Here is a 57,671-nt window from a genome sequence, read left to right on the forward strand (position 1 = left end):
GCGCCGCCGTCAAAGACGTTCGCATTGGCATCGCCCGACAGCACGTCATCGAAATCCGACCCGATGATGTTCTCGATATCGACAAAGCTGTCACCCGCCGCATGACCGCCAGAGGCCGTGTTGTTATACAAGCCCACTCTGACCGCCGCGTTGGACCCGGCATAGTTGGCCGTGTCGACACCCTGCCCCCCGTTCAGCGTGTCGCCCCCTTCGCCCCCGATCAGCAGGTCGCCGCCGCTGCCTCCCAAAAGCAGATCGCCCCCATCGCCGCCGTCCAGTGTATCCTCGCCAAAGGCTCCGTTGAGCGTGTCATCATCTGATCCGCCCGAAAGGCTGTCGTGGCCGTCGCCGCCATTCAGGTCGTCCGAACCGGCATCGCCGTTCAGCGTGTCGTCGCCGTCTTGCCCGGAAAGCGTGTCATTGCCCAGGCCACCGTGCAGGTCGTCGGCGCCGTCTTGGCCGCGCAACGTATCGTTGCCGTCTTCCCCGTGAAGCGTGTCATTGCCAAAGCCCCCGTCGAGGCTGTCGTTGTTGAGCCCACCAAAAAGCAGGTCCGCCCCGGCCCCGCCCAAGAGGTTGTCATCACCCTCGTCACCGCGCAGCGTATCGCTCCCGGAACCGCCGGACATATAGTCGTTGCCCAGCGCGCCAGTGATGCTGTCGTTGCCGGCCCCGCCGGACAGGGTATCGAACCCGTCCTGACCAGAGATCGTATCATTGCCCGCGTTGCCATAGACCTTGCTTTGACCCGTCGCGGCCCGCAGGTCATCCGCGCCCTCCATTCCGATAATCGTGTCGGCCCCGTTCAGACCGTCGATCGTATCGTCAAGACCCGTGCCGACAATCAGGTCGCTGCCCGTGGTGGGCGTCCCGGTCCCGGTTGCATCGATCAACCGGATCGAGACATAGCCATTGGCCGAATATCCGTCCAACACCACGAATTGCCCCGCAAACGTGCCGGTCAGGGTGAAAGAGACATCGTTGCTGGCATCGCCGTCACCGAAAACATCCAGCGTGAGAACCGTGTTCCCCGCAACCTCCGTCACGGTGAGGTTGTCATCGGCCAGTGCGCCGATCGCCGCGATCCGGATCTCGTCCTGACTGGTGAAATCAGTGATCAGATCACCGTTCATATCGGTGCCCCGGCCCTGGATCGTATCCGCTCCGGCCCCGCCCGTCAGGGTATCCAGCCCCTCACCGCCCTCAAGGAAATCATTGTCGTCGCCGCCGTTCAGGGAGTCGTCGCCATCCTCCCCGTACAGGAAATCGAACCCGGCATTCCCCAACAGCGTATCGGCATCGTCGCCCCCGCGCAGGTGGTCGCGACCGGTGCCGCCAAACAGGCTGTCATTTCCGGCGTCACCATAACCAAACGTGGTCTCGGCATTGCCCTGGATGGTGTCGTTGCCGTCTCCGCCATAAAGGTAGTTCGTGCCAGAACCGCCCTCGACGCTGTCATTGCCGCTGCCGCCGAAAAGCCGGTCGCGCCCGGCGCCCCCTTCCAGCGTATCGTCGCCGTCGTCGCCGTAGAGCGTGTCGTTGTCGTCGCCGCCTTGCAGGGTATCGTTGCCCTGCCCGCCAAAGAGCTGATCGAGGCCAAGCCCGCCGGACAGCAGATCCGATCCGGCATCCCCGACCAGCACATCCCGGTCATTGCCACCAAAAAGCTGGTCGTCGTCGTCGCCGCCGAACAGCCGGTCGTCGCCATCGCTGCCCGTCAGCGTGTCATTGCCCGCTGCGCCATATACGCTGTCACGCCCGGCCAGCGCATCGATCACGTCGGCAGAGCTGGTGCCGAACACGGTGTCATCGCCGGTGGTGACTGCCCCCGTCACCGCCCCGGGCGCAAGGCGCAGCTCTGCTGTCGGGATGCCACGCGCGGTGGGGTCGATCACAAGGTAAAAGCCTGAAGGATCGCTGAGCCCGGCAAGGCGGATCGTGTTTTCGGCGATGCCATCAAGGTCCATGTCGATGGATACGACAAGATCGCCGCCGGTCACCGCATAGGTGATGTCAGCCGTTGCAAAGCTTGTCCCCGAGGCTCCGCCCGACAGCCGGATTACATCGTCGCTGGTGAAATCGGTGATGCTGTCCTGTTCGCCAGCAATGATTCCGATCTGGAACTCATCGGCGCCGGTGCCGCCGGTCAGCGTGTCATACCCGATACCCCCGACCAGCGTGTCATTGTCCGCGCCTCCGTCCAGCAGATCGTCGCCGCTGGTGTCGGTCAGGCGATCCGCGCCCGCACCGCCGCGCTGCGTATCGTTGCCCGCGCGCCCGGAAAGCGTATCGTTCCCGTCGCCCCCAACCAGTGAGTCCGCGCCCTCGTCGCCGTCCAGCGAATCCGCCCCGCCCGCGCCGATCAGCGTGTCATCGCCACTTTGGCCATAAAGCGTGTCGCCATCCGCGCCGCCGGTCACGCTGTCGTTGCCGTCCTCGCCATAAAGTTGACCGCCGCCGTCACCGCCGTCGATGGTGTCATTGCCCGCACCGCCCTTGACCAAGTCATACTCGGCCCCGCCGGTTATGGAATCCGCGCCGGCCCCGCCAAGGATCGTATCGCTCCCATCGCCGCCGTCGATGGTATCATCCCCGATACCACCGGCCAGCATGTCGCCGTCTGCACCGCCGAACAGGCTGTCATTGCCTTCGTTTCCGAACAGGCGGTCGACACCAATCCCGCCAACCAGCGTATCGTTGCCGTCCAGCCCCACGATCGTGTCATCGCCATCCAGACCGTCGATGCTGTCACCGCTATCCGTTCCCCAGATAAAGTCGCCGCCACTGGTGGCAGACCCGGTGCCCAGCAACGCCGGAGTGACCAGCAGAACCGCTGTCTGGCTCGAGGAATAGAGACCCGCAAGCGGGACGAACCGCCCCAGCCCCGTACCACTGAAGGTCATCGTGGTCAGCTGGCTTCCGTCTCCGAGCCGGTCAAAGATCACCGTGGTGTCGATGCCGTTGTCGGAAACCGCCATCATCCCGGCATCCAGTTCGGTGCTGAACATCTGAAGCACATCGCCGACCGCAAAATCCCGGATGATATCGCCGTTGAAGTTCGAAAAAGCGCCGGTGAAGAGGTCGTCGCCGGCACCTCCGGTCATGTCGTCCACACCGCTCGACACGGACAGCGTGTCGTTGCCGCCTCCCGCATCCATCAGGCTGCCGCCGAAGGAACTCACAAGGCTGTCGTCCCCTTCACCGCCGATCAAGGTACTGTCGTCCCGTTCGGCCCGCAGCGTGTCGTTCCCGTCGCCGCCATCAAGGCTGTCGCTGCCATAGCCCCCGATCAGGCTGTCATTGCCCAGCCCGCCAACAAGCGTATCGTCGCCCGCCCCGCCGAAAAGCCTGTCATCGTCATTGCCACCGTCGAGAATGTCGTTACCGTCTTCGCCCTGCAAGGTGTCGAGACCAGCGCCGCCGAGCAGGCTGTCACCGCCGGTGCCGCCGATCAGCTGATCGTTGCCCGAACCGCCGTCCAGCGTATCGTCACCCTCTTCGCCGTACAGCAGATCGGCATCGTCCCCACCAGATATGTCGTCATTGCCGGTGCCGCCAAAGACCGTATCAAGGCCCAGCCCTCCCAAGATCACGTCGTCAAGGCCGCCACCAAAAAGCCGGTCATTCCCGGCCTCACCGGACAGCGTGTCCGACCCGTCCAAACCGGCGATCACATCGTTGCCGTCCAGCCCGGAGATCGAGTCGTCCGACAGCGTGCCAAGCAGCAGATCATCCCCGGTGGTCGCGGTGCCGGAACCGGTGAATGGGGCGACGACGATGTCGTAATTCGTTGGGCCGGACACACCGAACAACGCCAGAAGTGTTCCGCCAAAATCGATCCCCTGCAAGGTGAATTGCCGGATGTATTGGCCCGTTCCATACAGGTCGACTGTCACAAAAGTATCGACGCCGTCATTGGTGATCGTCATCTCGGTCGCGGTGCTCAACCCATCCAACCGGATCGTATCCTCGACGCCGAAATCTGTGATGACCGCGTTATTCAAAGAAGTATCGCGCGAACGCCCGTAAAAGACATCCGCCCCGGCACCGCCGGTCAGCGTGTCGGCGACCCCGCCGACGAGGGTGTCGTTTCCATCGCCCCCTTCAAGCAGGTCCAGAACGGAATTGCTTCCGCTGATGCTGTCATCTCCGGACCCGCCCTGCATGGTGTTGTTGCCGTATTCGGCGCTCAGGGTGTCATTGCCTTCGCCCCCGACAAGGGTGTTGTTGCCGCGGCCACCGCCGAGGAAGTCATTGCCAAGCCCACCGTCCAGACTGTCGTCGCCAAAGTTCCCTTGCAGGTTGTCATTGCCTTCGTCGCCAAAGATGGTGTCGTTGAGACTGGCGCCCGACAGCGTGTCGTTCCCCTCGCCGCCATAGATCCAGTTTTCGCCACCGGAATCGCTGATACGGTCGGATTCGTCGCCACCGCGCAGCGTGTCGTTTCCGCTGCCTCCGTAAAGGGTATCGCGGCCCAATCCGCCGTCCAGCAGGTTGTTGCCGGACAGACCGTACATCTGGTCGGCTCCGTCGCCGCCCCACAATGTGTCATTGCCAGCGCCCGCGTAAAGCCGGTCATTGCCCGCATCGCCGTGCAGTTCGTCGTCGTCGCCGCCGCCCTGCATGTAGTCGTTGTCGGCACCGCCAAACAAGGTGTCGTTGCCACCTTCGCCGTTGATGTTGTCAGCACCCGAACCGCCATAGATCTCGTCGTTGCCGTCACGGCCGTAAAGCGCATCGTTGTTGCCGAAGCCAAAGATCACGTCACCATCGACGCCACCCGACAGGTTGTTGAAATTGTCATCTCCCAGCAGAACCTGACCGCTGGCCTGCACCAGCAGGATTTCGGTCGCTGTGGCGCTGCGGCCCGGAACGGTGACCCCGGACCGGGTGATGAAAGTGCCGGTAAAGACCCCCCGCAAGGTAAAGGCCACATCGGTCTGACTGTCGCCCCAGAGATCCAGCTCGATGGTCGTGTCGACGCCGTTGTTGGACACCGTGACCGCAGACAGATCAAAGGTGCGGTCCAAAACCCGGATGCGTTCAAAGGCTTCGTAATCGGTGATGACGTCACCGTTCAGTTCGTCGGTGGTGGCCTCATACTGATCCAGCCCGGCACCCCCGGTCATGGTGTCATAGCCAAGGCCGCCGATCAGCAGGTCATCCCCCGCGCCGCCGAACAGTTCGTCGGTGTCTGCACCGCCCCGGAGGATGTCTGCCTCAAGGCCGCCCAGCAAACTGTCGGATCCGGCCCCACCCAGCAGCGTGTCGCTGCCGTCATCGCCTTGCAGCGTGTCATTCCCGTCGTCGCCGGCGACCACATCGTCATTGTCACCGCCCGAAACGGAATCCGCGCCAAGACCGCCGAACAGGCGGTCATTGCCAATACCGCCGATGATCGTATCACCACCATCCGCGCCCAACACGGTGTCATTCCCGGCCAGCGCGTCGATCAGTTCAGCAAGACCGGTGCCAGTCAGCCAATCGCTGCTGTTGGTGGCCGCGCCGCCCGCCGGGGGCGCGATGATCACGTCCGTCGTACCTGCGACGCCCAGTTCGGCCAACGCCACAATGTCCGTGATCACTCCGTCCAAGGTGATCGTGATATCGTCGGCGGGATCGTTGTTCGCACCGATGTCGACGGTGATCTCGGTGTTGCCCGCCACGTGGGTCACGGTCACGTCCGAGTCAAGCAACACGCCCGGCAGGCGCAGCACGTCACCCTGACTGAAATCCGTGATCCGGTCGCCGTCCAGTTCGGTCGCGGAGCCGCTGAAAGTGTCGTTGCCGGTGCCACCGGTCAACGTGTCCAGCCCCAGCCCGCCGATCATCGAGTCGGCGCCCGCACCGCCGATCAGGCTGTCGTCACCAGCATCGCCAAACAACTGGTCGCCGCTGTCGCCGCCGTCCAGCGTATCAGACCCCTCACCGCCATAGAGGTAATCAAATGATGCATCGCCAAACAGGCTGTCGTTGTCCGCCCCACCGTACAGCCGGTCGAAGGACTCTCCGCCTCGCAGAACATCCGCGCCGTCGTCGCCGTACAGTGTATCGGCCCCGTCATCGCCCCAAAGGCTGTCATTTTCAGTGCCGCCGCTGAGGTAATCGTTGCCGTCCCCTCCGACCAGTTGATCCAGCCCTTCGCCGCCCGTCAGAAAGTCATTCCCACCATCGCCCCAAAGGCTGTCGGCACCGTCGCCGCCGTACAGGAAATCACGGTGCTCCCCGCCAATCAGCTGGTCGTCGCCCGCTTCGCCCAGCAGCGTGTCCTGATCGGCATTGCCGAAAAGCGTGTCATTCCCGCCTTCGCCAAACAACGAGTCGTTGCCGTCCCCGCCCGAGATCTGGTCCCCGTCGTCAAAGCCATACAGCGAGTCATTCCCCGCCCCGCCGAACAGAAAGTCGACACCTTCGCCGCCGGACATCCCGTCATTGCCCGCGCCGCCGTAAAGGACATCGCGCCCGGCCCAGCCATAGATCACGTCGTCGCCTTGCCCGCCCCAGACGGTGTCGTCCCCGATCCAGCCACTCAGCAGGTCGTCGCCCGCATCGCCCGAGATCTGGTCGTCGCCACTGTCCCCCAGAAGACTGTCGTTCCCGTCGCCGCCTTGCAGGATGTCATTCCCGTCGAACCCGCGCAGAAGATCCGCACCCAGACCACCGATCAACAAATCGTTGCCAGCGCCGCCTTCGCTGCTGTCGTCGCCGTCACCGCCAAGAACAAGGTCCGCGCCATCCCCCCCATTCAGGGTATCGGCCCCCAGACCACCCGCGAACCGTTCGTCGGCCGCGGTGCCGGTCAGGCTGTCATCGCCAACCGTCCCCGGCACCAAGGTGCGCCCGGCATCCAGCGTCACCGCCGTGAATCCTTCGCCTGCGAAAACCAGCAGGCCCGCGCTGAGCGTCCCGGTAAAGGTCAACGTCAGATCCGGCAGCCCGTCGGCATCCAGATCCACCTCCATCAGGGTGTTGCCACCCGCCACCGAAAGGGTCACGTCCGAGGCATCAAAACTTGCCCCCTGAACAACGAGAGAGTCGAGCGCCTGAAAATCACCGATGGTGTCGCCATCCAGATCCGCGGCCGTGCCGACAAAAAGATCAGCGCCCGCACCACCCAACAGGCTGTCCGCCCCGGCGCCGCCCAGCAGCAGGTCATCGCCCGCCTGCCCCAGCAGATCATCATCGCCAATGCCGCCTTCGAGACGGTCGCTTTCATCCCCGCCGGTCAGCAGATCCTCACCCTCGCCGCCGAACAACGTGTCCAGACCGGTGCCGCCGCCTAGCGCGTCATTGCCGTCCTCGCCAAGCAGGATGTCGTTCCCTGCATCGCCATAAAGGATGTCATTGTCCGCGCCGCCCAACAGCGCGTCGTTCTCGTCGCCGCCGGACAGAGTGTCATTGCCTTCATAGCCGTAGAGGGTATCGGATCCGCCCAGACCGGAAATCGAATCCGCGGAAGATGTCCCCGGCAGTGCGTTCGCACCGCCATCGCCTGTAATCACAGCCATGTTCAGTCCACTCGAAAAAATTTCAACGAGTTTATTCAAAAACTGAATATGGCATCAACCTTTGCGGCCCGGCGGCTCATGAAATGGTTAACAAAGCCACCGCCCGCTGTGGCAAATCCAGCGCAGTAGCGTCTGCCAACCTTCGGGCCAATGATAAAAGTCCCCCGGCAAAAAGCCGGGGGACAGGGACAAATCGATCAAGGCCCGCAGGTGTCAGCCTTCGCGCACAAAGCGGATCATCTCTTGCGCGGTCATGTCCTCCAACCCAAGACGGGCAAGCGTCACGCCCTCTGTCCAGGACGACATGCCGACAAGCGCATCCATGATGTCAACCAACCCGCGATGCAGCGGCGCCGGATGGCCAAGCGCTTCTGCCAAGAGGACAAAAGGCACATGGGCATGGGGGATGTCCCAGCGCATCCATGCCTTCCAGACATCCGCGGGCAGCGGCGGCAGATCACGGTAAAAGGGCACTTCGGCCACAAGATCCCCCAGCGCCTTGGGTTCCAACCCATAGATCCGGGCGACCTGCTCGGCCACGCTGGGGCACGGCACGTCCAGCGTCGCGGCGACGGCAGGGCGTTCGCCATCCAGCGCCTCGGTCATGCGCATCGCGTTTTCCGTATTGCCCGTCCCGTAAAAGCTGACCTTTTCGCCGCGCGCGCCCGCCCGGTCGAAGTACCCAATATTGACCAGCGCGATGCCCGGATGGATCAGGAAGTTCATACCGGAAAGGTTGGAATGCAACACGTCACGGGCCATGTCGAAACTATGAAAGATCCGCGCCAGTTGAACCCGGGCCACATCGCTGCGGTTGGACGGAAAGGCGGCAACCAGAACGTTCCGGCGCAGGGTATGCGGCGTAATGGTCGCCCCGTCGCGACCGGCAGCGATCGAGGGCGTCACCCCTTCGGTCAGGATCACACCGGTTTTGCCCGCATCGCGCAGCAATCCCGCGACCCGCAACGAAGGCCAGTAGCCATGCGTATTGATATGCACCACCTGCCCCTCTTCAAGATGGGGAACAAGGTCGCGGAACCGCCGTTCGACGTCATCACCGGTGACATCCAGAACCACCAGCGCCGCCCCCTTGACCGCTTCGGCCGGAGAGCCGGTCACGATCCGCGGCGTCGCCAGCCCGGTCTGGCCCGATTTGGTCTGGTCGCTGGGCTCCAGCACCGTCAGCCCCCCGGCAGCCTTGGCGGCCTCGGCCAGGTCCTGCTGGTCGGGCCAAAGGAATAGCCGGGCCTCTTCGCCCGCAAGGGTGAGGTCCGCCGCCATGATCGAGCCGATGTTGAGGGGGGAATTGCCGATGATGGCGATATGGCCTGTCATGCCACGGGTCCTTTCGAGAGTATGTCCGTTTCGTCGATGTCGCCCGGCAACAGCGGCACCGCCCGGGTGCTGCCGCGCTGAACGAAACGACAGCTTTCCAGCGTCACGCTGCCTGCCTGAGACAGGCCGCGATCCGGTGTTTCAAGAATGTCGCAAACCTTGCCGATCAACCGGTTGATCGGCTGGTGGATCGTGCTGAGCCCATAACCCTCCCATGCGGCCATGGGCACGTTGTCAAAGCCGATGACGGCAATATCGTCCGGAACACGGCGCCCCAGCCGCGACCGCAGCGCATCCAGCGCACCACAGGCCATGGCATCGTTGCAGGCATAGATCGCTTCGGTCTTGGGCGCCTCTTCCATGATGCGCAGGGCGGCATCGCGCCCGCCGCTGTAGGTATAATCCCCCGGCACCTGCGCCATCAGGTCGATCCCGTGTTCATCCAGCCGGTGCCGAAATCCGCCCCGACGCATACGGGTGGTCCAGTGGCCAGCCCGGCCGGTGATCATGCTGATGCGCCGGTGCCCGCCTTCGACAAGCACATCGGCCGCGCGCCGCGCCCCCGCCTGAAGATCACCACAGATGGAAATCGCGCGGCTGTCTTCGGCGACCCGGTTCAACAGGATCAGCGGGGTTTCCGCCTCGACGCAGCGTCGGATCGCCAGATCCGACACCGGCAATACGGTCACGACGACCGCCGCCACCTGATAGGCCAAAGCCACCTGAACCAGTTCATCCGCCGCATCGGGCGTCAGTTCGGATTTCAGCAACAATGGCATCTTGCCCAACCCGGTCAGCCCGCCTGTCAGCGCCTCAATCAAGGCGGGCTGAAACGGGTTGGCGAAATCGGCGGTCAGAACCGCGATCATGTCGCTGGTCCGGGTCTGCAACATCCGCGCCAGTTGATTGGGCGCATAGCCCAGTTCGCGCGCGGCCTGCATGACCCGGTCACGGGTGTCCTTGCGCACTGTGTCTGCCTCGGAAAAGCAGCGCGAGACCGTCGCGCGGGACACCCCTGCCAAACGCGCAACATCGGTGGAGGTGGCCGTTTTGCGGATGGTCTTGTCGCTCATGTCTGGACCCTCCGCACAAGGCGCGGAGCCATCTGCATCACCAGCGCCAGCAGGATGCAAGCCACGGCCCCCGCGAGAAAGCTGTTGCCGCTGATACCGCCAAAGTTTTCGCCCCCCGGCACCAACATCAGCAAGCCCGCCGCAAAAAGTGCCGCCCGGATCGGCCATTGGAACAGGCTGCCCCCGCCCAGTCTGCCAAAGCCCAGAAGGTAGCCCTGCAAGGCCGATGACAGCAGCAACACACCGATGATCGCCGAGCCCAGCACGGACAGGATCTCGGGCAGGCTGCCCTGGCCGATCAGCGCCGGATTGAGGACAAAGAAGAACGGGATGAAATAGATGATGGTGCCAAGCCGCATCGCCTCCAGCCCGGTTTTCATCGAAGACGATCCGCTGATTGGCGCTGCCGCGAAGGCGGCAAAGGCGATGGGCGGCGTGATGTAAGAGATCATTCCCCAGTAGAGCATGAACATATGGATCGCCAGAACGTTCAGCCCGCTTTCCGTAAGCGCCGGGGCAAGGGCAATGGCAAGGAACAGATAGGCGGCGCTGATCGTCATGCCCATGCCAAGGATCATGCTGGTCAAGGCCCCGGCCAACAGCAGGACCAAGGTGTTGTCCCCTGCCATCGCAATCAGGTCATAGGCCAGCGAACCGACCTTGCCGGTCAACACAAGCGCCCCCAGCAACAGGCCGACGCCGGCCAGAATGGTCGCGATCTCGACAAAGAGCCGCCCGCAGGCCACGGCGAATTCACCCAGATCGGCCCAGCCCCAGCGGCGCGCCGGGTTGAACTGGTTCAGCGCGATCAGGGCCAGCGTGGCATAAAACGGCGCACGGGATTCCTGCTTCAGGAAGAACAGCAGCCAGACCAGCAGAACCAGCGCCAAAAGAAAGTACCACCCTTCGCGCAGAACCCGGCCAAGACGCGGCAGTTCTTCGCGCGGGAAACCGACCAGCCCTTTGCGCGCGGCCATCGCATCAATTTGCAGGAAAAGCCCGAGGAAAAACAGAAAGGAGGGGATGATCGCGGCCAGCGCGATGGTCTGGTACGAAATCTCGAGGTAAGTGGCCATGATGAAGGCCGTGGCCCCCATAACCGGCGGCATCAGGACCCCCCCGGTCGACGCGCAGGCCTCGATCGCACCAGCGGTCACGGCGGGAAACCCCACTTTGCGCATGGCGGGAATGGTCATCGAGCCGGTGGTGACGACATTGGTTACCGGGCTGCCACTGATCGACCCCATCAGCCCGCTGGACAGAACGGCCACTTTGGCCGGGCCGCCGCGCGTGCCGCCGAGGATGGCAAAAGACAGATCGATAAAGAACTGCCCCGCGCCGGTCTTTTGCAGGGCGACACCGAACAACAGGAACCCGATCACGATATTGACCAGAGCCTGCATCGGAACGCCGATCAGGCTTTCGGTGCCGAACAGGTGATATTGCGCGGTTTCCAGCAGGGTGCTGCCCGGAACCTGAAACAGACCCAGAAAGGACGCGCTGCCGAACCACGGGTAAAAGCTGGCAACGGCGACAACCGCAAAGACCGCAAGCCCCGCCGCACGGCGCGTGGCCTCCAGCATCAGGAACCAGACCCCCAGCGCCATCCACAGTGCCCAATCCGGCGCGAGGTAGTCCCAGCCGTAGTCAAAGATTGTCCGCGTTTGAAAGGTGCAGACCGCCCCGGCCACGAAAAACAGCACAAAAAGCAGCGCGTCGTACCATGGCACGCGGTCACGGGCCGCGCCGGAATGGGCGGGGAACAGGATAAAGACCAGCGGACAAAGCAGCGTCAGAGCCGCATAGAAATAGACCGCCTGAATCGGGATGTAGCCGACGTAGAGTCCAAGGTTGAACACCATGTAGACGACCATCGCGACACAGGCGACGGCGGACAGTGCAACCACGGCCCGCCATCCGGTCGAAAGGCTACGTTGGCGGCCCTGTTCTGGAACGGGGGCGGAGGGGGCGGTATCGGTCATCGGCTGCAACCTCGGAAAAAACCGGCCCGGTCCAAGACCGGGCCGCAGTCGGGGGGAGAATGGTTTAGTAGTTCCAGACGTCGTCATAGACGACGGCCAGGCCGGCTTCTCGCAGGTGACGCGCGCGGATCTCGGACCACTTCGCGGCGAATTCCGCCTCATCACCCGGCACGTCGCCGGCGTTCAGCTCTTGCCAAGCGGCGGCCAGCACGTCCTGCCGCTTGAGCAGCATGTCATGATGCGCCTGCGCGTCGTCGTCCCAGACACCCTTTTCCTTGAAGTAACGGATAGCCCCGTCATGCCAGGGCCACGCCTGCTGCATGCGCTGTTTTTCAAAGGCATAGCCCTTGGCCCGCGGAAAGGCCGTGGCCATTTCCTCGGCGTGCAGGTCCATCGCCTTGACCAGCCCGTAAACCGCATCCTCGGACAGGTCCGGCAGCGCGAGGTATTCCGGGTAACCGTAGCCGTTGATCTCTACGCATTCACCTTCGGGAATACCGATACCCTGGCAGATCTCGGCTTTCTGAATGTAGGGGGCCACAGCGCTCAGACGCGCCCAGCCTTCGGCGTCGTCATGGGCCGTCGGCGGCCAGAAGATACCGCGCGGCGAATTGGCCAGACGTTCGACGCTGGGCGAGGTGGTGTTTGCGGCGGCGATGTCGGCCTGCCCGTTGATCAGCGCCTCTTGGCCAGCGGACCACGAAGACACCGGCACCCGAACGACATCGTCCCAGGTCAGGCCCGCAAAGGCCAGCGAAGCCTCGACGACCTTGGCGGATGCGGCGCTGCCCTGCACCACGGCAACCCGCTTACCCTTGGCATCGGCCCATGTCTTGATGCCGCTGTCAGCCGTTACAGCCGCGCCATTGCCCGGATTGGTTTCGTTATAGGACACGATGCGCAGACGCTGCGGACCATAGCCTTTCTTGGCAAAGATAAAGGCACCTTCCTGCGCGAAATAGCCGTCGCTGCCGGTGGTGACGATATCCGCCTTGCCCGAGAACAGCGGCAACATCCGGGAGAACCCGTTGCGAACAGGAATGACCTGCAACTTGGTGCCGTAGTGGTTTTCCAGAACCTTCCCGATCGCGATCGACTCGGCATAGACGATCGACTGGCTGTCATAGCTTGCCCAGGTCATCTGCTTTGGCAGAGGCACCTCATCGGCTCCTGCCACGGCCGGCAGCGCAGCCATGAGGGCGGCGGTAAGAATACGGTCGATTTTCATGTTTTTACTCCCTGAAGGTCCCGAACCGGTGGCCGACTCGACGATACATCTGATGCTGACACAGCCAATGTACACGTGTCCATAGCCGTGAAAAACTTTCATAACCGGCATATTTTCTATCCTTTACTTACATTTATGATACCAAAGCCCGGAGCGCGTAGAAATCGTGTTCATCTTTGGCGCTGCAAAGGAGGCCAGCCTAATGGGGCAACTCGTCAACGGGAAATGGGTCGGCGGAAGCGACCGTCAGATCGGCGCCTCTGGCTGGGAACCGCGCAACGAAGGGTTCCGGGACCGGGTTTCTTCCGACGGGTCAACCCCCTACCCGGCCGTCGCCGGACGGTACCTGCTGGTCGAATGCCCCGGCTGCCCGCTGGCACAGCGCGTGTCGATGCTGCATCGGATGAAGCGGCTGGAAAAGGTCGTCCCCACGGTCGCCGTCCTGCCGGTAATGGGCGAACACGGGCGAGAGTTCTTTCGCGAAGCGCCCGGACAACCAGAGCCGCTGACCGGCTTTCGATATCTGTACGAAGCCTATCTTGCCAGCGATCCAGCCTATACCGGTCGCGCCTCGACCCCGATTCTGTTCGACCTCGACCAAGGGCGCATCCTGTCAAACAACACCCGTGACATCTTTGCGATGTTCGACCGCGCCTTTGACGCCCTTACAGAAGTGCATAACAGCCTGCTGCCCCCGGCCCTGACCGGACAGATCACCGCCGTGATGGACGAGATCTATTCCGGGGTTACGTCGGCGGTCTACAAATGCGGCTTTGCCCGCGAACAATCGGTCTATGACACGGCACTGCGTCAACTGGAAAACGCGTTGGACCGGTGGGAGGCGCATCTCGCGCAGAACCGATGGCTGTTGGGGAACAACATGACCGAGGCGGATTTCATGCTTTACACCTCGCTCGCCCGATATGACGCCATCTACATCCCGCTGTTCCGGACCACAACGCGCCGGATCGCCGATATGCCCGCGCTCAGCGGGTTTCTTGCACGGGTCCACCAATTGCCGGGCGTTGCAGGCACTTTCGATCTGCACGCCTGCATGACCCATTATTTCCGGTCGCATCTGCACATCAATCCGACCGGTCTCATCCCTGCGCCCCCGGCCCTTGACTGGCTGAGCGCACCCGACAAGGAGAGCCGGCATGCCTGACACCGCGACCGCCCCCGTTGAAACCACACTCCGCCCCTTTGGCGACACCCTCGCAGGCTGCGACTGTCATGCGCATATGATCGGCGACGATCCGGCCTTTCCGCTGTCGCCGCAACGGGCCGAAGATCCCGCGCCCGGCCCGCTGGATTTCTGGCTGGACCAATACCGCGCGCACCTCGCGACGCTTGGACTGACACGGGGAGTCATCGTCCATTCAATGCTCTACGGGTTGGACAATGCCATCACCGCCGAGGCGGTCCGCCGTCTGGGGCGGGACAATTTCCGCGCCGTGGGCCTTGTGGATGGCGATGTCAGCGAACAACAACTCGATGATATGGCCGAAGCAGGCTTTCGCGGCGTCCGTCTGAACTATGTCCACGGCGGCGTTCTGGATTGGGCCGGCACCGTTGCCCTGGCCCCGCGCTTGAACGCGCGCGGAATGCATGTGCAGATCCTCCTGCACAGCGATCAACACATGGCAGAGCTTGCGCCCGGATTGACCCGACTGGGCTGTGACGCGGTCATCGACCATATGGGGTGGCCCGACATGGCCGCAGGCCCCGGCGAAACGGGGTTCGAACAACTGCTGTCCCTGCTGGGCGATGGTCGGATCTGGCTCAAACTGTCTGGGCTGTACCGGTTCACCGATGCCCCGCATGATGCGGCAGATGCCTTTGTCGAACGCGCCCTGACCGCCAATCCCGACAGGTGCATCTGGGGCAGCGACTGGCCTTTCATCATGTTGGGAGGCGTGCGGCGCCCACAGGTAGGCGACCTTGCCAAGGCCCTGCTGCGCGCCATCCCGGACCAAAACCTGCGGCAGGCAGTGCTTGGCGACAACCCGACACGGCTGTTCGGGTTCTGAACCGCACATCGCCGGACCGCCTTGCCCAAGGGGACAGGTGATCCGGCGGCCAATTCTAAGAAACGTCGGCTCAGCCCGCCTCTCGGGAACGGCAAAGCTCGGCCCGGCGCAATTGCGCCTCGGCCCGCTGTGCGACCGGCAGATCGACCATGCGCCCCTGAACGGAAATGGCTCCGACACCCTGCGCCCTGGCCTCTTCGAACCTGGCCACGATTTCCCTGGCCAATGCGATTTCCGCATCTCCGGGCGAAAAGGCTGCGTTCAGCGGGGCAAGCTGGGACGGATGGATCGCAAAGCCCCCCTCGAACCCCAGGCGAGAGGACTTCTTCAACATCTTGGCAAAGGCATCGATGTCGCGGAACCCGGCGATGCTGCCGGCATAGCCCAAGGCCGCGATACCGGCGGCCTTGGCCGCTATGGCGACCTGCTGGCTTGGATACAGCAGACTGTCCCAATCCGGCTCCATCCCCATTTCGCGGGCGAAATCCTCGGTCCCGAGGTTGATTGCCCGCAACCGCGGATGCGCCAACGCGATGGATCGCGCCTCATGCAGGCCAAGTGGCGTTTCGATCAATGCGATCAGCGCGGTATGTCGGCCCGGGGGTTCCAGCGCTGCAAGCTGGTCGGCGATGTCACGGATCTGCGCGGCGCTTTCAACCTTGGGCACAATGACAATATCCGCCCCGGCCGCAACCGCGGCCGCCAGATCGGCGCGCTGCATTTCGGCGGGCGAATTGATCCGCACCGCCACCTCTTTGCCCGCCGCTGCCAGAACCGGCGCGCTTTCAAGAATGCACTTGCGGGCCAGCGCCTTGGCATCCGGCGGCACCGCGTCCTCGAGGTCGAGGATCACCACATCCGCCGCGCTGCGGGCCGCTTTGGCCGCCAGCGCCGGCTGGTGCCCCGGCGTATAGAGCAGTGAGCGCCACAGCATCTCTGTGGCGCCACCCTTCACCAAAAGCCCGGCCTCAGGCATGGCCGACCTGAGACAGCATGCCGGTATCGGCAAGCGCGGTCGCGCCATCAACGCTCAGGAAGGCCTGTGCGAGATCGGTGGAACACCCGCAATCCGCGACTTTGCGCAGCAGTTGTTCGCGCGTCATGGGCAGCGAAACGCCGCCGGGGACATGTTCGACCACCTCTTCCAGAACGCGACCATCGGTCAGCGTCACCACGATGCGTTCCGGGGTCGAAGGACCGATGTCCCCGGCGTCGCCCTTGGGCAGGTCATAGAGGTCCAGAACCACGTCCTGCGTCATGCGGACACGGGTGGCATCCGTAAAGCGATGCTCGCGGAAATCCTCGGGCGAGACATGGCCGATCAGCAGGCCGACAACCACACAATAGCTGACCGAGAAACGCGCCTCGGCATCGTTTGTGGGCACAAAGAACCCGGCCACCCGGTGGAAGGGCTCTGGCATCCGGACCGTGATCGACGCGATCTCGTCGCCCGCCCGAAGCCGTTTGTGCAGACGTTCCGCCGCTGCGATGGGGCGGTGCGTGTAGGCGCAGCTGGGCCAAAGCTTGCGAATGACGGGAAATTTCTCCAGCGCGCGACCGGGCTGCATGGTGCACAGCACGTCGTCGAACCCGGCGGCATCTTCGCCGCCATAAAGGCTGGCGAAACCATATTTGCCGTGCCACAGACGGTTGTTCGCCGTCGCACCGGCCCGCGCCAAAAGCGCCGCCTGAACACCGGCCTGCGCAGCCAGACCAGCGTGCAACGCCTTGGCATCGCTACCGAACTGCATCTTGAGACCCGCGGCAGAGCTGGCCGCCAGCGCCATCGCGTTCGACATCTGCCCCGCCGACAGGCCAAGCGCGCGGGACGCCGCCGCCGCCGCGCCCACCGGCCCCAACGTCGAGGTCGAATGCCAACCGATGTCATAGTGGCGATAGCCCATGGCCATGCCCATCCAGATGATCGCCTCATACCCGACGATCCAGGCATCACAGATCTGGTCAACGGTCATCGGAACGACCCCGGCCAGCGCAAACAGGGCGCTGTAGATCGGGGCGCTGGCATGGCTGGACCCCGAAAGCTCGTAGTCATCGAAGTCGATGGCATGGGCACGGGCACCATTAACCAGCGCCGCGCCCGTCAGGGACAACTTCTGTCCGCCGCCGACAGGCATCACGCTGCCGTCCTGCTGACCGAAAAGCGCGGCCTCGACAGCTGCAACGGGCTGCTGCTCTTGCGTACCCACGACCGTACAGGCGAGGGTATCGACCAGCGTGAACCGGGCTTCGGCCCGGTCCTGATCGGCCATCCGAAGGTCCGATTGCGTGGCCCATTCGGCGAAACGCTCGGAGAAGGTCTGAGCGAGGGGTTTCAACATTTGCCTATCCTTAGAACTCGGCCTTGGCCGACATGGCAAGCGCGCCGTCGTTGCGCGTTGCCCACAAATCCATAGCGTTTTCTGCCGATCGTCCCTCGACCCGGAACGGCGTCAATCCAGACAGCGGCGACAAACCACGGAAGGAAAAGGCGCGCGGGGTGCGCCCCATCTTGCGACTGGCAAGATCCACCAAAAGCGTCGCAGTCAGCGGCCCGTGAAAGACCAACCCGTCATACCCTTCGACCTGACGGGCATAATCCACGTCGTAGTGGATCCGGTGGCCGTTGAAGGTCAGCGCCGAATAGCGGAACAGCATGACCTGGGTTGGATGAATTTCCTCAGAGAACTCAGCATTTTCCGGGGCCTTTGCCGGAACGGGCCTTGGCGCGTCGGGGGCCGGATCCTCGCGATAGACGATGTCGTGCTCTTCGGTCACGGCAAGCTGCCCGCCTGAAAACATCTCGTGCCTGACGGTGACGAAACACAGCTTGCCGCTGCGACCGTCCTTTTCCACCACGTCCTTGATGGTCGAGACCTTGCGGACGTCATCCCCAAGGCGCAACGGCTCGTGGAATTCGAATCGGCCACCGGCCCACATGCGGCGTGGCAGTTCGACCGGCGGCAGGAAACCACCCTTTTGCGGGTGGCCGTCGCGCCCCAGCACGCCGGCTGGTTTCGCCTCGAGGAAATACAGCCAGTGCCAAAGCGGCGGCAGGGCGTCACCGTCCTTCAGGTCGGGTTCGCGACCGATGGTGGCCTGCATGAAGCACGCGGGTTGCGCGCGCAGCGTGTCATGCCAGACTTCGCTGCGGCCGATCCATTCGCGGACATGTTGTGTCATGGTCTTTCCCTTGAAGTCAGGTCAGGCGAACTCGGCGCGGATGGCCGAGCCGTGCTGGTCGATCGCCGGGGCCGATGCCATGACCGGCGCGGCATCGTCTTCAAGCCAGCGAATGGGGGCCGCGGGAATGTCCAGCGTCTCACCGCCTTCAGTGCTGACCGAGCGCCGCCGCAGGGCGGGATGACCGCCAAGGTCGTCGACACTGTTCACGCCGCCAAAGGCGATGTTGGCGTTGGCCAGCCGGTCGCGGAAGTCCTGCTGGGTCAGCTGGATCGACACGGCGGTGATCATCTCTTCCAGCGCGTCGCGGTTTTGGACACGGCTGTTGTTGGATTCGAACCTTGGATCCGCACCGGCGGTGTTCGAGCGCAGAACCTCCTGGCAGAACCGTTGCCATTCGCGTTCGTTCTGGATCGACAGGATGGTCAGCGCGCCTTCCGACGTTTCGAACGCGCCGTAGGGGGCCATGCTGGGATGGCGCAGACCAACGCGTTTCGGCGCGCCCTTGCCATGTTCGGCATGGATCAGCGGTACGCTCATCCAGTCGGCGGCCACGTCGAACAGCGAAACTGCGATTGCGGTCCCCTGCCCTGTCTTCTCGCGCCGCAACAGCGCCTCAAGCACGGCCGCGTGGCAGGTCATGCCCGCCCCGATATCGCAAATCGACACGCCGATGCGGCCAAGTTCGTTTTCGCCACCGCTGATCGCGGTCAGACCGGCCTCGGCCTGAATCAGGAAATCATATGCCTTGAGATGGCTGACCGCCTCGCTTTCACCGTAGCCGGTGATGTCGACGGTGATCAGCTGCGGATATTTCTCGCGCAGTTCGGCCGAGCCAAATCCGGCCCGGGCCATGGCCCCGGGGGCGAGATTCTGGATAAAGACATCTGCCTGCGAAAGCACACGGTCCAGCAGCGCCGCATCCTCTGCCTCGCGAAAATTCAGCGCGATCGATTCCTTCCCCTGGTTGGTCCAGGCGAAATATGAACTCGACCCTTTGGCGGCCTTGTCATAGCCCCGCGCAAAGTCGCCTTCGCTGCGTTCGATCTTGATCACGCGGGCACCGGCATCGGCAAGCCGCGCCGTGCACAAGGGCGCAGCAAGCGCCTGTTCGACCGAGACCACGAGTATTCCCGTCAGCGGCTTCATCCGATTGTCTCCTCCAGCCTTAACCATTGCCGACGCCGCAACCGGGCGCAGAGTCGGTGACTTCGACGGGTTATCGGCCCTCCGTTCTGGAAAAAAAATTGACATTTTCTAACGGGATCATTTAGTTATTTCTAACAGCAGGAAAGCCTTCCATGTCCGCGCAAAATCTCCCTCCTCTCAATGCCTTACGTGTGTTCGAAGCGGTCGCCAGACTGGGTGGTGTCAGGCTTGCCGCGCAAGAGCTTTGCGTGACGCCGCCAGCTGTCAGCCACCAGATTTCGAACCTTGAGGATTTCCTTGGATCGCCGCTTTTCGTGCGGCGTGGGCGTAGCCTTGTGCTGACTGAAACCGCGAAGGATTACCTTGTCGAAGTGCGCCCCAGCCTTGAGGCCATCGCGCGGGCAACAACCGTCGCCTCCCAGCGGAAGGTCCGCGAAACCGTGACGCTGGCCGCGCCGCCGACGCTGGTTTCCATGTGGCTGATGCCGCGTTTGCCGGGATTCATGCAACAGCATCCGGAATACGATCTACGGATCATCGACCGCATGACCTTTGATCCCGAGGAGCGCGGGATCGACGTGGCACTGGAATACCGTTTCGAACCCGATCCCGATCTGGTGTCGCAACGCATTCTCAAGGATGACGTGGCAGTTCTTGCGACCCGTGAACTGGCGGACCGGCATCGCCTTACATCGCTGGAGTCGCTGAAGGGCCTGACCCTGATCGAAACCGAACGCCGACTGACCTCGTGGAAGACGCTTTTGTCGCACTACAGCTGGGCCACGAAACAGCGCTATCTCTTTGTCAGCTATTCGTTGCACGCGTTCGAGGCCGCATCCCGCGGGATCGGCGTGGCCCTTGGCAACCGGGCCAATGCCGAACGTATGGTGGCCGAGGGACGGCTTTGCGTGCCGTTCACTCTGGATCCATCGGAGAAACCGACGGTGCCCAGCTATTTCCTCACCGCCCTGCCCCACAAGCAACGGCTGAAGCGCGTGCAACTGTTGTGGGAGTGGCTGGAGGCCGAGGCCGCACGGGACGGAATTGAAATCGACGCCCCTACATAGGCGGCGGCGGGCCGGCCCCGGCCCGCTGCGCAGGATCGGATCAGGCCGTTTTTGCCGCGCGCTCACGTTCCGCGATCACGCCGTCCAGCCAGTCGGGATCCATTTCCGGCACCGAAGACAGCAGCAATTCGGTATAAGGCGCGTGAGGCGGCGTGAATATCGCCTCTTTCGGACCGGCCTCGACAACATTTCCGGCCTTCATCACCACAACTTCGTCCGCGATGGCGCGCACGGTGGCGATGTCATGAGTGATGAACATGTAGGACAGGCCCAGTTCGCCTTGCAGCCGGTCCAGCAGTTTCAGGATCCCCTCGGCCACCAGTTGGTCCAGCGCCGAAGTGACCTCGTCGCAGATGATGAATTCTGGTTCCGCAGCCAGCGCCCGCGCGATGCCGATCCGCTGTTTTTGACCGCCGGACAATTCGCTGGGCAGGCGGTCGATGAAACGGTCCGGGTCCAGTTCGATCAGGTCCAACAATTCGCGCACCCGGTTGTCCAGCGCCTTGCCCCTGAGCCCAAGGTACAACGACGCAGGCCAGCCGATGATTTCGCGGATACGCTGTTTGGGATTCAGCGCCGTATCCGCCATCTGGTAGATCATCTGGATCTTGCGCAACTGGTCCTTGGACCGGGCCGCGTACCGGGGGGCCAGCGGCACACCGTCAAGGCAGACCTCGCCCGCGGAGGCCGGCAGCAAGCCGGTGATCACCCGCGCCGTGGTCGATTTGCCTGACCCGGATTCACCAACAACCGCGACGGTCTGGCCCTTGTGGATGTCAAAGCTGACGTCCTTCAACACAGGTGCCGCACCATAAGATGCGGTGACATTGCGGACCGAAATCACCGGCGTGCTGCCGGCGGCGGGCGCTGCATGGGCCTTGCGTTCAAAAGACCTCACCGCCCAGAGGCTCTTGGTATAGTCCTTTTTCGGCGCGGCAAGCATTTCACGCGTGGGGGCTTCTTCGACTTCTTCGCCCTTGAGCAGAACCTTGATCTTGTCTGCCATCTGCGCAACCACGGCCAGATCATGCGTGATATAGATCGCTGCGGTGTCGAACCGGCGCACGATGTCGCGGATGGCGGACAACACTTCGATCTGGGTGGTCACGTCCAGCGCGGTCGTGGGTTCGTCAAAGACGATCAGGTCGGGACGGCAGGCCATCGCCATGGCCGTCATGGCGCGCTGCAATTGCCCGCCGGACACCTGATGCGGATAACGAAAGCCGATTTCGTCCGGGTTCGGCAGGCGCATTCGCTGATACAGCTCCATCGCGTCACGTTCGGCCTCGGACCGGGACATGACCCCATGCAGCACCGGCCCCTCGGCGTATTGGTCGATCAGACGGTGCGCGGGGTTAAAGCTCGCCGCCGCCGATTGCGCCACATAGGCGATGCGATTGCCGCGCAGGCCGCGTCGTGTCTTTTCCTTGGCGGCCCGCAGGTCGATGCCGTCAAACAGGATGGACCCGCCGCTGATGCGGCATCCGTCCCGCGCATAGCCCATCGCAGCCAACCCGATGGTCGATTTCCCGGCGCCGGATTCACCGATCAGGCCCAGCACTTCACCGCGGTTCAGGGTCAGGTCGACCCCTTTCACGATCTCGGTCCAGTGCTCGTCAGAACGGCCTTCGATGCGCAGGCCTTTGATCTCCAGCAAGGTGTTCTTGTCGGTCATGTCACTCAGTCCTTCAGGCCGCTGGCGCGGTGCAGCATCCAGTCAACGACAAAGTTGACGCCGATGGTGAGGAAGGCGATGGCCGCTGCGGGAACAAGCGGCGTGATATCGCCAAAGGAGATCAGGCTGGCGTTGTCGCGCACCATGGACCCCCAGTCGGCGGTCGGCGGCTTGATCCCCAGTCCTAGGAAGGACAACGCCGAGATGGCAAGGAAAACAAAGCAGAAGCGCAGGCCGAATTCAGCCGCCAGCGGTGCCGCCGCGTTGGGCAGGATCTCTCGCGTGATCAGCCGCCACAACCCGTCGCCACGCAGACGCGCGGCCTCGATATAGTCCATCACCACGATGTTCATGGATACCGCTCGGGCCAGTCGGAAAACGCGGGTCGAGTCCACCAGCGCGATGATGACCACCATGCTGAGCACCGAGGTGCCAAAGATCGTCAGCAGCAGCAGCTTGAAGATCAGCGAGGGGATCGCCATCAGCACATCCACCGAGCGGCCCAGCAACTGATCCAGCCAGCCGCCGCGGATCGCGGCAAGGATGCCAAGCACCGTGCCGACGAGGAAGGCCAGGATCGTTGTCAGTACGGCGATGCCCACGGTGTTGCGCGCGCCATAGATGATCCGGCTGAACATGTCCCGGCCAAGGTTGTCGGTTCCCAGCAGGTATTCGGTGCTCCAGGGCATAAACTCGGCATCGACGATCTCACGTTCGCCGTAGGGCGCGATCACCGGGGCAAAGATGGCCACAAAGATGTAGAGGGTTATGATGAACATGCCGAACAGGGCAGTCGGCGGCGCGGTGCGGAGTGTCTTGAGAAAGCTCGACATAAGGATCCTCAGCGCGTGTGGGTCAGGCGGGGGTTGGACAGGGTCGCAAGGACATCAGCCAACAAATTCAGCAGCACGTAGGCCGCCGCAAAGATCAGGCTGGCCGCCTGCACGACAAAGACGTCACGTTTCGACACCGAGTCGACCAGCAACTGACCCAGTCCCGGGTAGAAGAACACCACCTCGACCACGACGACACCGGTGATCAAATAGGCAAGGTTCAGTGCGACGACGTTGATGATCGGGGCCAGCGCGTTGGGCAGCGCGTGGCGCAGGATGATACGGGCGGGCGGAACCCCCTTGAGGCGCGCCATCTCGATATAGGGCGAAGCCAACAGGTTGATGATCGCCGCGCGGGTCATGCGCATCATATGCGCCGTAACCACCAGCGTCAGCGTCAGCGCCGGCAGGAAAGAGGCGTAAAGCTTTTCCAGCAACGGCATCTCCGGCCGGATGTCGGCCACCGCCGGGAACAGCCCCGACTGCGCGAGGAAGTAGATCAGGATGTAACCCAGGAAGAACTCGGGGAACGAGACCGAAGACAGCGCCCCGATATTCACCACACGGTCAAAGACCGAATTGCGGAACAGCGCTGCAAGGATGCCAAGCGCCAGCGCAAGCGGCACCGCGATGGCCGCCGCGTAGATGGCCAGGAACAGGGTGTGGCCAATGCGCGAGGCCATTAGCTCGGAGATCGGGCGGCGGCTGGACAGCGAGACGCCGAAATCCCCGGTGAATATGCCACCGACCCATTCCAGGTAACGTTCGTGCGGGGGGCGATCCAACCCCATCTCGGCGCGAAATGCGGCCACGGATTCCGGCGTTGCCGACTGGCCAAGGATTTCTTCCGCGATATCGCCCGGAAGCAACTCGATCGAGGCGAAGATGATGAGTGAAATGACAAACAGCGTAACAAGGCCAAGGCCCAGCCGCTGAAAGATCATCCGCCAAAGCTGTTCCATGTCGGGCTCCCGGACGGTGTTTGGAAATGGCAGCGGCAGATCCTGCCGCTGCACCAAGGGCGTCGTGACGGGAGGGATCGCCACGGCGCCTTCGAAAGCTTGGGATCAGGCTTTGAACCACCAGCGTTCGATCGAACGCCCGCCGTCCAGTTCCCAGGCGCCGGACATGGCGTCGGGGTGGCCGATCTTGGTGCTCATGGCAAAGACGTTGTCGGCAAAAAGCGGAACCACGGTGCCGCCCTCGTCGCGCACCAGAAGCTGCATCTCGCGGTAAAGATCCGCGCGCTTGCCTTCGTCCAGCTCGGTCCGCGCTTCGACCAGCAGCTTGTCGAAGCGCTCGTTGCTCCAGAAGGACTCGTTCCACTTGGCGCCGGACTGGTAGGCGGCGGACAGGATCATGTCCTCGGTCGCCCGGGTGCCCCAGTAGGCTGCCGCGAAGGGGCGCTTCATCCAGACGTCGGTCCAGTAGCCATCGTTCGGCAGGCGGTCGATTCCAAGGTTGATGCCGGCCGCAGCCAGTTGCTCGGAATAGAGCGTCACACCGTCGGTGGCGCCCAGATACAGGCCGTCCGACACCGACAGAGACAGGTCGAGCGAGTCGAGCCCGGCCTTCTTGAGGTGGTGCTTGGCGCGGTCGGGATCGTATTGACGCTGTTCGATGTCAGCAGCGTGATAGCGCATCGTCGGCGCGATCGGATGGTCGTTGCCGACCGAGCCGAACCCGCGGAGGACCTTTTGCAGCAGCGCTTCACGGTCGATACCGTATTTCAGCGCCATGCGGACGTCGGCATTGTCAAACGGCACCAGAGTGGTGTTCATCGCGTAGGTGTGATGCAGGCCACCTTTGGTCTGTTCCACCACGATGTTCTTGTTCCGACGCATCAGGTGGACGGTCTTGAGATCGACCTGATCCATGATGTCGATTGAACCGGTCATCAAAGCGTTCTGCTTGGTGGTCGGGTCAGAGATCGACAGGATGTCGGCACTGTCAAAGAACGCGCGGTCATCGCGCCAGTAATTCGGGTTGCGCTCCAGCGTGGCGCGAACGCCCGGTTCCCATTCCTTGAGAATGTAGCCGCCGGTACCGACACGTGCGTTGTAGTCCAACGCACCGTCTTTGCCAGGCATGATCATCATGCGGTAGTCGGTAAAGACCGCCGGGAAATCGGCGTTGCCCGAGTTCAGGATGAAACGGACGGTCAGATCGTCCTCACGCTTCATCTCGGCGATGGAGGCCAGCGTCGCCTTCACGCCCGAGGTGCTGTCCGGGCGGATGTGGTGGTTGACGTTGGCGATGATATCATCCGCGGTCAGCGGCTTGCCGTCGTGGAAGGTGATCCCGGGACGCAGGCGGAAGACCCACGTCGCGGCACCCTTCTCGGCCTCGAAGGATTCCAGCAGCTCGGGGCGGATCTGGTTGTTGCCGTCGACCTCGACCAGCGTGTTGCAATAGGCAAACCCCATGGTCCGCATGAAGGCGTGGCTGTAGGTGCCCGGATCCAGCGAGTCTGTGGTCGATCCACCGCGCACGCCCACGCGGACATGGCCACCCCGGCTCGGTGTTGCCGCCCATGCACCACGCGCGCCAGTGGCCATCATCGCCCCCGCGGCGGCCATCGACGACATCAGCGTACGCCGGTTCATCGCCGGTCCGGAATTTACCTTGAAAGTCATAGCCCCTGATCCTCCCAATCACTGGATGCCTCCGGACCGATTAGCCGAGGGTCGGGATTAAAAAAATTGACTATTTCTCACCGTTCCGTTCAGAAAATTCTTACAGTCATCCCCGCGAGGCGTCCCCTCGGATCAAAAACCCGCACGCGCCGTTTTCGTCGCTTCCGACACTCTGCCGGCCCCAAGAGCAAAATCGCCAATCATTCCCAGGTCGACCCGGTTTTCACAGTTGTCAGCCCTGCGCCGCGCTGCTAAAGACGGGCTCGGCCAAAGCCATTGAGGCCCCTATAGCTCAGCTGGTAGAGCAACTGATTTGTAATCAGTAGGTCCGCGGTTCGAGTCCGTGTGGGGGCACCATGAATTTCATGTAAATAATTGAAAAATATCACTTTTGTGGATGGCGCGTTCCAAAAATCCACCTTTTCACCCACCTTGTCGATTGCCGTTTTCGCTTCTGGTTTTTTGAGCGTGCGATTCTTTGGCGAAAATAGTGTCGCAAGATGATCCTTTTCCTGAAAGATGAACCTGCACCGCTGACCATGAGCAGCCGCGAGATCGTGGAGCTGCTGGAAAAGCGCCACGATGACGTAAAGCGTAGCGTCAAGCGATTAGCGGAACGAGGCGTGTTTGATGTCCCGCCAATGGCGGAAGATCAAATCGAGACCGGACACGGGCGGAAGCATACCGTCCAAGTCTACCACCTCGACGAACGCAGCAGCTATATCGTGGTGGCCCAGTTGCCCCCCGAGTTTACCGCCCGTCTTGTGGACGAGTGGAAGGCTTTGAAGGAGTAGGCAGCGAACCACGTCGCATCGGACGCTCGGCGGCAGCTGCGATGCCGTCACTCCCGGCCCAGAGCCGCCATTGGCCACTGCTTGATGCCGCAGCGCGGCTTCCCGAAAGCGGCAATTCAGTTTCCGCGCAAAGAAGGTCGCCCGTATGGGGCCCTTCCGGAACAATTTCGGGCTGGTCAGTCCTTCAAGTAGTCCATAGTGGCTGCACCATCGCCGCGCTTGTCGGTCTGGCCGTTAACCACAGCGTCGTTCATGCCGGGGTAGCCATTGGCCCACCCCCATATGGAAGCTGCACCTGTGCAGAAGCGGGCGGCGGCCATGCCGATCTCCTTGCCCCATTTGCCGTTTGTCCTGTGGCAGGTTTCGTAGAGCTCTTTGTAAGAAATCGTCTCGTCGGCTTGATACTTGACGGCAATTATGCCCAGCAATTTTTCTGCGTCGAAACCTTGGGCTTCGATATATTGCTCGCAGTTTGCAGACAGAAGTGCCTTGCCTTGTGCGACCATCTCGGGCTTGGCAGTGTCTAATGCCTGCTCGATGCGGGCCTGATGTTCTTTCAATTCGGGGAACTTTTTTACCACTCTCTTTCCTCCTGACATGGCCTTGAGCTCCTCTTTAGCCGGTCTCTCCAACTCGGCCAAGTGCGTGCAAATACGTCGATCTTCTTGAGCCGCGAGCAGAAGGGATCAACGCGTCAATCTTGAAGTTGACCTCGGGCTGTCAGACATGGTCGACCCAAAGCCGACGTTGAATGATCTGTTCAAATGTTGCACGCGCAGCCTACTTTGCTGCCATCCACCGGGTTTATGGATCCTGCGCTAAGGCTTGCGCAGCTCAATATATTTAGCTCATGTGGGGAGACGATATTCTCGTCGAGACTTGGAGACAGCCGATGCCCAAAACCAGCGCATTCAAGAGGGAAGCAATCGAGCTTTGGTCTCAAATGCTTGATCGGGCAAAAAATAACGAATGGTCAACGTTTGATGACCCGGACTACGTTCATCCCGGCCGAGACGCAGCCAGTAATCGGCAAGCATTATCTGACGCGGGCTGGAGCGATGATGAAATCGATTCGAGAGAGCAGATTCACAAAACACTGAGCGATGAAGCGCCGACAACCAGCCCGGGCGTTGCACGCTTTACCGAAGCCGCGCTACAACGCCTTTCCCAACCGATAGAAAATGCGGCCGCTCAACTAAATCTGGCAAACAGGGACAAAGTTCACTTTGCAATCGAACCGAAGGCGGGGCCATTCCTCTCAAAGGTGAACGTGGTTATGACTGACCAATCGATCATTACGATGGGGTCTTTCTTTACGCGATACTGCGGGCTTGTTTCTCGAGCCTACATTCGGACAGTGCTTTTGGCACCCACGTCCGTTGGTATCGATTTCGATGAAAATCTTCTCAGAAAAGAGCTTCGAAAACGCCCTGATCTCATCTTCTACTGGTGGCGTATCTTTTTTTCATTTGCACTGACAGGGACGCACATTTTGGCTCCCTACAAGCCGTCGACCAAAGTCGAAATACTGCAAATGGAGCACGTCGCATTCTCTATGGAGATTTTCGGTCTCTCGCATGAATATGCGCATCATGCACTAAACCATGGTCGGACAGTTGGACCTATGGGTGACGCGCATCGAGAAGAATTTGAAGCAGACGCTTTCGCACTGAGGATCTGCAAAATTGTAGAAGCAGACGATAGATACTCTTGGGTCAAAGGGCAACCCGTCCCAAACCCCTACCTTCAAACAGGAGCGGGCGGGATCTTGCTCCTGTCCTCGTTGGAGATTTTCCGAAAGGTAAAGGATAAAATCTTTGGCCAAAAAGCATTCGACACCCACCCGGATTTTCTTGATCGTAGCGTCAAGATTAAGAACACCTATGTCATGCAACCTAACCTATATGCCGCCTCCCAAGACTTCTGCGCCGCCGTCGAAAACGTGCTGCGATGCGTGATGCTTGAATTGGAGCCCTTAATGGCAAAACTTTCTCCGAGAATTCTTGATGAACTCGCGCTTGATGACTGGGAAGCGAAGTCATTCGAATAGTCAAATTTTATCTTTAGCGTTTCAAAGCCACTCCAACGCTCGAATACATGATGTCTGCTGCCTCCGATAGGTTTTAATCGAACTCAGCGTTCGAAAAGAGTACCGGTTTCTAACCCTACGCGTTGAACACGTAGGCGGCGGCTTGGGGTTAACTGAATGTCAGCTTTTCCGCGTGCCCGCAGTTCTCCGCGCGCCCGTAGCGAATGATGGCTCTCCGCCCCGACCGTCGGATCACCGCGAACGGCCCACAACTGCTGTTCATGGATCGCGCAGAGAATGACCGCTGCCGGCCCAGACCAGTCGCTTGTTCGGTAGCCCGTAGCTGCGGCGCAGCTTCTTCAAAGCAGACATTGAGGTATCTGCCCATGCATCACGTCGCCCATGCTCGGCGCGCACAGGGGAGCCCCCCGATTCTTGGAGTATGTGAAGAGCAGCCCCGCCAAGGAAGTCCGTGTTTTATATCGGCGCGTATTTCTTTGCCTCGCTCCACTGATCTGGGATGGACGCCCATAATGCAGGACGCGAGGCACGGTTGATCGGCGATGGATGTGCCGATCGAATGAATGGGACGCCTCGAGCTGCGATTGAGTTCTCCGCTGATTGAGCTTTGCTTCCTACGCCAACTACAACTGCCAGCTTCGGCAGCAACTTCAATAGCTCATCCAGTCGCTCTTTCCCTGCGACCAGTTCCTCCTTCTTAATGGAACGCGTGCCGTTCCACCAAGGAACCGTGTTCCAGAGAATACTATGTTGCCTTCCGATAGCCGCCTTTGCCATGAAGGTGAATATTGCAGCGGCAGTCGGGTCATCGTTGTCTCGTGAGACAAAGCCTGAGCCTACACGACCGGCGAGAGCCATGTCGTCGGTCATTGGCTTAGGCTTTTCCATCAGAAAGAGGATCGCCGCATTCACACCTCCGTCCAGTGGGTCGAAGTCAGGTACATTTCCCTTCCCTTCACTTCACTTCGGAGCTCTCGCACATAGGCCGTAAGCGGAGCCATATGCGGGTCATTGAGCATGGCGCATCGGGCCTGTATCGCACTTGGGTCACGGAAAGCTCGGGGCTCTGTTGGGCGCATCTCGGATCCAATCTCAGGTTTCGCTCTCACCAATCCACATGACTTCGCCCACTGCAACCCTGGCGATCGTGAGGCCAAGGTCCGCAGTCACTTGCCTTGCGAATGACGATACTGCTGTCGACCTGATGGTGAAATGTTGCTCCGCGCGATCTCGGCCCGAACTTGCCATTCACCCCACGGCAGACGAACGACTGCTATGTCTTTAACTTTAAAGAGAAACTGAAGATTGCGACCTTTTTCGTCAAACCCGACATGCTCATTGCTATGCCCCAACTTCCTGTTTACCTGGCCCACCTCCCGATTGTTCTGCTTCTTCTCCCTCTGGAAACAGGTAGGCCACAATCTCAGCTACCAAGGGCTCCATGAAGGGCATCAGAGCACCGAAATCACCATTGGTTTTGTTCGCGTAGTGCCTGGCCATCGACCCCTTGCCTGCCTGTTCGAACTCCTTCTTGACGAAGATCGCCCAGTCCTCATGCAAGTGATCATCCAATGTGGTCTCGGCGTTTACGATCTGGCTGTTAAGTTCGTTCGAGATCACACCGGGAACGTTCCTGGCTTTGAGATGCCCGCGATCGTCGGCCCAGACCCACGCTGCCTTGTCATATAGACATTCAAGAACAATCGGCACCCGGAACCCGGCCTGCAGCACTGGGATCAGATGCGGTGGCGTGGGCAGCTTGAAGCACTTCGCCGACTTGATATTGTCGGGGATATCATTCCACTTTTTGAGGGCGGTCTTCGCTTCTGGGTCGAGGTCAAGCAGGCCCGCTGCCTTGGGTAGTTCTGGATGGTGCTTTGCACGGCTCCGCCATGAATGAAGCATGTCGATCACATAGTTGATGCCAGCCCCGACTTTGGTTTCAACATCGATTTCGGCAACCCTTTCAGCCGCAAAAACTTCCAGGGCCTTGTCGATGATGAGTTTGTCGGAATCGCCTTCGACAAAGATTTTCCGACGGTTGGCCAAGGCAAGCTGTTCCACGTCGGCACGGGCTTGTTCCTGGCGTCGGACCCTGTCTTCCAACTCCGTCACCATAGGTGCGAACAAGGCCGTGGTTCCCATCCGATCGTCAAGATCGCCAAGCTCAGTGGCCTGTTTAGTTCCAACCTCACCCGCCTCTCGAAAGATGTGGTGGCAGGAAATCCGGCTCTCACCCACTTCCTGTTTGCGGTGCAGGTTGTAAAACACCGGTGAATGCGTGGTCAGGAATACCTGTGAGACACCATGGTCAATGAAGTCCCAAAACTGATCGGCGAGCTCAACGCAGCTGGACAATTCTAGATTGTTTTCCGGCTCTTCGTATCCCCAGATGAACGTGTGTGGTTGGGCTCCCCGACCCTGAAGGCCGCGCTTCTTATCTGCCATGAATTTGAGGATCAGGGGAATATGTCGAGCCTTGATCCCGTCGCCCCGAGCATCAAGCGAAATGTCCTGACCTTCGCTCAGAAAATCGAGGCTTTCGAAAATATGACTGAGGTCCTTGGGTAGTGCCAAGCGGGATCTGAACCCTAGAGACGCCGTAATCTGTTGCGTTAGGTCTTCAAGTTGGTGGGAAATCGATTGTTCGAAGTCTTGGCTTGAGTTCCGGAATTCCCTGTCCGCCACCTCGGCAATGATGTCGTAGATACTTGCACGGAGTTCCGAAAAGTACTCCAAGTCCTTTATCGCAGGGACATAGACGAAATTGATGTTTCGCAACAGTGCATGAGCGTTGGACTTTTGAGGAATTTCCACTGTTTCGAGTTTGGTGCCACCGCGTGGACCAGCCACCTGCCGCCGCCCAGAGTATTCATCATGAACCAACCCTTCGGACCGCCAGCGGCGCTCCCAAACGACGAAGTCGCCGTTCGTGGCCTTGTACGTCTCCGGCATCTTGATTTCGAGCGTGATGGAGATTTCTCTTGCACGCTTTTTAGGGTTGTTGAAAACGCTGTGATCCACGTCGAAGTTGAGGACACTGTCGGGCATTGTCCGGCCATTGAAGAACAGGTTAAGGGCCCTGAGGACGTTCGACTTGCCTGAGTCGTTCTTGCCTACCAAAACGGCCAATTTACCTGTTGACAGCGACAGGTTCCGGGCCGAGCGGAAGTTCCGAATGTCGATCTTGGTGATATTGAGGCTCATTTATCTTCTAATAGATCAAACAATTTACCTCAATCAGGTTGCTCGACATTCGGCCTATGCGCAAGCCTAAGTTGTCCGTGGGTTCAGTGTCGACAATTCATGGGCCAGAACGTCACTGGCCACAGTCCGTTAAGCTGTATGCAGCAAAATCGACAACACCCAAAGCGGTCGTTGGTACAATTTGCAGCGAAGGACCGCTTCCCGCCCGATGTGACGTTGGCAAACATTTGCATCCTACGCCGCCACGGCATCGTTCAGGGTCTGGACGATCTGGATGATCTCCAGCGCTTGGTCTCTGTCGAAAACCCCGGCAATTCCCATGTCATCGAAATCGGTAAACGGGCTCTCGTAGAAGGTGGCAGGATCGATAAATCCGCTTTCGGTCAGGCTGTCCACGACCATGTCGAGAAACTCTGTCTGGTCCGCGTTCAACTGATGCTGGGAGACAAAGGCACTGAAAGCGTCCTTGGCGGCGACGCGGTCCAGCCCCGTCAAGGTGCGCAGGAAGTGCCCCAGGCCGCCGTCGTCAGCGAGGCCGGCAATCAGTGTGTCATTGGCGATCTTCTGTTCGATCAGGATACGTTCCAACTCGTCGAGATCCTGGCGTGTCAGGGCTTCCCCGCGGCGAACCTTGATCAGGGTGATGTGGTCACTGTGCTGTTCGATGAACCGCCGGACCTTCATCTTGAACTGCGCCTTGTCGACGCCGCTGCCCACCTCGGGCATCGTCATCGCCGTGCCCTCGCCGATCTCGTCCTCGAAGTCGGTGATGACAATCTTGCGCTCGGTCGGCTGGATGAGTTCGGCCAGATGTCTCAGGCGTCGCCGGACGGTTTCCAGCATCTCGGGGGTGATGTCCTCCCAAAAAGCGTCTGTCTGGATTTCGAGAATGAGCTCCAATTCCTTGGCGACCAGTGGCACGTTAGCCAGCCCTTCCAGGGTCGATGCAAAGCGGATGATCCGTTGTTGCAGACGAGCGAACCGACCTTCCTGTTTCAAGAGCTCCAGCTGTGTGCTGAGGATCAGGAGGTCGAATTGTTTGGCGGGCAGATTGCCATCGTCGAAGGCGGTGGGGAGGCCTGCCACGTCCTCGATCAGGGCCAGGCGCGCATCAAGGTCGAGCGTGGTCCAGTTGGCTTTGTCCCGAAACCGTTCCACGCTGCGCCGCTTGGCGCGGACGATGAAATTGTTGATGGGCATGCCAAGCACTTCGTCGTGCAAGCGGGTCTTGGTATCCCCGATCAGATCCTCATGTGGGTCTTCGTCTTCGACCAGTGCATCGACCAGCTCAACCCGGCTGACGAAGAGCCGTTCACTCAGAGGCTTCGCGCCGGGCCCGTCCGTGACGTTCGGGTTCTCCTGAAAGAACTCCAGGTTCTGGCAGAAGTCGAAGATGACGAATTGCTGCTTGTCCTCGCCGGGACCGAAGAGATCGGGGCAGAGGCGCGTGCCACGGCCGACCATCTGCCAGAACTTCGTCTTTGACCGCACGATCTTGAAGAAGACGAGGTTCACCACCTCGGGCACGTCGATCCCCGTATCCAGCATGTCGACCGAGACCGCGATATGCGGGGCCTTCTCAGCCTCTGAAAAGTCGTCGATCAGGGACTGAGCGTAGGAGACGCTGTAATCGATCAGCTTGGCGAACTGGCCCTTGTGATGCGGGTAGTTGACGTTGAACCGATCAACGATGAACTGCGCGTGTTTGCTGTTCTTGGCGAAGATGATGGTCTTGCCCAGCCTGTCGCCACCGGCAACCTTGATCCCGTTGCGCATCAGGTGTTCGAGCACCTTGTCGACGGTGTTCTCGTTGAACAGCCACTTGTTCAGGTCCGAGCTTTCGACACGGTCGCGCTCGGTGCCTTCCTCATCCCACTCGATGGCGTCCCAGGCTTCCTTTTCCTCATCGCTCAACTGGTCGTACTCGATCCCCTCGCGCTGGAATTTCAGCGGGACGGAGATCGTCGTCGGCGGCACAAGGTAGCCATCCGCAACAGCATCATCGAGGTCGTAGGCATCGGTTGGCACGCCCTTTTCCAGACCAAAGAGCGAATAGGTGTCCTTGTCGATTTCGTCGCGCGGTGTGGCGGTCAACCCAACGAGCAAGCTATCGAAATACTCGAAGATTGCGCGATACTTGCGATAGACGGAGCGGTGCGCCTCGTCGATCACGATCAGGTCGAAATGACCGGGGCCATAGCGCTTTTCACCGCCTTTGGATTCCTCGATCAGCCCCATCATGGTGGGATAGGTCGACAGGCAGACCCGCGCGCCGGAATAGTCGTTCTTCTTCGGGTCGTGGCTTTCCAGCAGGTTGGCGCAGGGTGTCGAGGACAGATGCGCCTTGAAGGCCCCATGCGCCTGTTTCACCAGGGCGATCCGATCAGCGAGGAACAGAACCCGTTTCACCCGGTTGGCGCGCATCAGCTGGTCGATCAGCGCGATCACGGTGCGCGTCTTGCCGCTGCCCGTCGCCATGACCAGCAGAGCCTTGCGCTGCGCGTGCCGCTCGATGGCCTCACCCACCCGGCGGATCGCGCGTTGCTGGTAGTGACGGCCCGCGATCTCGGGATCCACCTCGACTGTGGACAGCGAACGGACATTGGCACGCCGCTGGTGCAGCAGTTGCAATTCGTCCTTCTTCAGGAACCCGGAAATCTCGCGCGGGGGATAGGCGAGATCGTCCCAGATCCAGTGCTCATACCCATTGGTGGTAAAGATCACCGGGCGGCGCCCGTACATGGCCTCAAGGCAATCGGCGTAGAGCTTGGCCTGTTGCTGGCCGCTACGGCTGTCCTTCTTGGTGCGCTTGGCCTCGACCACAGCCAGCGGTTTGCCGTCATCGCCCCAGAGGACGTAATCGACGAACCCCTCGCCGGTCTGGTTGGGCATGCCCTGAACCGGAAACTCGCGGTCGCGTTGCTGGTCCAGCGGCCAGCCGGCCTCGGCAAGCAGAAGGTCGATGAAACTGTCGCGGGTTTGTGCCTCGTTGTAGTCGTGATCGTCCGGCACCGCGCTGTTTGCCTGCCGCAATGCGGTGATCTCGGCGCGCACACGGGCCAGTTCCGCGTCCAGCCTTGCACGGCCTTCCTCGGAGGCGCGCAGGGCTTCCTCGGCCTCGGCGGCGCGCTTGCGTTCCGCCTTGATCTCCGCTTCGACCTTCTGGATCTGGGCGACGGTACTGGCCGTGATGGTCAGGGACTTTTCCAGCTTGCCCATATCGAAACTCAGCGCAGGGTCAGGCCGGTCCGTGCGCGCATAGGTCCGGGCGATCCAGTAGCAGACATGGAACAACTCGCGCACGCAGGCGCTGGCGTCATGGGCACTCAGCAGTTTGCCCGAGTCATGCGCGGCGCGGTTGCCCTGGTCCTTGATGTATCGCGCCTTGGTGACGATGGCGGGGCCGGTCAGGGCCTCAAGGCTGGGCTCGGCGATCATCGCGGCCAGCGTGTCGCTGTAGACCGGGCGCAGCGCCTTTTCCCGGCTGTAGAGCCACTTGAGCGCCGTTTCCAGCGTCAGCCGCGCCCAGAAACAGGCGCCGCGCGGATCGGACAATGCATGGGTCTCCGCCTTGCGCGCGTGTTTGAGGAAATCAGGAAAATCGGCGGCGAGAAACGCAAACTGTGTCATCAGGAAATCCAAGTCTTTGCGCGAGCCTAGAGCGCGGATCGCAGTCGATCAACCTGTGGGGGCGTCTACGACGCGTGGGTCCCCAGGCTCTCATGCACATCCGGCCGATACCCGGCGCGGAACACCTCGATCAGTGGTTCCGGGGTCAGGACGGTCACCGTGCCGGTCAGTGGGGTCTCGAACAGGGTGTAGCCGTCAAAGCTCCAGCGGTGCAGGCCGCCGTCCCGGATCAGCAAGGGCGCGTCACCGTCGGTCACGATTGTGCCGTCGGGGAGGTCGGCCAGGGGCGCGTCGAAGGTAACTTTCTGCCTGCGGTGGATGCGGGCCCGGTGCACGGCGCGGTCGATGGTGTGGGGCAGCGTGCGGCCCTCTTCGGCGCCGCCATGTGCATCCTGCCAGGCGGTGAGGAAGGCCTGGTAGCGGGCACGGCGGCAGGTGTAGCAGGGGCGGTGCCCGGCGGCGAAACTCGTGGCCTCGTCGAGAAAGAACAGCTCCGTATAGCGGCGCGGGGACATGAGCTGGCGTCTGATGTCCTTGAAGGACAAGGCGCAGGTGACCCAGTGCTGATGTTGATGGGTCTTGCGGATCTCGCGTTGGTCGTCATGCAGGATGCCACGGTTGCCCATCAGGGTGCCGCGGGCGGGCGTGGCGGTAAGGGCACCGAACGGATCGACACGGTTTTGAAAAGGCATGAGGATCTCCGGTCAGAGTTCGCCCCGGAAGGCGCGGTGTTGGAGGGAGGCGAAGAGGGTTTCTTGCTTCGCGAGCACCTCGGTGAGTTTTTTGGCCTGTCTCTCGACACCTTCATAGCCCGCCAAGAACGCCATTTGTTCCTTTATGTCTGGCACTGGGATAATGCACTCTTTGACCTTTTTGGTACTGATTGTGTTCAGGCCCGTCGTCGTCCGCGAAGAAGACGTTAGGTGCTTCCGACCGGCGGTGGAGTTCATGTAACTACTGAAAAACTGAGGGATAATCCGGGTCTGGTTTGGCCGAAACCTGATCAAGTGGTTCTGGTGGACGCAAGAAACGATCTCGCCACCCCAGACCGCCGTCCTGCCGATTTCATCTGGGTTTCCGTGTCCCTCAACGATCAACACATCACCGGATTGGAGTTCCGTCCGCTCTGCCTCTGCATCGGTCAGGCCGATGGTCTTGATCTCATCAAGAACAAGCCGGTCACGGTAAACATTGGCGACTCTGAGATACGGGGCACGCCTTTCATGAAAATCCCGCTTTTTCGAAACTTGTAGCCCACCTTGAACTTCGCCCAAATTGCCGACTGCCTCCATGACTGGCTGCGTTTCTCCAAAAATTTCATGAAAGATCGCCTGGCCGAGGGTGTTCAGCTTGTCGAGGGCGCGGGTGCGGAGGCGGCAGAGCTCTGCTGCCTGATCCAGTATCCCCGCAATCCGCTTCTGCTCCTCCAGCGGCGGGAGGGGGATTTTGATTAGCTTCACCCCTTCAGGCCGCGCGCGAAGCAGTGAGCCACCCACCCCCGCAACGGTTTGCATGAACTCGCTGTGGAAGGGATCAGATGTCAAAATGTGACGAAGATAGTTTGGATCGAAGTCGTCGCCTCTGAAAGTGATCCACTCGCCGGACGCAATCTGTCGGTTGTCTGTCGAAGGTCGCACCACCCAAGAGCGTCGGATATGCGGAACAATCCTAGACAGGAGCACATCGCCGGGCTCCACGCACTTTTTCGAAGAACCGATCTCCGAGCCTGAAACAATTTCAGGTTCGCCTTGGTCAAACGCTGGAATGCTCCATAACTCAAAGGTCTCATGGAGATGTTTGGCGGGGTTCACGCTCGGAATGCGCGAAGGCATAAGCTCCCCGAGTGCTATCTGGCGGGCGCTCATTCCAGCATCCCCTCAAGCCGATCCAGACCCTCGGCGATCTCGGCCTCCAGCACGCGCAGTTCGGCGATGATCTCGGCGGGGGCGGCGTGGTCGACCTCCTCGTGCTCGATTTCCTTGTAGCGGTTCAGCGACAGGTCCCACGACCCGGTGGCGACGATGTCCTCCGCTGGCACCACAAAGCTCTGCGCGGTACGGGGCCGCTCTGCCTCTGCCTCCCAGTCGCCCCAACGGGCGAGGATGTCGGGCAGGTTGTTCTTGGCGTGCTCGTCCTCACTCAGCGCTTCCGTGGGCGTGGCCCCCAGCTTCTCCGCGTCCAAGAGCGGCGTGCGCTTGTCATCAAGGCTGAAGCCGTCCGCTGTCATGTCGTAGAACCAGACGCCCTCCGTCCCGCCGACACCGGTCTTGGTGAAGACCACGATGGCGCAGGACACACCGGCGTAGGGGCGGAAGACGCCCGAGGGCAGCTTGATGATGGCGTCGAGCTTGTGTTCCTCGACCAGCATGCGGCGGACGTCCTTGTGCGCCTTGGAGGAGCCAAACAGCACGCCGTCTGGCACGACCACCGCCGCCCGCCCGCCGGTCCGCAAAAGCCGCAGGAAGAGCGCCATGAAGAGCAGTTCGGTCTTCTTGGTCTTGACGATCTTCAGCAGGTCCTTGGCCGTGGTGTCATAGTCGAGCGACCCGGCAAAGGGCGGGTTGGCCAGGATCAGGGAATAGGCGCCCTCGTCGCTGCCGTGCTCCTCTGCGAGGCTGTCGCGGTAGGAGACATCAGGGCCGTCGACCCCGTGCAGGGTCATGTTCATGGCGCCGATCCGCAGCATTGTGGCGTCGAAGTCGAAGCCGTGGAACATGCCGTTGTGGAAGTGGTCGCGTTGCTCCTTGTTTCGCAGCATCTGCGGGTGGTGGTCCCGGAGGTATTCTCCCGCCGCCACGAGGAAGCCGCAGGTGCCCGCCGCCGGATCACAGATCGTATCGCCGGGCTGGGGCTGCATGATGTTGACCATCAGCTCGATGATGTGGCGGGGCGTGCGGAACTGGCCGTTGGTGCCCGCGCTGGCGATCTTGCCCAGCATGTATTCGTAGACATCGCCCTTGGTGTCGCGGTCATCCATGGGAATGTCGTCGAGCATCTGCACGACCTTGGCCAGCAGGTTGGCGTTTGAAAAGCCGAGGCGGGCATCCTTCATGTGGGTGCCGTAGGACGAGCCCTCTTCGCCCATCTGGCGCAGGAAGGGAAAGACGTGCTCATCCACGATGCGCATCATTTCGCGGGCCTCGAAGTGCTTGAAGCGCGACCAGCGGAGATTGTCGTAAGGCTCGCCCATGTCGTCCGTGCCTTCGGGGAAAATGCGGCGGGCGATCGGACGGCCAAGGTCTTCTGCCTTGCGTTCCTCGACGGTGTGCAGGTCGTCGAGCCGCTTGATGAACATGAGGAAGGTAAGTTGCTCGATCACGGAAAGCGGGTTGGAAACTCCGCCGGACCAGAAGGCATTCCAGATCTGGTCGACCTGGTTGCGGATGTTGCCTGTCAGCATGTGCGCCCCTCGTGGTTTTTGTGGCGACTATACATGTGGCGATGGTGGGGGCAACGTGATGAGGGGACGGAATTTCTGCCGGTTTTGCGCTGATTGTGGTGATGTTGTTATGGCGCCCGGAACCCGATTGCAGCGATCCCGCCTGTTTTAACAGGCGGACGCGTTATCGGTGGCCACCGGCAAGGGCCGAGCGGATTTCATCAGTGCATCGACCAATCCCGCCAAAGGGTCGGCCTGTTGGGCTTGCTCATGAAGGCCGAAATACTGGAACAGGCGATCCAGGGCCGCGTTCTTGTCCCAGAACTTGATTTCCGTCGTGATGACGGTTTCACCGGCCTCGGAGCCCGGCACCTTCATTGACGAAACCTTGATCGACTGAATGGCTTTGGCGGCGTTCTCGGGCATCGCCTCCACGGGCAAGAGATGACCGTCCTGATCGAAGAGCTCGCGGATGTCGCTGAAAGCGATTTGCCCGATCTCTTCCAGCACCTGTGCCGCCGTCATTTCAGCCTGTTCGGCGGCCGCGTCCTGCAACTCGCGAATACGCTGCCGGATGTGTTCATTTGCGTTCATCCGGGCGGCGTTGGATCGGTTCGCCTTGTAGCCCGCCTCGACATAGGCCGCGTCGATCGTCATGCCGGCAACGCGCGCCTGAGCGAAAGCTTCGTGGCGGGTGTTAGGGAGGATGGGCATCAAAGCTCCTTGGTCTTGTGTGACGAAATCGGTGATCAGTCTCGCCAACTCTTCTTCATTTTGAGGATCGGTAGCGTGCTGCGCTCTTGAATTGTTCATAGCCCATGCGTTCGGGGTAAAAACACAATCGAATTTCGCCTTTCGCGAAGCCGTAAAGCTCGGTATCGCGCACTTTCCAGGTTGTAATGCGAACGAACTCCTCGCCGTCCTCGTCCTGTTCTTGGTGGACGCTGAACCCAAGGCTGGGCTTGTTGAAAAACGCCGCGCTATCGGCAATGTCATAGCCCGTCGGAGACTTCGGCTTGCCCTCGGTGGGCATCTTGCGCGGGTGTGCAATCAGGCAGATGTGCGCGTCGTATTGCTCAGCCCATTGCCGGATGGATTGCAGGGCGAAATTGATATATGCCGTCATGCTTTCGCCCGGCTCGGGAAGGTGTTCCAACTCGTTCCACGGATCCACGACGATCAACTTGCACCCGTCACGGACGGCGAGCGTGTAGATCATGGCTTGCAGCCATCCGAGATTGTGCGCCTTGTTGCCGTCAAATGTCCGGTGAACGATCCGGAAATGCCCGTCCAAAAAGTGTGCGCACCGGGCCTGCGCTTCCGGGTTCAGCTTGTCCCAAGGCGCACCGGTGTGCAGGCGCGCGAGGTGGTCGCGGATCCGGTAAGGGTGCGTTTCGAAGGCCAAGAAGCCGACCTTGACGTTTTCCGCTTTGGCGACGTGATAGGCGGCAAAGGTGGTGAAGGTGGATTTGCCGGATCCCGGCGTCCCGGTGCCGACCGACATAGCCCCGACCTCAAAGGCCAATACGTAATCGAACGGCTTCATGCCTACACGAAGGACGCGGCGCGCGGGCATCGGCGGCAGATCGGAAATGCCGGTGATGAACCCGCCTTCCGGATCCACGCTCTTGGCGTCAACAAGGCACCGGGCAAGCTCACCTTCGCCAAACTTGCAAAGCACGTCGTTGGCGTCCTTGCAGCCTTCCGGCCACGTCGCATAGCGCACGTCATGCCCAGCAAGGATGTTCGCCACGGTTTTCGGCAGGCTGGATCCGGCGGCGTCGTTGTCGCCCGCGACGATCACGAAGGGCGATTGACGCAGCAGAGCCTCGGCCTCAACCAAGACCTCCCGCTTGCCGCCGTCCTCGGTCCAGCCATCAGGCAGCGACACGGCGCGAAGATATCCGGCCTGCATCACGCTGAGCGCGTCAATCTCGCCTTCGGTGATGACCACGGGTCCGGATCCGGCGCGAAGGGTATCCTCGTTGTAGAGGCCCCGGCTTATGCCCTGTGTGCTGCGCCAGTCCTTGCCTTCGACTTTGCGGAATTTACCGGCGTAGGGCTTGCCGCCCCGATGATACGCGAACGCCGCCACCGCCCCTAGCTGCGGGTGGTCTTGCGCCTTCACGCCCATATCCGCCAAAAGCGCGGCGTCCAGCTTTCTGACCTCGGTCAGCCACTGCATCACGTCCTGGCCCATCAAAGAACCCCCCGCCGCTGTGGCTGCAATGCCAGCAGTGCCAGACGACCCCCTCCGGCGTCCTCGTCACGCTGAGGCACGGATCCTTTTTCTTTTTCCGCCCCGCGCTGCATTCCGGGCAGGTCGTCCGCGCGTTGTTGCCCATCCAGCGCCGAACGGTGATCCCGGCCTCGCTGAGTATTTCGCTCTCGCTGCGCATTGCGCACCTCCTGCATTGCCTGCCAGCGGGTCACGCCTTGCGCCTCTGCCGCTGCTGTCTCGGCCCGGAACCGGGTCATGCCGCCGTCAAATTCCATGATGGCCGCGCGCTCTTCGAATACCTCAACATCAAACATGCTCAGTCACCCATCCGACACCGTTGCCCGCGTAGCGCTTGCGCACACCGTTGATTTCCCGAATTTCGTTTATTTCGGGATGCGACTTTCGCTTGTCCTCTTGCTCCCGCTGGAACCGCAGCGCCCCGCCGATGAAGGCCACAGGATTAACCGCTCCCTCGCGCTGGCATCTGCCGATTGCCGCAAGCACTGCCTCGTCGCGATGCTCCTTGCGCCAATTCCCGATGATGCTCCGCGCCTTGCGTTCGGGGATTCCTGCGGCGACAAGGATTTGCACACCGCTGTCAAAGACCATTTTTGTCGGATCGACGGGCGCGGCTGCGCTCGTCCCTACGGGAATATTGTAATCTTGTTCTTTTGTGTGTTGGCCCTGTGTTGACGGCGTGTTGACCTGCGTGTTTTCGCGGGCGCTAGCCGCCTGATACTTGTCGTAATTACAGATGGTTATCAGAAGACTTCCGTGTGTTGTGTCCGTGTTGATCGTACCTTCTTTTTCGAGGCGCACGATCAGCGTCCGGAGGACCTGGATTCCCACCCCGGTGGCGTTTTTCATTTGGCGATATGAAGTCAGCAGCTGACCGCGCTTGACGGTGACGGTCTTGCCGTTGGCGTCCATTTTGACGGGCTTCCAAGCCGCAGTGCTAATCATCCACAACCAAGCGCAGATCCGGTCGGGTTTCTTCTTGAAAACCGGGTGCTCAAGGAGGCTACGATCCACCGCAATCCAGCCAAGCATCACGCCCCCTTTCCTGGGGGCGTGTCGGGGAGACGCTTGATCACGTCTCCAAGTCGCTGCCAGTACTTGGGCGGGGGATTGTTAACCCCCACACCCGGGTCCTTCGGCGGCATCGCGCTATTTTCGGGCATAGCCTAGATCTCCACCCGCTGGCGGGAAGCAACCCAGGCTTCCAGTTCCGAAAGGTGGAAGCCGATTGCGCGCGAACCTACCTTCACCGGCTTGGGGAACGTCGGGTCGTAGTACGGCGACTTTGGGTTCAGGGCATTGTAGGTGGCGCTGCGCGATTTGCCGGTGATCTTGTTCGCTTCCGGCATGCGAGCGATACGTTCGGTCATCGTCGTTTCCTCTGGCAATTAACATCCAGAAAAGACCAAACAAGCGCAGAAAAATCGTCCGTTTTAATTCTGTCTCCGAACCGCTCGCTCACCAATACGCTTGTTAGCTTCAAATGCCGAACGCAGCGGTTCATCGCTTCGGCGGGCCCGATACAGGTTCGCCAGCGCGTCGTAGTGCTTGGGTAGCTGGTCGAAAACAGCACGGGCTGCCGGATCGTCAGGCGGCTGCGTCAATAGAATTGCGTCGGTTACCGCTTGGATGGCAGATCCCTTGCCGGCTTTCAGCTTATTGGTTGTCGCTTTCAAGCCAAGGCCCACGGCAAAGCCGAGAAGCATGACGGCGATTTCTTTGCCGCGGCGTATTGCTGGCCGCCCCGCTCGCCTTTCGATTCCCATGTGCCCCGCGGTCAGCCGGTTCAGTTCCGAAATTGCCCGTTCAGAGTGGTCACGCAAGCCGTTGAGAAACCCCGCCAACTCGGCGATCTCTTGCTCATTGACCGGGCGCGTTGTGCCATTGTCCCAGTGCGTGGTGATCTCTTCCGGCGTGAGATGAAGCACGGAAATGGGTGACTTTTTATGTAGTTTTGCAGCAACACGAAACTGAGCCATCTCGATCATGCTAGCATATTCCCCTAGGTGATCGACCAGACGTGAGAGTCGGTCGAAAAACTCGTCGTCATTTATTCGATCCGGTTTTATCTCCTCCGGCGGGCGGTCACGAACCTTTTCATCTTCGTTTTGGTCCGCCTCGATCAACTCAAACGACGCGATCGGTGTCTTGGGCGACAACCTGTTCGGTGTCGACGATCCTACCCTCGCTTCTCGTTCCAAAAGGTGTGTTAGACGTGCAACGACCTTCGCGATAACCTGATGCATTTCCAGGTTGACTGATGCGTTCATCAATTCACTTCCACTAGTTTTACCACACTGCTAGTCCCGCCGGTAACATGAGACGCCCAGCGTTCAAGAAGGACACGTCGTTGTTCGAGATAGTCGGTTTTCCGATATGTGCGGACCACGGTGCTGTCTGCAACATGAGCGATCATTGCTTCCGCCACCTCATGCGGCGCATCAGTCGCTTCGGCCAACCAAACGCGAATACTGGTTCGGAAACCGTGCGGCCGCGCTTCCAAACCAGCAACCTTCATGGGCTTTGCAACTGCCACATCACTCACGACACTGCCCGTCTCGTTCGCGAACAGGAAACCATCGCGGGCAAACGGGCGGGCCAACTCGATCACGTGGAGGGCTTCGGCCGAAAGAGGCATTCGATAATCCGAAGTCTTGTTTTTTCGACCCTTCAACGTGTCTGCGGGCACGGTCCAAAGGTCTCCGTCGATTTGGTCGAGGTGGAGGCAGCGAAGGGGCTTCAATCGAACGCCCCCGCCGAGAAGGATGTAGAGCCGTAGGGCAAGATGGGATCGCGCCTCGTCGCCCAGGGTCGCATAGAAAGCCGGAACCTCCTGCCACGGCATCGAAGGTATGTTCTTGGCCACGTGACGGGACTGACCCAGCAAGGCCCTCGCCTTCTCCGTTGCCTGCAAGTCCACGTCGAGCCCCATCGCCGCAGCGTGCTTAAGGACGATCGAGATTCGGTTTAGAGCTTTGCGCGCCGTTTCGGCCTTCACATGCCACAAGGGCGCTAGAACGTCGCGTATGTCACGCTGGTCGATATCCTCAACCGGAACGCTGCCGAGCTTTGGCAGAACATGTTGTTCAAGAGGCGACATCCAGCGACCCGCCTTGCCATCGTCTTTCAGTTCAGCCTTCCGTGCTTCGAAAGCCTCTGTTGTGACAGCCCGAAAAGTGTTGTCAGAACGCGCCGCCTCACGCCTTTGGCGCTCACGCTCTCGAATCGGGTTCTTTCCTGACTGGATAACAGTACGCCAACGGTCACGCTCTTCGCGTGCATCCTTGAGCCCCACCAACGGATAGCCGCCCAAACCCATCTCATGGCGGCGTCCATGCATGTCGAAGCGGAAGAACCATTGTGCGCCCCCATCCGGCCGCTTGTGAAGCCAGAGGCCACCACCATCGTTGTACTTGCCGATTGGTGCGGACTTGACGAACGCAGAAGACAGTTTGTTCAACGCTCGCATAACCCCCCCAAGTTGTCCACCTTTGTACCCACCTCTAGATATTGGATGACTTGAGACGAGGCAAGATGCCGATGGACGTTGCATTACGCAAAATCAATTACTTGAGTGGATAATGATGGAGAATTGAACGTCTTTGAACAACATAGGACAATGGTTCGGTGCCGTGTGGGGGCACCATAAAAATCAACGCTTTAGCAGTTCGGGTGTTCGTCGTTAGGCTCATTTTAGGCTCCGATCTGGTTGCCCTTGAGTTTGGGTCGCGTAGTAGCTGACGCTGGTACATCACGTCCACGTGACGCCTTCGTTATGCCAGCAGTGGGCTGTTATCACTGGTACGGCGGCGGCTTCAACACGTACAGGGTGGGCGGGGAGCGGACCTTTGCCGCGCCTTGGACCAACGGCAGCAAAGACGCGGGAAGCAGACTTGGTAACGTAGAGGTCAACTGCCAACAGTGAACGCCGCGACCGCCCAGCTCTCAAGGGTGAAGTTTTCCGCGAGAAATCGCCTTGCGCCGAAGCTCTTGCGACTTAGCCTTCCTTTGACTTTTGTCGAGCCCATTGAAGTCGGTGTGCGAGTGATGCGGATTATTCTCCAATGGACTTTCGAAGCACTCAATCGGATTAGGATCTTCTGCGCATTCTGCCGGTGTTATGCCAAATACGCCCTCCGAATTCAGCCCGAGTGCCCGGAAATTGTCATGTGATTGTGATCCTCCCCCGCTGAAGTGGTAATCCCCCCCCGATCTTAAGGGGATGCGGAAGTAGAATTTTCTCGACAGGATGAACGAGGAGATTCCGATGAAGAAGGCATGATTCACAGAAGCCCAGATCATGGGTGTGCTGCGCCAGATGGAGGGCGGTGTGCCTGCGGCCGAGCTGTGCCGCGGTTCTAGCGTATAGCAATCGATCCGGGGGATCGATTGTAGCGCAGAACGGGATGAGCAGTGCCACGCTGTACAAGTGGCGGGCGAAGTATGGCGGGATGGACGCCAGTCTCATTAGTGAGATGAAGGCGATGGCCGAGGAGAACCGGCGGCTGAAGCGCATGGACGCTGACGTCAGCATGCAGAACGACCTGCTGAAGGAGGCGCTCGGAAAAAAATGTTCCGGCCAGCTCAACGCCGAGAGTTGGCCGTGAAAGCGGTGGCGATGAAGGGCGTCAGCATCGCGCTGGCATGCCGAGCATTCGATGTCAGTGAGACGTGCTATCGGTACAGCCCGAAGCTGGACGGGGAGAGCGAGCAAATCGCCGACCTGCTCCTCGGCCTGACGGCTGCAAGGAAGACTTGGGGCTTTGGCCTGTGTTTCCTGTATCTGCGCAACGTGCAGGGGCACAAGTGGAACCACAAGCGGGTGTACCGGATCTACCGCGAGCTGGAGTTGAATCTCAGGATCAAGCCGCGCAAGCGCCTGAAGCGGGAAAAGCCGGACGAACTGGCTGTGCCTGAGGCCCCGAATGAAGTCTGGTCGATGGACTTCATGGCCGACAGGCTGGGGGATGGACGGCAATTCCGGCTGCTGAACGTTCTGGACGACTTCAACCGCGAAGGACTGGGCATTGAGGTCGACTTTTCACTGCCTGCGGAAAGGGTTGTCCGAGCTCTGAACCAGATCATCGAATGGCGTGGTGCCCCTGGGAGAATTCGAGTCGACAACGGCCCGGAATACGTCAGTGGCACCCTCATGGAATGGGCCGAGAGCCGGGGTATTACCTTGGCATACATCCAGCCCGGAAAGCCTCAGCAGAACGCCTATGTCGAGCGCCACAACCGGACGGTCCGGCATGAATGGCTGGACTTATACATTTTCGAAAGCATCGAAGAGGCGCAGCAGATTGCCACCGAGTGGCTCTGGTCCTACAACCATGAACGCCCGAACATGGGCAACGGCGGGATGACACATGCAAAGGGACTAAAGACGGTCGCGTAAATTCTACGACCAAGCCCCCGAAAAAACGGGGGGATTACCGATGGACTTGCTGAGTTCAGGGCAGACGTCTGCGTGGCCGGTGTCTTTCAACATTTGTCTTTCTCGCTCTTCAAGAGCCTGGACGAGCACGGAGGCGCGTCTGACGGCGTCGAGCAGGAAATCGGTTCGCAAAGAAAGACAGAGAAACGGGTTTGATCCGCGCGCGGAGAGCGCTCGGGGGAGCCGTTTTCGGAAGTAGAAGATTCTGCCGCGCCGAGAGAGGTAAGGCATGGCGATTCCTCGACCGGACTGGTGGGAATCGAAGCTGCGACGCGTGCGCCGGGAAGGGCCGTGTGTCACAGCCTGTGCTACAGCGCGGGCGTGCGGTGTGACAGCGGCCTGGGCACACCCCTCAAGGGCTTTGTTTTTACTGGATAACTTCGGTATTTGGCTGGGGTGGTAGGATTCGAACCTACGGTACGCGGTACCAAAAACCGTTGCCTTACCACTTGGCTACACCCCAACCGTGGCGCGCTACTTACGATGAGGTTTCGGCGGGATCAAGACCTAACTTGCAAGAAAATCACTTCCCCGCCACACGCGCTGGATCGCCGGCCTGCGGGGCCTGTGTAAAGAAGCCGAACTGCGCTCTCCCGGCTCGTTTGGAGGCATAAAGCGCCATATCGGCCTGCTCCAACAATTCCGCTGGATCGCAGGGACCGCCATCCGACATGGAGATACCGATGCTGGCAGAGATCCGGCATGGCTGTCCTTCGTAAGAAACCGGCTCTTCGATTCGTCGAATCAGGTTTTCGGCGATGTCTGCGAGCCGCTGCGGCTGAACCAAACCTCCGAAGACAATCAGGAATTCATCGCCGCCCACACGAACCGCAGTGTCGTCCTTACGGATCACATCGGTCATCACCCGAGCCACCTGCCGCAACACAAGATCCCCGGCGGCGTGGCCCAGCGTGTCATTCACCTGCTTGAAGAAATCGAGATCGATATGCATCAAGGAGAAGGGATCGCCGCTGCGCTTGAAACGTTCAAGGATCGCATCCAGTGCGCGCCGGTTTCGAAGCCCCGTCAACGTGTCTGTAAAGGCGCGTTCTTCGGCGGCTACCATTGCCCCCTGCAACCGGGTGTTCAGGCTACGCGACGCGTCCATTGCTGCGCTTTTTGCCTCGACAAGATACAGCATTTCCATCGCCAGATCGGTCGCCGCGAAATCCGAGTTTGTCAGGGCATAGTCCCGCACTGCGCTCATCACGTGGATACCAAATGACAGGTTGACGACCGCCCCGCCCTGCCCGTCCCCGACGAGGATGCCGTAGAGCTGTGTCTTTACCCCCCCCCGCAGGCGCAGGCGAATCTTGCGCCCTTCGGTTTGCAGCAGTTGTTCCATCGTGGTCACCGCACGAGGGCGGAAGACCTCAAAAACTTCGAGGACATGCGCCCCTTCCAGCCTGTCCGGGCTGATCTTGTGCAAGGTCGGCCCGGCCTGACGGATATGGCCCGTCGGCTCCAGAACCAGGTGCATGGGGCAGATCAAGTGCAGGATCTCTTCGGGAAGCATGCTCATCCTTCGCCTCCGGTGCCACCCGAGGCCGCCAGTTCGAACTCACGCCCCTCGGCATAAGCGGTCTCGATCACGGTGATCATCAGGTATTGCTCTCCACGCCGGCCGCTTTCCGTATCAAGGAGCACCAGCGCGCCATAGTCATCTGCCATGGCGCGCAAAACACCCATCATGACATAGCCAAATCCGGGCAACCCCTCGCCCACGCGAAGCTTGAACTGGGTGCTGCAACTGTCGGTCAGTTCCAGTTCAGGCAGAACAAGATCTGCCACCACCAGCCGCGTCCGATCCGGCAAGTCATCGAGGGAATGGAGGAATTCGATGAAATCGACCCCGCCAAAGCGCAGCAGGCGCCGTAACCCCTCACTGTTGGGATGGGAGACTAGATAGGTCCCCACATCCTCCCAGATCGCCTCTGCCGGTTTGTCCAGGACGGACGCCGCAGCACCGATCAACGCGCTGTAAGTCTCTTCGGGATAATTGAGCATCGCCTCGAAGTCCGGCGCTTCGAGCCCTGCTCCTTCGGCGATGTCCGCCCATGTTCCCGGACCGTAAGTATCTTCAACAAAAACCTGAAAGGTCCGCAGGATCAACCCATGCATCTGGCCATACCTCTTCACCTTGGGGGCAGCATGGCCAGCAGCGATTAAGAATCCGGAAACATCTACAATTGCGAAGGAAAAGGGCGCCGAAGCGCCCTTTGGTCAGAAATCGGTCGGCGCGCCGCCTTCGGCTTTGCGGCGGGCAACGAAGTCTTCCAGTTCCTCGCGGATGGCCACGTCCATTTCTGGTGCCTCGAATTCGTTGATGATCCGCTTGAACAGGGTGTGAGCGCGCTCTGCGGTCCAGACAGCACCGGCCGACTCCCACGCCTCGAAGTTCTTCCAGTCCGACAGGAACGGCTGGTAAAAGGCCGTTTCGTACCGGTCTTGCGTGTGCTGAACCCCAAAGAAATGCCCGTTCGGACCGACCTCGCGGATCGTATCCACAGCCAGCGCATCATCCGAGACATCGCAGATCTCGGGCTCCAGATACCTCTGCATCTGCTGCAAGACTTCGCAGTCCATGACGAATTTCTCGGGCGAGGCGATCAGCCCGCCTTCGAGCCAACCCGCCGCGTGGTAGACCATGTTGGTCCCCGACTGAATAGCCGCCCAAAGCGAATGCTCGGTCTCCCACATTGCCTGTCCGTCTGGCACGTTCGCGGCGCAAACGCCGCTGGACCGCATGGGCAACCCGTAGAACCGGGCCATCTGGCCGGTCATCTGTGTGGCGCGCATGTATTCCGGTGTCCCAAAAGCAGGCGCACCAGTCTTCATGTCGACGTTCGAGGTAAAAGTTCCGATGACACAAGGCACGCCGGGATTGATGATCTGCGCAAGCACAACAGCCACCAACCCTTCGGCCAGAGACTGCGCCACGGCACCGGCCATGGTCACAGGCGCCATGGCACCGGCCAGCGTGAACGGCGTCACTACAAGCCCCTGCCCCCGGCGCGCCATCCGCATCCAGCCGTCCATCATCGGGAAGTCGTGCTTCAGCGGCGAGGTCGAGTTGATGTTGGTGTACATCCGCGGCGAGGCATCGAACTCTTCATGGGTCAGCCCACCGGCGATGCGCACCATCTCCATCACGTCTTCGACCCGCTCCTTGCCCAGCGAATAGGCGTGCATGACCTTGTCGGTCAGCGTAAGCTTGTCAAAGACCACGTCGAGGTGCCGGACACTCGCATGAACATCCACCGGCTCGACCGGGTAGCCGCCCGCGAAATGGATGCAGTTGAAATATTGCGTCAGTTTAAGAAGGTTCGCACATTGCGAACGGGTGCCCGACACCTTTTTGCCGATCTCGAGATCAAAGTAGTTCGGCGGCGACGACACGTTGCCGAACAGGATGTGCCCGTCACCGACCGTCAGGGTGCGGTCCGGGTTGCGCGGCGTCAGAGTAAAGCTCGACGGCGCTTTGGCGATGTATTCCATAACCATGTCACGGCCCATGCGGACGTTTTCGCCCGAAACCGTTGCACCGGCCTTTTCGAGGATCTCGATGGCTTCGGGGTGCAGGAATTCGATCCCGATGTCTTCGAGGATCCGCATTGTCGCGTCATGCAATCGCGCCACGCCCTCTTCGGTCAGAGGTTCGGTGGGGCGGTCGATGTTGACCGGCAGGCGCCAGGGCATCTGGTCGATGACCGCGCCCTCGCGCCGACGGTTACCCGCCCGGCCTCCGGTGCGTCGGCGTTTTTGAGGAGAAGAAAGGGTGTCGGCAGCATCCGCCATGGTGGCTCTCCGTATCAGGTGGCCCCCATCTCAGCGCGCCTGCGCCCTTCCTTCCTTCGCATTTCCGACGCTTCTGGTCGCTTTCAGCTTTCCTGCCTGCTCAACCATGCCGGCAGATGGCCAATATCAGGCAGGACGACATCGGCCATTGGCGCCAGCGTGTCCGCATCGGCCAGCCCCGTCAGCACACCTGCCGTCCACATTCCCGCCGCGCGTCCGGCCACAAGATCATGCAAGCTGTCGCCCACCATTATGACCCGATCAGGCGCGTGCCCCGTTGCCCTTGCAAAGGCCAACAAGGGGTTGGGTGAAGGTTTCGCGCCATGGCCGCTGTCTGCCCCGGCGACGAAATCGAACATTCCTTCGATCCCCGCCGACCGCAGATGCGCCCGCGCCACGGTTTCGCTGTCATTGGTCATCACACCAAGGCTCAGCCCCCTCGCCGCCAGCCCCGCAAGATAAGGAACCAGTGCAACAGCCTCGCTCAGCGGCGCGGTCTCGGCTTCTTCAATGATGAGCGCCTCGATCTCTTCGACCGCGCGGGTCGGCAGCACCGGGGAAATCAGTTCGGCCACCTCACGGTTGGTCCCCGCGATCACCGGGCTTTCCGGCAGAAAGCCCCCGGTTTCCAGGTCGAACATCAACACCCGCGCCAATCCATGCCGCCGCAGGTCATCGCCCTCGGCCAGACGCTGGATCAACCGCGCAGCAAAGGCGTTCCATGTGTCGGCGAAATCAAACAGCGTGCCGTCCTTGTCGAACAGCACGGCCTCGATCATCGGCCCCGTCATGTCCAATGCACCGATGCGCCGCCGGGCAGCGCCATGCGCGCCGCCATAGGCTCTTGCGGCTGCAAATCCGCCGCTTGGCAAAAGGCCATCACCCAAGCATCATCCATGAGCAGAAAATCCAGCACTGCGCCTTGGAATTCCGGGTCTTGCAGCCCAGTGCGAAAGTCTTCTTGCGAAGCCCCGGTCGCACCAAGGAAGACAGGCAGCAATTCGTCGTTTCCGGCCAGCCAGGCCACGGCTTGCAGGCCGATGGTTTCGGCGGTTTCCCGCGACAGATCCATTTTGATCTCTTTCCGAAAGGGTTTCTTAACCAATAATCATCAAAGCTGAGGGCAAGACAAAGTGCAAGCACGGCCGCGTGCGGATAGACTGCATGTGCGGGGGGTGTCAACAAATGACAGGACGCATACTGATAGTAGATTCGGTTCCGACGAACCGCATTATCCTGCGTGTGAAACTGTCTGCCGCCTATTACGAAGTCATACAGGCGGACTGTGGGTCAACCGCCCTCTCCATGCTGCGCAAGGTCTCTCCGGATCTGGTGATTACGGCGACAGAACTGCCCGACATGACCGGTCGTGCGCTGTGCGCGGCCATCAACGAAATGCCGCTCAGCATTCGCATTCCGGTCGTGGTCCTGCATGGCGAAGATGACCCGGGCGAACGGCTGGCCTCATTGGCGGCCGGGGCGGATGATGTCCTGACCCGCCCGATTGACGACCTTGTGATGCTGGCGCGCCTGCGCTCACTCTTGCGGGCGCGCGATGCCGAGGCCGAGCTGCAATTGCGCGACGACACACAGCGCGCGCTTGGGCTGGCGGAACAGGGGGCTGAATTTGTCAGACCGGGCCTTGTGCGGCTCGTCTCGCCCCCGCGCCTGCCGGAAACACGTTTGCTGAACGAAGGTCTGGCCGCGCGTATTCCCGACCGGATCGAGGTTGTCGATCCAGAGGACGCGCTGCGCGAACAAACACCCGCCCCGGATGTGGTCGTGGTCGCCGAACCTCCGGGCGGCACCGGAGAGGCGCTGACCCTGCTGCCTCAGTTACGGGCCAGCCGGAACACCCGCCATTCCGCGCTGATCTATATCGCACAGCCAAACCATCAGCGCGAGGCCGCAAGCGCGCTGGATATGGGAGCCAATGACCTGCTCGACTCGGGGCTGGATCTGGACGAATTGGCGATCCGCCTGAAAAAACAGGTGGAACGGAAACGGACAAACGACCGGTTGCGCGCAAACATGCGCGACGGATTGCAGGCAGCGGTCTGCGATCCGTTGACCGGATTGTACAACCGCCGTTACGCGGTGCCGCATGTCTCGCGCCTGGCCGACCGGGCGAACCGCCAAAAACGGCCCTATGCTCTGCTGCTTGCGGATCTGGATTATTTCAAACAGGTGAATGACAGCTACGGCCATGCCGCCGGAGACGCGGTTCTGGTCACGCTTGCGCAACGGCTCAAGGACAATCTGCGCGCCGCCGACCTGATCTCGCGCTGGGGGGGCGAAGAATTCCTTGTCGCCATGCCCGACGCCGACCGGACCGCCGCAAAAAGGACGGCAGAACGCCTTTGCCGGATCATGTCGCGCCAGCCGGTGACCTTGCCAGATGGCACGCAACTGACCGTGACCCTGTCCATCGGTGTCGCCATCGGGCGCCCCGGTCATGATGTCAGCCCGCTCGACCTGATCGAACGCGCGGATGAGGCGCTTTATGCGGCCAAGAACAAGGGCCGCAATACGGTGGTGATGGCCGACACGGTTCGTCCTTTTACCCCGCGTGCCGGCCAGACGGCCAAACCGCCCCAACCGCGCGACGAAAAAGAAGAAGGCCGCCCCCGCAGGGCCGGCCTCACCTGAACCGGAGCGGCTCGGGGCTCAGTTCTTGACGTCACGCGGTTTGTGGTGCCCGCCCTTGCCGTCGTCATGCGTCCGCTTGCGATGCCGCATCTTGTCCAGCTCTTCTTCCAGCCGGTCAGCATAGGCCTTGCGTTCGTCCGCGCTCAACTCTCCTAGGAAGGTCATCAACACTTCCTGACCGCGGAGCCGCGCCTCGGCACCGCGCTCGGATTGCGCGGTCAGCAAGGCCGCCAAGGCCTCGCGATCGAACGGATCGCTGCGCAGGATCCCCAAGGCCTGCTGGTAATCGGCCAGATAAGCCGCACGGACGCTGCCATCCTTGGGAAACGACCGCCACAAGGCGCGGCGCAATGCGCGCCGCTGTTCCTCGTCAAAGGCGCGCGTGTAGGGCAGAACCGGATCGCTCCGGTCACCGCGCGGGCTTGGCGGCCCCTTGACCACGAAACCGGCAACCGCCCCCATAACCAGAAGGTTCAGCGCCAGCGACACGAACAGCATCACGCGCAGCCAGCGCCCTGTCCGGGACTTCTTTTCCGTCTCAGCTGCCATGGTTCAGCCTTCCAACAAAGCAAGGTCAAAACCGCTGAGCGGATCGACCCCGAGGGTTCCAAGCGAAGCGGCGTCGCCGCCCCAGATGACCGAAAGACTGTCCGGCGGGTTCACCCCGATCCAGATCCCGGCCGCGCAGGCGGTGACCAGACCGGTGACGCCAACCCAGCCGCCCAAAGCATCGCGCAACTGGCGCAGCATACCGGGACGCCGCACCGCGATCACCTCTTGATCCGCTTGTGGCCTTGGTTGTTCGGCCAGCGCCTGCGCCTCCATCCGGGCGAGGAAATCGCCGCCGGGTTGCGGGGTCTCTGCGCGCGCGGCGGCAAAGAACGACTCCAGCGCGGTGTCGCCCTGTTCGGCCCCCGCAAGTGCCGGATCGTTCGGATAGTCCTTGCGCTCAGTCATCGTCTTCATATCCCAGTTCTGCGCGGCGCCCGATCAACGCCGCCTCCAAAGCCCGCTTGCCCCGCGCCACGAGACTCTCCACCGCGCGCGGGCCGATGTCCATGATCTCGGCGATCTCGGGGTTGGACAGCCCCTCGATGTGCCGCAGGATCACCGCCTGCCGCTGCCGGTCCGGCAGGCTGTCCAGCGCCCCTTGCAAGGCCTCCGCGCGTGCCTGCTGTTGCATTCCGGCCGCCGCCGAGGGTGCCTCGTCCACCGGTTCGGGAACCGCATCCAGATCCGGCCCTGTGCGACGCCGCCGAATGCGGTCGATGCACAGATTCGCCGTCACCCGATAAAGCCAGGTTGAAACCTTGGCTTCACCGGTCCGCCACGCGGGGGCCGCACGCCAAAGCCGCAACAGCGCCTCTTGCGCCACGTCTTCGGCCTCGGCCCGGTCGCCGCCCAGCATCCGCATCGCGTGCGAAAACACCCGCGGCGCCAGACGTTGTGTCAGCGCGCGAGCCGCGTTGGCGTCGCCGGCGGCATATTCCGCCAGAAGGTCTTCGTCCGCAGCCGCGCTCATGGCTTCAAAAGGCATGTCCCGTCCATTGTTCCGCGCTAACGCGGCGCGTGGCCGCTTGCAACGGTCCGGGCGGCGCAAACCGCCGCCCGGCGCATTTCATCAGCCGTCGTCCGACATGTCGGGGGCGCCGAAGAAGGGGAACCCCTTGCCGCCGCGATGGCCCTGCTCGTGGCCGTGGCCGCCAAAGCGGTGCTTGCCGCCCTTGCGCATGGCCTTGGCCGACTGGATTTCTTCCAGCGTCAGCGCGCCGTCCCCATCCGCATCCAGACGGTCGAACATCGCCTCGGGACCACGTCCTTCGCGACCGGGGCGCGCCGCTGCCAGTTCATCGGCGTTCAGCAGGCCATCACCATCGGTGTCCAGTCGCTCGACCATCTTCTGCGCACGCTCGACGCGGCGGGCATCCCGGACCGCACCGAGTTCTTCGTACGACAGCTTGCCGTCGCCGTCGGTATCGGCCGCTTCGAAACGGGCCGTCTTGAAGGCTTCCATTTCTTCCTTGGTGATCTTGCCATCGCCGTCCGCATCGATCTGAGCGAACATTTCCTGCATGAAGGCCCCACGCGGACCTTGACCATCATGGCCCATGCCCTTGGCCGAGGCGATCCCGGCAGTTCCCATCACGACGACCAGCGCGCCAGAGATCAAAAGTGCAGTCTTGTTCATTGTCTTGTCCTTCCAGAGGTTCTTCTTGGTTGTCCAAGCCGCCCTGCCTCGGGCGTCTCTGCAGGCTATCACGGGGCAGCACGCGGGTTCCGTCGCAAAAAATTTGTGCGTTTGGATCACGCCCGCGTGATCTGTGACATCCAGACGCAAGGACAGTTTGCACCCTTCCGACCAAAGCCCCCCGCAGCCATCTTGAGGCTTTGAAACGCGAGGATGAACATGGTTGATACACGGGACGCGCAAGAGCAGGACGAGCTTTGGCCGACGCTCTGGCGTGGATGGCGGCGTCGCTGTCCGAACTGCGGTACGGGACCGATGCTCACGGGTTATCTGACCGTGCGCGATCATTGCCCGGTCTGCCGACAGGAATTGCACCACCACCGTGCCGACGACGGCCCGGCTTACCTGACGATCCTGATCGTCGGCCACCTGATGGCGCCCTTGCTGATGTTTGTCTTTACCACGTGGCGCCCTGACCCGCTGGTGCTTTTCACGATCTTTGGCGTTGGCTGTGTCGCGCTCTCGCTCTATCTTCTGCCCCGATTGAAAGGGGTGATCGTGGCCTTCCAATGGGCACGTGGGATGCATGGATTCGCACCCCCAAACTGAGGGTGCGGCATGAGTGACACGATCGAAAAACCTATCGACAAGACAGCAATCCGAGACGCGGCCACCGTGGTGGTCCTGCGTGACCGGGCCACGCGGCCGCGGGTTCTGATGGGGCAACGGGGGGCCAAGGCGGCCTTCATGCCCAATAAATTCGTGTTTCCGGGCGGCGCTGTGGATGCGGCGGACGCCAGCGTCCCGCTGGCCCGGCCGCTGGCACCGCTTTGCGCGGCGCGCCTGTCCGAAGATGCCGCCCCCGGCATCGCCGACGCGCTGGCCGCTGCCGCCGTGCGCGAACTGTGGGAAGAAACCGGCCAGATCCTTGGGGTGCCTGCGCCCTGGCCTGATTCGATCCCCGAAGACTGGCTTGAATTCGCCGGCACCGGGCACCGCCCCTCGGCGGATGCGTTGCAATTCATCTTTCGCGCCATCACCCCGCCGGGCCGCCCGCGCCGCTTTGATGCGCGGTTCTTCTTGTTGGACGCCGATGAACTGGTTTCCGACCTCGACGATTTCGACGCCGCCGCGGACGAGCTTTCGCACCTGCAATGGATCGCCGTGGATGAGATCCGCAACTTCGACCTTCCCTTCATCACCGAGGTCGTTCTGGCAGAGGTCGCGGCGCGGGCGACTGACGCCACCCCGCCCAGTTCCGTCCCGTTCTTCCGCAACGACGACGAACAAAGCCTGTTCCTGCGCCTGCGCGGCACCGAAATGCGCGACGACTGACCGGGGCCTGCGCCCTCTGGCCCTTGTGGCCGGGGCGGCGTATGACTCGGGACATGTTGAATACACTTTCTCATGGCACGCCCGGCGGGCTTCCTCTTGTCATTGTCCACGGATTGTTCGGGTCCGGTCGCAACTGGGGTGTGATCGGCAAGCGGCTTGCCGATCGCTGGCACGTGCTGACGCCGGACATGCGCAACCACGGTGACAGCCCCCGGACCGACAGCCATTCGTACTTTGACCTTGCCAACGATCTGGCCGAGGTCATCGACGCGCATGGCAGCAGGGCCCATGTTGTCGGTCATTCCATGGGCGGCAAAAGCGCGATGGTGCTTGCGCTGACCCATCCCGAAAAGGTCGCCTCCCTGCTGGTCGCGGACATTGCCCCGGTCGCCTACAGCCACAGCCAGATGCAATTCATCGAGGCGATGCGCGCGGTTGACCTGTCTCAGGTCGAAAAACGGTCGGACGCGGTGGCGCAGCTGGCCAAACATGTGCCCGACCCGACCCTGCAAAGCTTTTTCACCCAATCGCTGGATCTCAAGGAAAAGCGGTGGAAGCTGAACCTTGACACGCTGGCGGCCGAGATGCCCAAGATCCTCGGCTTTCCCGAGGTCGAGGGCCAATACCAGGGTTCGGCTCTGTTCCTTTCCGGCGGCCAGTCCGACTATGTGCTGCCTGAACATCGCCCCCGCATCCGTGAACTCTTTCCACGGGCACGGTTCGCAAAGATGCCAAAGGCGGGTCACTGGCTGCATGCGGATGACGCGCGTGGATTCGAAGCCTCTGTCCGGGCGTTTCTCGATCATGTCGGCGACGGTTGACCGCGTGGCATAAGCCCGCCCCTGGGATCGCGCGCCTTCACAGTTTCACGTTTTCGGAAGGTTCAGCTTTCCCTTCCGAAAACCGCCAGTTGAGCATGGACAGGCCGTGCCCGCAGGGCAATCTGGCCTTATGCGACAGGTCTGCACGCTGGGCGCACGCCTTTGGGGTGGCCGCTCAGTTTTCCATCACCCTCAATTCGCCCTCCAGCCAGGGCAGCTGCGCAAGCGCGGGGCCGATGACCATGTCCCCGACAAGCATCCGCGTGGTTCGCGCCACGTCGCGCGGAACACGGTCGGCCCAATCGGTGCCCGCGAACAGGGAAATGGTGCGCGAAAAGGGTTTGAAGGGGACCTGATGCGCCTCCATCTGGTCGTGATAGCGCCCCGCCCGCATGTAGCCCAGCGGCGTGGTGATCGCCCAGCCCATGCCCCGCGCCACCAGTGTCAT

General features: G+C 61.2%; 47 protein-coding genes, 2 tRNA genes and 1 pseudogene (1 of these 50 running past the window's edge). 11 read left to right on the forward strand and 39 right to left on the reverse strand.

Annotated elements, in window-relative coordinates; all coding sequences use genetic code 11:
• The 5 genes from KJP30_RS25055 to KJP30_RS07730 all read right to left on the reverse strand — a co-directional run.
• On the reverse strand, positions 1 to 7,508 hold a 7,508-nt coding region (locus KJP30_RS25055; RefSeq protein ID WP_218448465.1), incomplete at its 3' end, for a calcium-binding protein.
• Positions 7,509 to 7,721: 213 nt separating this feature from the next.
• On the reverse strand, positions 7,722 to 8,843 hold the full coding sequence (locus tag KJP30_RS07715) for an NAD/NADP octopine/nopaline dehydrogenase family protein (protein ID WP_218448466.1): 1,122 nt from the start codon (positions 8,841 to 8,843) through the stop codon (positions 7,722 to 7,724).
• Positions 8,840 to 9,916, reverse strand: a complete 1,077-nt coding sequence (locus KJP30_RS07720) for a LacI family DNA-binding transcriptional regulator (protein WP_218448467.1) — start codon at positions 9,914 to 9,916, stop codon at positions 8,840 to 8,842. Before KJP30_RS07720 ends, KJP30_RS07715 begins: the two co-directional genes overlap by 4 nt.
• The gene (locus KJP30_RS07725) at positions 9,913 to 11,898 is read right to left on the reverse strand and encodes a TRAP transporter permease (RefSeq protein ID WP_218448468.1); all 1,986 of its coding nucleotides are present in this window, start codon (positions 11,896 to 11,898) and stop codon (positions 9,913 to 9,915) included. The genes KJP30_RS07720 and KJP30_RS07725 overlap by 4 nt, the downstream gene beginning before the upstream one ends.
• 64 nt (positions 11,899 to 11,962) lie before the next feature.
• Entirely contained in the window at positions 11,963 to 13,237 is a 1,275-nt protein-coding gene (locus KJP30_RS07730) for a TAXI family TRAP transporter solute-binding subunit (RefSeq protein WP_343222752.1), read from the reverse strand.
• Positions 13,238 to 13,328: 91 nt separating this feature from the next.
• On the opposite strand from KJP30_RS07730, the gene KJP30_RS07735 reads away from it, so the two are divergent.
• Entirely contained in the window at positions 13,329 to 14,291 is a 963-nt protein-coding gene (locus KJP30_RS07735) for a glutathione S-transferase C-terminal domain-containing protein (RefSeq protein WP_218448470.1), read from the forward strand.
• A complete protein-coding gene (locus KJP30_RS07740; RefSeq protein WP_218448471.1) occupies positions 14,284 to 15,156 on the forward strand; it encodes an amidohydrolase family protein in 873 nt (290 codons plus the stop codon). Before KJP30_RS07735 ends, KJP30_RS07740 begins: the two co-directional genes overlap by 8 nt.
• Before the next feature lie 70 nt (positions 15,157 to 15,226).
• On the opposite strand, the gene KJP30_RS07745 is transcribed toward KJP30_RS07740, so the two are convergent.
• The 4 genes from KJP30_RS07745 to KJP30_RS07760 are packed head-to-tail and all read right to left on the reverse strand — an operon-like array spanning position 15,227 to position 19,485.
• Positions 15,227 to 16,132: an HpcH/HpaI aldolase/citrate lyase family protein gene (locus KJP30_RS07745; RefSeq protein WP_218448472.1), complete on the reverse strand. Its 906-nt coding sequence runs from the start codon at positions 16,130 to 16,132 to the stop codon at positions 15,227 to 15,229.
• Positions 16,125 to 17,495, reverse strand: a complete 1,371-nt coding sequence (locus tag KJP30_RS07750; RefSeq protein WP_218448473.1) for an MmgE/PrpD family protein — start codon at positions 17,493 to 17,495, stop codon at positions 16,125 to 16,127. The genes KJP30_RS07745 and KJP30_RS07750 overlap by 8 nt, the downstream gene beginning before the upstream one ends.
• A 10-nt stretch (positions 17,496 to 17,505) precedes the next feature.
• Positions 17,506 to 18,336, reverse strand: coding sequence for an HTD2 family dehydratase (locus KJP30_RS07755; protein ID WP_218448474.1), 831 nt, complete (start codon positions 18,334 to 18,336; stop codon positions 17,506 to 17,508).
• A gap of 21 nt (positions 18,337 to 18,357) precedes the next feature.
• Entirely contained in the window at positions 18,358 to 19,485 is a 1,128-nt protein-coding gene (locus KJP30_RS07760; protein ID WP_224874065.1) for a CaiB/BaiF CoA transferase family protein, read from the reverse strand.
• Between the two features lie 152 nt (positions 19,486 to 19,637).
• Here KJP30_RS07760 and KJP30_RS07765 point away from each other — a divergent pair, with 152 nt between their 5' ends.
• Positions 19,638 to 20,552, forward strand: coding sequence for a LysR substrate-binding domain-containing protein (locus KJP30_RS07765; RefSeq protein WP_218448476.1), 915 nt, complete (start codon positions 19,638 to 19,640; stop codon positions 20,550 to 20,552).
• 40 nt (positions 20,553 to 20,592) lie between these two features.
• Here KJP30_RS07765 and KJP30_RS07770 read toward each other — a convergent pair whose 3' ends face one another.
• The 4 genes from KJP30_RS07770 to KJP30_RS07785 all read right to left on the reverse strand — a co-directional run bounded on the left by KJP30_RS07770 (position 20,593) and on the right by KJP30_RS07785 (position 25,696).
• Positions 20,593 to 22,227, reverse strand: coding sequence for an ABC transporter ATP-binding protein (locus KJP30_RS07770; RefSeq protein ID WP_218448477.1), 1,635 nt, complete (start codon positions 22,225 to 22,227; stop codon positions 20,593 to 20,595).
• Positions 22,228 to 22,232: 5 nt separating this feature from the next.
• Entirely contained in the window at positions 22,233 to 23,060 is an 828-nt protein-coding gene (locus KJP30_RS07775) for an ABC transporter permease (protein WP_218448478.1), read from the reverse strand.
• 8 nt (positions 23,061 to 23,068) lie between these two features.
• Positions 23,069 to 24,022: an ABC transporter permease gene (locus tag KJP30_RS07780; RefSeq protein WP_218448479.1), complete on the reverse strand. Its 954-nt coding sequence runs from the start codon at positions 24,020 to 24,022 to the stop codon at positions 23,069 to 23,071.
• A 105-nt stretch (positions 24,023 to 24,127) separates the two neighbouring features.
• Complete coding sequence (locus KJP30_RS07785) at positions 24,128 to 25,696, reverse strand: ABC transporter substrate-binding protein (RefSeq protein WP_218448480.1); 1,569 nt, start codon at positions 25,694 to 25,696, stop codon at positions 24,128 to 24,130.
• A gap of 281 nt (positions 25,697 to 25,977) precedes the next feature.
• Between KJP30_RS07785 and KJP30_RS07790 the strand changes: the two genes are divergently transcribed.
• Positions 25,978 to 26,053: transfer RNA gene (locus KJP30_RS07790), tRNA-Thr, on the forward strand.
• Between the two features lie 143 nt (positions 26,054 to 26,196).
• Positions 26,197 to 26,490 carry a Rha family transcriptional regulator gene (locus tag KJP30_RS07795; protein ID WP_218448481.1) on the forward strand — a complete coding sequence of 98 codons (294 nt, stop codon included), beginning with the start codon at positions 26,197 to 26,199 and terminating at the stop codon, positions 26,488 to 26,490.
• 176 nt (positions 26,491 to 26,666) lie between these two features.
• Here the strand turns inward: KJP30_RS07795 and KJP30_RS07800 are convergent, their stop codons facing one another.
• A complete protein-coding gene (locus tag KJP30_RS07800; RefSeq protein ID WP_218448482.1) occupies positions 26,667 to 27,071 on the reverse strand; it encodes a hypothetical protein in 405 nt (134 codons plus the stop codon).
• Between the two features lie 311 nt (positions 27,072 to 27,382).
• On the opposite strand from KJP30_RS07800, the gene KJP30_RS07805 reads away from it, so the two are divergent.
• The gene (locus tag KJP30_RS07805; RefSeq protein ID WP_218448483.1) at positions 27,383 to 28,540 is read left to right on the forward strand and encodes a M48 family metalloprotease; all 1,158 of its coding nucleotides are present in this window, start codon (positions 27,383 to 27,385) and stop codon (positions 28,538 to 28,540) included.
• Between the two features lie 456 nt (positions 28,541 to 28,996).
• Here the strand turns inward: KJP30_RS07805 and KJP30_RS07810 are convergent, their stop codons facing one another.
• The 13 genes from KJP30_RS07810 to KJP30_RS07870 all read right to left on the reverse strand — a co-directional run bounded on the left by KJP30_RS07810 (position 28,997) and on the right by KJP30_RS07870 (position 44,464).
• Entirely contained in the window at positions 28,997 to 29,410 is a 414-nt protein-coding gene (locus KJP30_RS07810; protein WP_246594449.1) for a uracil-DNA glycosylase, read from the reverse strand.
• A gap of 471 nt (positions 29,411 to 29,881) precedes the next feature.
• Positions 29,882 to 31,747, reverse strand: a complete 1,866-nt coding sequence (locus tag KJP30_RS07815) for an ATP-dependent nuclease (protein ID WP_218448484.1) — start codon at positions 31,745 to 31,747, stop codon at positions 29,882 to 29,884.
• A 234-nt stretch (positions 31,748 to 31,981) separates the two neighbouring features.
• Entirely contained in the window at positions 31,982 to 35,377 is a 3,396-nt protein-coding gene (locus KJP30_RS07820) for a DEAD/DEAH box helicase family protein (RefSeq protein ID WP_218448485.1), read from the reverse strand.
• A gap of 65 nt (positions 35,378 to 35,442) precedes the next feature.
• The gene (locus KJP30_RS07825; RefSeq protein ID WP_218448486.1) at positions 35,443 to 36,069 is read right to left on the reverse strand and encodes a hypothetical protein; all 627 of its coding nucleotides are present in this window, start codon (positions 36,067 to 36,069) and stop codon (positions 35,443 to 35,445) included.
• Between the two features lie 12 nt (positions 36,070 to 36,081).
• Entirely contained in the window at positions 36,082 to 37,242 is a 1,161-nt protein-coding gene (locus KJP30_RS07830) for a restriction endonuclease subunit S (RefSeq protein ID WP_218448487.1), read from the reverse strand.
• On the reverse strand, positions 37,239 to 38,777 hold the full coding sequence (locus KJP30_RS07835) for a type I restriction-modification system subunit M (RefSeq protein WP_218448488.1): 1,539 nt from the start codon (positions 38,775 to 38,777) through the stop codon (positions 37,239 to 37,241). Before KJP30_RS07835 ends, KJP30_RS07830 begins: the two co-directional genes overlap by 4 nt.
• 147 nt (positions 38,778 to 38,924) lie before the next feature.
• The gene (locus tag KJP30_RS07840; RefSeq protein WP_218448489.1) at positions 38,925 to 39,569 is read right to left on the reverse strand and encodes a terminase small subunit; all 645 of its coding nucleotides are present in this window, start codon (positions 39,567 to 39,569) and stop codon (positions 38,925 to 38,927) included.
• On the reverse strand, positions 39,526 to 40,956 hold the full coding sequence (locus tag KJP30_RS07845) for an AAA family ATPase (RefSeq protein WP_218448490.1): 1,431 nt from the start codon (positions 40,954 to 40,956) through the stop codon (positions 39,526 to 39,528). Before KJP30_RS07845 ends, KJP30_RS07840 begins: the two co-directional genes overlap by 44 nt.
• Positions 40,956 to 41,291: a hypothetical protein gene (locus tag KJP30_RS07850; protein WP_218448491.1), complete on the reverse strand. Its 336-nt coding sequence runs from the start codon at positions 41,289 to 41,291 to the stop codon at positions 40,956 to 40,958. Before KJP30_RS07850 ends, KJP30_RS07845 begins: the two co-directional genes overlap by 1 nt.
• Entirely contained in the window at positions 41,284 to 42,027 is a 744-nt protein-coding gene (locus KJP30_RS07855) for a hypothetical protein (protein ID WP_218448492.1), read from the reverse strand. Before KJP30_RS07855 ends, KJP30_RS07850 begins: the two co-directional genes overlap by 8 nt.
• 134 nt (positions 42,028 to 42,161) lie before the next feature.
• Positions 42,162 to 42,365 carry a helix-turn-helix transcriptional regulator gene (locus KJP30_RS07860; protein WP_218448493.1) on the reverse strand — a complete coding sequence of 68 codons (204 nt, stop codon included), beginning with the start codon at positions 42,363 to 42,365 and terminating at the stop codon, positions 42,162 to 42,164.
• A gap of 63 nt (positions 42,366 to 42,428) precedes the next feature.
• Positions 42,429 to 43,265, reverse strand: a complete 837-nt coding sequence (locus tag KJP30_RS07865; RefSeq protein WP_218448494.1) for a hypothetical protein — start codon at positions 43,263 to 43,265, stop codon at positions 42,429 to 42,431.
• Complete coding sequence (locus KJP30_RS07870) at positions 43,265 to 44,464, reverse strand: tyrosine-type recombinase/integrase (RefSeq protein WP_218448495.1); 1,200 nt, start codon at positions 44,462 to 44,464, stop codon at positions 43,265 to 43,267. Before KJP30_RS07870 ends, KJP30_RS07865 begins: the two co-directional genes overlap by 1 nt.
• A gap of 831 nt (positions 44,465 to 45,295) precedes the next feature.
• Between KJP30_RS07870 and KJP30_RS07875 the strand changes: the two are divergent.
• A pseudogene (locus tag KJP30_RS07875) lies at positions 45,296 to 46,393 on the forward strand (IS3 family transposase).
• Positions 46,394 to 46,396: 3 nt separating this feature from the next.
• On the opposite strand, the gene KJP30_RS25165 reads toward KJP30_RS07875, so the two are convergent.
• The 7 genes from KJP30_RS25165 to KJP30_RS07905 form a co-directional block, all read right to left on the reverse strand.
• Positions 46,397 to 46,663: a DUF6538 domain-containing protein gene (locus KJP30_RS25165; RefSeq protein ID WP_343222753.1), complete on the reverse strand. Its 267-nt coding sequence runs from the start codon at positions 46,661 to 46,663 to the stop codon at positions 46,397 to 46,399.
• 157 nt (positions 46,664 to 46,820) lie between these two features.
• Positions 46,821 to 46,895: transfer RNA gene (locus tag KJP30_RS07880), tRNA-Gln, on the reverse strand.
• Between the two features lie 60 nt (positions 46,896 to 46,955).
• Positions 46,956 to 47,954 (reverse strand): GGDEF domain-containing protein, encoded by a 999-nt coding sequence (locus KJP30_RS07885; protein ID WP_218448496.1) that lies wholly within the window; start codon positions 47,952 to 47,954, stop codon positions 46,956 to 46,958.
• The gene (locus KJP30_RS07890; protein ID WP_218448497.1) at positions 47,951 to 48,553 is read right to left on the reverse strand and encodes a heme NO-binding domain-containing protein; all 603 of its coding nucleotides are present in this window, start codon (positions 48,551 to 48,553) and stop codon (positions 47,951 to 47,953) included. Before KJP30_RS07890 ends, KJP30_RS07885 begins: the two co-directional genes overlap by 4 nt.
• A gap of 102 nt (positions 48,554 to 48,655) precedes the next feature.
• Positions 48,656 to 50,230, reverse strand: a complete 1,575-nt coding sequence (locus KJP30_RS07895; RefSeq protein ID WP_218448498.1) for a trimethylamine methyltransferase family protein — start codon at positions 50,228 to 50,230, stop codon at positions 48,656 to 48,658.
• Positions 50,231 to 50,313: 83 nt separating this feature from the next.
• The gene (locus tag KJP30_RS07900) at positions 50,314 to 51,021 is read right to left on the reverse strand and encodes an HAD family hydrolase (RefSeq protein ID WP_218448499.1); all 708 of its coding nucleotides are present in this window, start codon (positions 51,019 to 51,021) and stop codon (positions 50,314 to 50,316) included.
• A complete protein-coding gene (locus KJP30_RS07905; RefSeq protein WP_218448500.1) occupies positions 51,018 to 51,302 on the reverse strand; it encodes a DUF3572 domain-containing protein in 285 nt (94 codons plus the stop codon). The genes KJP30_RS07900 and KJP30_RS07905 overlap by 4 nt, the downstream gene beginning before the upstream one ends.
• Before the next feature lie 113 nt (positions 51,303 to 51,415).
• Between KJP30_RS07905 and KJP30_RS07910 the strand changes: the two genes are divergently transcribed.
• Entirely contained in the window at positions 51,416 to 52,879 is a 1,464-nt protein-coding gene (locus KJP30_RS07910; RefSeq protein WP_218448501.1) for a diguanylate cyclase, read from the forward strand.
• An 18-nt stretch (positions 52,880 to 52,897) separates the two neighbouring features.
• Here KJP30_RS07910 and KJP30_RS07915 read toward each other — a convergent pair whose 3' ends face one another.
• The 4 genes from KJP30_RS07915 to KJP30_RS07930 form a co-directional block, all read right to left on the reverse strand.
• Positions 52,898 to 53,428, reverse strand: a complete 531-nt coding sequence (locus KJP30_RS07915; RefSeq protein WP_218448502.1) for a periplasmic heavy metal sensor — start codon at positions 53,426 to 53,428, stop codon at positions 52,898 to 52,900.
• A 3-nt stretch (positions 53,429 to 53,431) separates the two neighbouring features.
• Positions 53,432 to 53,836 carry a hypothetical protein gene (locus KJP30_RS07920; protein WP_218448503.1) on the reverse strand — a complete coding sequence of 135 codons (405 nt, stop codon included), beginning with the start codon at positions 53,834 to 53,836 and terminating at the stop codon, positions 53,432 to 53,434.
• Positions 53,829 to 54,416: an RNA polymerase sigma factor gene (locus KJP30_RS07925; RefSeq protein WP_218448504.1), complete on the reverse strand. Its 588-nt coding sequence runs from the start codon at positions 54,414 to 54,416 to the stop codon at positions 53,829 to 53,831. The genes KJP30_RS07920 and KJP30_RS07925 overlap by 8 nt, the downstream gene beginning before the upstream one ends.
• Positions 54,417 to 54,500: 84 nt before the next feature.
• The gene (locus KJP30_RS07930) at positions 54,501 to 55,067 is read right to left on the reverse strand and encodes an EF-hand domain-containing protein (RefSeq protein WP_218448505.1); all 567 of its coding nucleotides are present in this window, start codon (positions 55,065 to 55,067) and stop codon (positions 54,501 to 54,503) included.
• 219 nt (positions 55,068 to 55,286) lie between these two features.
• Here KJP30_RS07930 and KJP30_RS07935 point away from each other — a divergent pair, with 219 nt between their 5' ends.
• From KJP30_RS07935 to KJP30_RS07945, 3 genes are read left to right on the forward strand one after another with little or no spacing between them, the layout of a single operon-like run.
• Positions 55,287 to 55,676, forward strand: a complete 390-nt coding sequence (locus tag KJP30_RS07935) for a DUF983 domain-containing protein (protein ID WP_224874067.1) — start codon at positions 55,287 to 55,289, stop codon at positions 55,674 to 55,676.
• Positions 55,677 to 55,685: 9 nt separating this feature from the next.
• Positions 55,686 to 56,402, forward strand: a complete 717-nt coding sequence (locus KJP30_RS07940) for an NUDIX hydrolase (protein ID WP_218448507.1) — start codon at positions 55,686 to 55,688, stop codon at positions 56,400 to 56,402.
• A gap of 53 nt (positions 56,403 to 56,455) precedes the next feature.
• On the forward strand, positions 56,456 to 57,223 hold the full coding sequence (locus KJP30_RS07945) for an alpha/beta fold hydrolase (protein WP_218448508.1): 768 nt from the start codon (positions 56,456 to 56,458) through the stop codon (positions 57,221 to 57,223).
• A gap of 175 nt (positions 57,224 to 57,398) precedes the next feature.
• On the opposite strand, the gene KJP30_RS07950 is transcribed toward KJP30_RS07945, so the two are convergent.
• A protein-coding gene (locus KJP30_RS07950) for a LysR family transcriptional regulator (RefSeq protein ID WP_218448509.1) crosses the window boundary here: on the reverse strand, positions 57,399 to 57,671 show its end. It continues 693 nt past the right edge of the window; the window shows 273 of its 966 coding nt (coding positions 694-966); its start codon lies beyond the right edge, outside the window; its stop codon occupies positions 57,399 to 57,401.

The sequence above is a fragment of the Antarctobacter sediminis genome, from assembly GCF_019218285.1.
Taxonomy (GTDB): Bacteria; Pseudomonadota; Alphaproteobacteria; order Rhodobacterales; family Rhodobacteraceae; genus Antarctobacter; species Antarctobacter sediminis.

Bases quoted from the DNA above. Each gene is read 5' to 3' on its own strand.
- KJP30_RS07715 (WP_218448466.1), bottom strand. From the start codon at position 8,843: ATGACAGGCCATATCGCCATCATCGGCAATTCCCCCCTCAACATCGGC.
- KJP30_RS07720 (WP_218448467.1), bottom strand. From the start codon at position 9,916: ATGAGCGACAAGACCATCCGCAAAACGGCCACCTCCACCGATGTTGCG.
- KJP30_RS07725 (WP_218448468.1), bottom strand. From the start codon at position 11,898: ATGACCGATACCGCCCCCTCCGCCCCCGTTCCAGAACAGGGCCGCCAA.
- KJP30_RS07730 (WP_343222752.1), bottom strand. From the start codon at position 13,237: ATGCCGGTTATGAAAGTTTTTCACGGCTATGGACACGTGTACATTGGC.
- KJP30_RS07735 (WP_218448470.1), top strand. From the start codon at position 13,329: ATGGGGCAACTCGTCAACGGGAAATGGGTCGGCGGAAGCGACCGTCAG.
- KJP30_RS07740 (WP_218448471.1), top strand. From the start codon at position 14,284: ATGCCTGACACCGCGACCGCCCCCGTTGAAACCACACTCCGCCCCTTT.
- KJP30_RS07745 (WP_218448472.1), bottom strand. From the start codon at position 16,132: ATGCCTGAGGCCGGGCTTTTGGTGAAGGGTGGCGCCACAGAGATGCTG.
- KJP30_RS07750 (WP_218448473.1), bottom strand. From the start codon at position 17,495: ATGTTGAAACCCCTCGCTCAGACCTTCTCCGAGCGTTTCGCCGAATGG.
- KJP30_RS07755 (WP_218448474.1), bottom strand. From the start codon at position 18,336: ATGACACAACATGTCCGCGAATGGATCGGCCGCAGCGAAGTCTGGCAT.
- KJP30_RS07760 (WP_224874065.1), bottom strand. From the start codon at position 19,485: ATGAAGCCGCTGACGGGAATACTCGTGGTCTCGGTCGAACAGGCGCTT.
- KJP30_RS07765 (WP_218448476.1), top strand. From the start codon at position 19,638: ATGTCCGCGCAAAATCTCCCTCCTCTCAATGCCTTACGTGTGTTCGAA.
- KJP30_RS07770 (WP_218448477.1), bottom strand. From the start codon at position 22,227: ATGACCGACAAGAACACCTTGCTGGAGATCAAAGGCCTGCGCATCGAA.
- KJP30_RS07775 (WP_218448478.1), bottom strand. From the start codon at position 23,060: ATGTCGAGCTTTCTCAAGACACTCCGCACCGCGCCGCCGACTGCCCTG.
- KJP30_RS07780 (WP_218448479.1), bottom strand. From the start codon at position 24,022: ATGGAACAGCTTTGGCGGATGATCTTTCAGCGGCTGGGCCTTGGCCTT.
- KJP30_RS07785 (WP_218448480.1), bottom strand. From the start codon at position 25,696: ATGACTTTCAAGGTAAATTCCGGACCGGCGATGAACCGGCGTACGCTG.
- KJP30_RS07795 (WP_218448481.1), top strand. From the start codon at position 26,197: ATGATCCTTTTCCTGAAAGATGAACCTGCACCGCTGACCATGAGCAGC.
- KJP30_RS07805 (WP_218448483.1), top strand. From the start codon at position 27,383: ATGCCCAAAACCAGCGCATTCAAGAGGGAAGCAATCGAGCTTTGGTCT.
- KJP30_RS07810 (WP_246594449.1), bottom strand. From the start codon at position 29,410: ATGACCGACGACATGGCTCTCGCCGGTCGTGTAGGCTCAGGCTTTGTC.
- KJP30_RS07815 (WP_218448484.1), bottom strand. From the start codon at position 31,747: ATGAGCCTCAATATCACCAAGATCGACATTCGGAACTTCCGCTCGGCC.
- KJP30_RS07820 (WP_218448485.1), bottom strand. From the start codon at position 35,377: ATGACACAGTTTGCGTTTCTCGCCGCCGATTTTCCTGATTTCCTCAAA.
- KJP30_RS07825 (WP_218448486.1), bottom strand. From the start codon at position 36,069: ATGCCTTTTCAAAACCGTGTCGATCCGTTCGGTGCCCTTACCGCCACG.
- KJP30_RS07830 (WP_218448487.1), bottom strand. From the start codon at position 37,242: ATGAGCGCCCGCCAGATAGCACTCGGGGAGCTTATGCCTTCGCGCATT.
- KJP30_RS07835 (WP_218448488.1), bottom strand. From the start codon at position 38,777: ATGCTGACAGGCAACATCCGCAACCAGGTCGACCAGATCTGGAATGCC.
- KJP30_RS07840 (WP_218448489.1), bottom strand. From the start codon at position 39,569: ATGAACAATTCAAGAGCGCAGCACGCTACCGATCCTCAAAATGAAGAA.
- KJP30_RS07845 (WP_218448490.1), bottom strand. From the start codon at position 40,956: ATGGGCCAGGACGTGATGCAGTGGCTGACCGAGGTCAGAAAGCTGGAC.
- KJP30_RS07850 (WP_218448491.1), bottom strand. From the start codon at position 41,291: ATGTTTGATGTTGAGGTATTCGAAGAGCGCGCGGCCATCATGGAATTT.
- KJP30_RS07855 (WP_218448492.1), bottom strand. From the start codon at position 42,027: ATGCTTGGCTGGATTGCGGTGGATCGTAGCCTCCTTGAGCACCCGGTT.
- KJP30_RS07860 (WP_218448493.1), bottom strand. From the start codon at position 42,365: ATGACCGAACGTATCGCTCGCATGCCGGAAGCGAACAAGATCACCGGC.
- KJP30_RS07865 (WP_218448494.1), bottom strand. From the start codon at position 43,265: ATGAACGCATCAGTCAACCTGGAAATGCATCAGGTTATCGCGAAGGTC.
- KJP30_RS07870 (WP_218448495.1), bottom strand. From the start codon at position 44,464: ATGCGAGCGTTGAACAAACTGTCTTCTGCGTTCGTCAAGTCCGCACCA.
- KJP30_RS25165 (WP_343222753.1), bottom strand. From the start codon at position 46,663: ATGCCTTACCTCTCTCGGCGCGGCAGAATCTTCTACTTCCGAAAACGG.
- KJP30_RS07885 (WP_218448496.1), bottom strand. From the start codon at position 47,954: ATGAGCATGCTTCCCGAAGAGATCCTGCACTTGATCTGCCCCATGCAC.
- KJP30_RS07890 (WP_218448497.1), bottom strand. From the start codon at position 48,553: ATGCATGGGTTGATCCTGCGGACCTTTCAGGTTTTTGTTGAAGATACT.
- KJP30_RS07895 (WP_218448498.1), bottom strand. From the start codon at position 50,230: ATGGCGGATGCTGCCGACACCCTTTCTTCTCCTCAAAAACGCCGACGC.
- KJP30_RS07900 (WP_218448499.1), bottom strand. From the start codon at position 51,021: ATGACGGGGCCGATGATCGAGGCCGTGCTGTTCGACAAGGACGGCACG.
- KJP30_RS07905 (WP_218448500.1), bottom strand. From the start codon at position 51,302: ATGGATCTGTCGCGGGAAACCGCCGAAACCATCGGCCTGCAAGCCGTG.
- KJP30_RS07910 (WP_218448501.1), top strand. From the start codon at position 51,416: ATGACAGGACGCATACTGATAGTAGATTCGGTTCCGACGAACCGCATT.
- KJP30_RS07915 (WP_218448502.1), bottom strand. From the start codon at position 53,428: ATGGCAGCTGAGACGGAAAAGAAGTCCCGGACAGGGCGCTGGCTGCGC.
- KJP30_RS07920 (WP_218448503.1), bottom strand. From the start codon at position 53,836: ATGACTGAGCGCAAGGACTATCCGAACGATCCGGCACTTGCGGGGGCC.
- KJP30_RS07925 (WP_218448504.1), bottom strand. From the start codon at position 54,416: ATGCCTTTTGAAGCCATGAGCGCGGCTGCGGACGAAGACCTTCTGGCG.
- KJP30_RS07930 (WP_218448505.1), bottom strand. From the start codon at position 55,067: ATGAACAAGACTGCACTTTTGATCTCTGGCGCGCTGGTCGTCGTGATG.
- KJP30_RS07935 (WP_224874067.1), top strand. From the start codon at position 55,287: ATGGTTGATACACGGGACGCGCAAGAGCAGGACGAGCTTTGGCCGACG.
- KJP30_RS07940 (WP_218448507.1), top strand. From the start codon at position 55,686: ATGAGTGACACGATCGAAAAACCTATCGACAAGACAGCAATCCGAGAC.
- KJP30_RS07945 (WP_218448508.1), top strand. From the start codon at position 56,456: ATGTTGAATACACTTTCTCATGGCACGCCCGGCGGGCTTCCTCTTGTC.